Source organism: Chromobacterium phragmitis (genome assembly GCF_003325475.1).
GTDB lineage: Bacteria > Pseudomonadota > Gammaproteobacteria > Burkholderiales > Chromobacteriaceae > Chromobacterium > Chromobacterium phragmitis.
On the sequence record NZ_CP029495.1, the window covers coordinates 729,767 to 784,057 of the forward strand.

At 63.8% G+C, this 54,291-nt stretch carries 59 protein-coding genes (1 of these 59 running past the window's edge); 25 read left to right on the plus strand and 34 right to left on the minus strand.

The window, feature by feature from the left end; all coding sequences use genetic code 11:
• The first annotated feature begins 76 nt into the window (after positions 1-76).
• Positions 77-898 (plus strand): posphoenolpyruvate synthetase regulatory kinase/phosphorylase PpsR, encoded by an 822-nt coding sequence (ppsR, locus tag DK842_RS03625; protein WP_114060136.1) that lies wholly within the window; start codon positions 77-79, stop codon positions 896-898.
• A gap of 12 nt (positions 899-910) precedes the next feature.
• On the opposite strand, the gene DK842_RS03630 is transcribed toward ppsR, so the two are convergent.
• From DK842_RS03630 to DK842_RS03635, 3 genes are all read right to left on the minus strand, one after another.
• The gene (locus tag DK842_RS03630; RefSeq protein ID WP_114060137.1) at positions 911-1,270 is read right to left on the minus strand and encodes a translation initiation factor Sui1; all 360 of its coding nucleotides are present in this window, start codon (positions 1,268-1,270) and stop codon (positions 911-913) included.
• 133 nt (positions 1,271-1,403) lie between these two features.
• The gene (locus DK842_RS23310) at positions 1,404-1,571 is read right to left on the minus strand and encodes a hypothetical protein (protein WP_168191796.1); all 168 of its coding nucleotides are present in this window, start codon (positions 1,569-1,571) and stop codon (positions 1,404-1,406) included.
• A 54-nt stretch (positions 1,572-1,625) separates the two neighbouring features.
• Positions 1,626-2,372, minus strand: coding sequence for an AraC family transcriptional regulator (locus DK842_RS03635; protein WP_168191797.1), 747 nt, complete (start codon positions 2,370-2,372; stop codon positions 1,626-1,628).
• 115 nt (positions 2,373-2,487) lie between these two features.
• Between DK842_RS03635 and DK842_RS03640 the strand changes: the two genes are divergently transcribed.
• From DK842_RS03640 to DK842_RS03655, 4 genes are all read left to right on the plus strand, one after another.
• Entirely contained in the window at positions 2,488-2,889 is a 402-nt protein-coding gene (locus DK842_RS03640; RefSeq protein ID WP_114060139.1) for a nuclear transport factor 2 family protein, read from the plus strand.
• Between the two features lie 228 nt (positions 2,890-3,117).
• Complete coding sequence (gene trpS / locus DK842_RS03645; RefSeq protein ID WP_114060140.1) at positions 3,118-4,140, plus strand: tryptophan--tRNA ligase; 1,023 nt, start codon at positions 3,118-3,120, stop codon at positions 4,138-4,140.
• Between the two features lie 12 nt (positions 4,141-4,152).
• Entirely contained in the window at positions 4,153-4,458 is a 306-nt protein-coding gene (locus DK842_RS03650; RefSeq protein WP_114063589.1) for a chorismate mutase, read from the plus strand.
• Between the two features lie 78 nt (positions 4,459-4,536).
• On the plus strand, positions 4,537-5,004 hold the full coding sequence (locus tag DK842_RS03655) for a CreA family protein (RefSeq protein WP_232538583.1): 468 nt from the start codon (positions 4,537-4,539) through the stop codon (positions 5,002-5,004).
• Between the two features lie 47 nt (positions 5,005-5,051).
• Here the strand turns inward: DK842_RS03655 and DK842_RS03660 are convergent, their stop codons facing one another.
• From DK842_RS03660 to mltG, 7 genes are read right to left on the minus strand one after another with little or no spacing between them, the layout of a single operon-like run.
• On the minus strand, positions 5,052-5,828 hold the full coding sequence (locus tag DK842_RS03660; RefSeq protein WP_114060141.1) for an MBL fold metallo-hydrolase: 777 nt from the start codon (positions 5,826-5,828) through the stop codon (positions 5,052-5,054).
• A 16-nt stretch (positions 5,829-5,844) separates the two neighbouring features.
• Entirely contained in the window at positions 5,845-6,228 is a 384-nt protein-coding gene (locus DK842_RS03665; protein WP_114060142.1) for a hypothetical protein, read from the minus strand.
• A gap of 14 nt (positions 6,229-6,242) precedes the next feature.
• Positions 6,243-7,013 carry a TatD family hydrolase gene (locus DK842_RS03670; protein WP_114060143.1) on the minus strand — a complete coding sequence of 257 codons (771 nt, stop codon included), beginning with the start codon at positions 7,011-7,013 and terminating at the stop codon, positions 6,243-6,245.
• Between the two features lie 57 nt (positions 7,014-7,070).
• Positions 7,071-7,448, minus strand: coding sequence for a PilZ domain-containing protein (locus DK842_RS03675; RefSeq protein WP_114060144.1), 378 nt, complete (start codon positions 7,446-7,448; stop codon positions 7,071-7,073).
• Between the two features lie 19 nt (positions 7,449-7,467).
• On the minus strand, positions 7,468-8,472 hold the full coding sequence (locus DK842_RS03680) for a DNA polymerase III subunit delta' (protein WP_114060145.1): 1,005 nt from the start codon (positions 8,470-8,472) through the stop codon (positions 7,468-7,470).
• Entirely contained in the window at positions 8,472-9,116 is a 645-nt protein-coding gene (gene tmk / locus DK842_RS03685; protein ID WP_114060146.1) for a dTMP kinase, read from the minus strand. The genes DK842_RS03680 and tmk overlap by 1 nt, the downstream gene beginning before the upstream one ends.
• On the minus strand, positions 9,113-10,105 hold the full coding sequence (mltG, locus tag DK842_RS03690; RefSeq protein ID WP_114060147.1) for an endolytic transglycosylase MltG: 993 nt from the start codon (positions 10,103-10,105) through the stop codon (positions 9,113-9,115). The genes tmk and mltG overlap by 4 nt, the downstream gene beginning before the upstream one ends.
• 233 nt (positions 10,106-10,338) lie before the next feature.
• Between mltG and DK842_RS03695 the strand changes: the two genes are divergently transcribed.
• The 7 genes from DK842_RS03695 (at position 10,339) to DK842_RS03725 (ending at position 16,487) form a co-directional block, all read left to right on the plus strand.
• Complete coding sequence (locus DK842_RS03695) at positions 10,339-10,968, plus strand: hypothetical protein (protein ID WP_145963963.1); 630 nt, start codon at positions 10,339-10,341, stop codon at positions 10,966-10,968.
• A 53-nt stretch (positions 10,969-11,021) separates the two neighbouring features.
• A complete protein-coding gene (gene modA / locus DK842_RS03700) occupies positions 11,022-11,750 on the plus strand; it encodes a molybdate ABC transporter substrate-binding protein (RefSeq protein WP_114060149.1) in 729 nt (242 codons plus the stop codon).
• The gene (gene modB / locus DK842_RS03705) at positions 11,747-12,421 is read left to right on the plus strand and encodes a molybdate ABC transporter permease subunit (RefSeq protein ID WP_114060150.1); all 675 of its coding nucleotides are present in this window, start codon (positions 11,747-11,749) and stop codon (positions 12,419-12,421) included. The genes modA and modB overlap by 4 nt, the downstream gene beginning before the upstream one ends.
• Positions 12,422-12,461: 40 nt before the next feature.
• Positions 12,462-12,716: a hypothetical protein gene (locus DK842_RS03710; RefSeq protein WP_114060151.1), complete on the plus strand. Its 255-nt coding sequence runs from the start codon at positions 12,462-12,464 to the stop codon at positions 12,714-12,716.
• 134 nt (positions 12,717-12,850) lie between these two features.
• The gene (gene fliD, locus DK842_RS03715; protein WP_114060152.1) at positions 12,851-14,380 is read left to right on the plus strand and encodes a flagellar filament capping protein FliD; all 1,530 of its coding nucleotides are present in this window, start codon (positions 12,851-12,853) and stop codon (positions 14,378-14,380) included.
• 142 nt (positions 14,381-14,522) lie between these two features.
• Positions 14,523-15,212 carry a FadR/GntR family transcriptional regulator gene (locus DK842_RS03720; RefSeq protein ID WP_114060153.1) on the plus strand — a complete coding sequence of 230 codons (690 nt, stop codon included), beginning with the start codon at positions 14,523-14,525 and terminating at the stop codon, positions 15,210-15,212.
• A gap of 9 nt (positions 15,213-15,221) precedes the next feature.
• Positions 15,222-16,487 (plus strand): CynX/NimT family MFS transporter, encoded by a 1,266-nt coding sequence (locus DK842_RS03725; RefSeq protein WP_114060154.1) that lies wholly within the window; start codon positions 15,222-15,224, stop codon positions 16,485-16,487.
• A 53-nt stretch (positions 16,488-16,540) separates the two neighbouring features.
• Here the strand turns inward: DK842_RS03725 and DK842_RS03730 are convergent, their stop codons facing one another.
• From DK842_RS03730 to DK842_RS03740, 3 genes are read right to left on the minus strand one after another with little or no spacing between them, the layout of a single operon-like run.
• On the minus strand, positions 16,541-17,062 hold the full coding sequence (locus DK842_RS03730) for a DUF2946 family protein (protein WP_114060155.1): 522 nt from the start codon (positions 17,060-17,062) through the stop codon (positions 16,541-16,543).
• Positions 17,063-17,101: 39 nt separating this feature from the next.
• The gene (locus tag DK842_RS03735; protein ID WP_114060156.1) at positions 17,102-19,597 is read right to left on the minus strand and encodes an ABC transporter permease; all 2,496 of its coding nucleotides are present in this window, start codon (positions 19,595-19,597) and stop codon (positions 17,102-17,104) included.
• Positions 19,594-20,292, minus strand: coding sequence for an ABC transporter ATP-binding protein (locus DK842_RS03740; protein WP_114060157.1), 699 nt, complete (start codon positions 20,290-20,292; stop codon positions 19,594-19,596). Before DK842_RS03740 ends, DK842_RS03735 begins: the two co-directional genes overlap by 4 nt.
• Here DK842_RS03740 and DK842_RS03745 point away from each other — a divergent pair.
• Both DK842_RS03745 and DK842_RS03750 read left to right on the plus strand, forming a co-directional pair.
• Positions 20,291-20,887 (plus strand): arylesterase, encoded by a 597-nt coding sequence (locus DK842_RS03745; RefSeq protein ID WP_232538584.1) that lies wholly within the window; start codon positions 20,291-20,293, stop codon positions 20,885-20,887. The genes DK842_RS03740 and DK842_RS03745 overlap by 2 nt on opposite strands.
• 128 nt (positions 20,888-21,015) lie before the next feature.
• Positions 21,016-22,239 carry an MFS transporter gene (locus DK842_RS03750; RefSeq protein WP_114060158.1) on the plus strand — a complete coding sequence of 408 codons (1,224 nt, stop codon included), beginning with the start codon at positions 21,016-21,018 and terminating at the stop codon, positions 22,237-22,239.
• Here the strand turns inward: DK842_RS03750 and DK842_RS03755 are convergent.
• The 6 genes from DK842_RS03755 to DK842_RS03780 form a co-directional block, all read right to left on the minus strand.
• The gene (locus tag DK842_RS03755) at positions 22,236-23,456 is read right to left on the minus strand and encodes a GGDEF domain-containing protein (RefSeq protein ID WP_114060159.1); all 1,221 of its coding nucleotides are present in this window, start codon (positions 23,454-23,456) and stop codon (positions 22,236-22,238) included. The two genes, DK842_RS03750 and DK842_RS03755, sit on opposite strands and share 4 nt — an antisense overlap.
• Complete coding sequence (locus DK842_RS03760; protein ID WP_145963964.1) at positions 23,453-24,655, minus strand: GGDEF domain-containing protein; 1,203 nt, start codon at positions 24,653-24,655, stop codon at positions 23,453-23,455. The genes DK842_RS03755 and DK842_RS03760 overlap by 4 nt, the downstream gene beginning before the upstream one ends.
• 118 nt (positions 24,656-24,773) lie before the next feature.
• Complete coding sequence (locus tag DK842_RS03765; RefSeq protein WP_114060161.1) at positions 24,774-25,388, minus strand: peroxiredoxin; 615 nt, start codon at positions 25,386-25,388, stop codon at positions 24,774-24,776.
• 292 nt (positions 25,389-25,680) lie between these two features.
• Entirely contained in the window at positions 25,681-27,474 is a 1,794-nt protein-coding gene (aspS, locus tag DK842_RS03770; RefSeq protein ID WP_114060162.1) for an aspartate--tRNA ligase, read from the minus strand.
• 78 nt (positions 27,475-27,552) lie between these two features.
• Complete coding sequence (locus DK842_RS03775) at positions 27,553-28,230, minus strand: DUF502 domain-containing protein (RefSeq protein ID WP_114060163.1); 678 nt, start codon at positions 28,228-28,230, stop codon at positions 27,553-27,555.
• Complete coding sequence (locus DK842_RS03780; protein WP_114060164.1) at positions 28,230-28,487, minus strand: FmdB family zinc ribbon protein; 258 nt, start codon at positions 28,485-28,487, stop codon at positions 28,230-28,232. The genes DK842_RS03775 and DK842_RS03780 overlap by 1 nt, the downstream gene beginning before the upstream one ends.
• 234 nt (positions 28,488-28,721) lie before the next feature.
• On the opposite strand from DK842_RS03780, the gene fabI reads away from it, so the two are divergent.
• Genes fabI through DK842_RS03795 form a run of 3 tightly spaced genes read left to right on the plus strand, consistent with a single transcriptional unit; the run spans position 28,722 to position 31,613 of the window.
• Positions 28,722-29,519, plus strand: coding sequence for an enoyl-ACP reductase FabI (gene fabI, locus DK842_RS03785; protein ID WP_232538586.1), 798 nt, complete (start codon positions 28,722-28,724; stop codon positions 29,517-29,519).
• Positions 29,520-29,529: 10 nt separating this feature from the next.
• Positions 29,530-30,465 (plus strand): phosphate acetyltransferase, encoded by a 936-nt coding sequence (locus DK842_RS03790; protein WP_114060165.1) that lies wholly within the window; start codon positions 29,530-29,532, stop codon positions 30,463-30,465.
• The gene (locus DK842_RS03795; RefSeq protein WP_114060166.1) at positions 30,462-31,613 is read left to right on the plus strand and encodes an acetate/propionate family kinase; all 1,152 of its coding nucleotides are present in this window, start codon (positions 30,462-30,464) and stop codon (positions 31,611-31,613) included. The genes DK842_RS03790 and DK842_RS03795 overlap by 4 nt, the downstream gene beginning before the upstream one ends.
• Before the next feature lie 3 nt (positions 31,614-31,616).
• Here DK842_RS03795 and DK842_RS03800 read toward each other — a convergent pair whose 3' ends face one another.
• Complete coding sequence (locus DK842_RS03800; RefSeq protein ID WP_114060167.1) at positions 31,617-32,315, minus strand: glutamine amidotransferase; 699 nt, start codon at positions 32,313-32,315, stop codon at positions 31,617-31,619.
• A 178-nt stretch (positions 32,316-32,493) separates the two neighbouring features.
• A complete protein-coding gene (gene rpsT, locus DK842_RS03805; protein WP_011137294.1) occupies positions 32,494-32,757 on the minus strand; it encodes a 30S ribosomal protein S20 in 264 nt (87 codons plus the stop codon).
• A gap of 127 nt (positions 32,758-32,884) precedes the next feature.
• Between rpsT and murJ the strand changes: the two genes are divergently transcribed.
• The 3 genes from murJ to queF are packed head-to-tail and all read left to right on the plus strand — an operon-like array spanning position 32,885 to position 36,033.
• Entirely contained in the window at positions 32,885-34,420 is a 1,536-nt protein-coding gene (gene murJ / locus DK842_RS03810) for a murein biosynthesis integral membrane protein MurJ (RefSeq protein ID WP_114060168.1), read from the plus strand.
• Between the two features lie 3 nt (positions 34,421-34,423).
• Positions 34,424-35,182 (plus strand): CPBP family intramembrane glutamic endopeptidase, encoded by a 759-nt coding sequence (locus DK842_RS03815; RefSeq protein WP_114060169.1) that lies wholly within the window; start codon positions 34,424-34,426, stop codon positions 35,180-35,182.
• 11 nt (positions 35,183-35,193) lie between these two features.
• Positions 35,194-36,033: an NADPH-dependent 7-cyano-7-deazaguanine reductase QueF gene (queF, locus tag DK842_RS03820; RefSeq protein WP_114060170.1), complete on the plus strand. Its 840-nt coding sequence runs from the start codon at positions 35,194-35,196 to the stop codon at positions 36,031-36,033.
• A 68-nt stretch (positions 36,034-36,101) separates the two neighbouring features.
• Here queF and DK842_RS03825 read toward each other — a convergent pair whose 3' ends face one another.
• Complete coding sequence (locus tag DK842_RS03825; protein WP_114060171.1) at positions 36,102-36,779, minus strand: pseudouridine synthase; 678 nt, start codon at positions 36,777-36,779, stop codon at positions 36,102-36,104.
• Between the two features lie 64 nt (positions 36,780-36,843).
• The gene (locus DK842_RS03830; protein WP_114060172.1) at positions 36,844-37,830 is read right to left on the minus strand and encodes a GNAT family N-acetyltransferase; all 987 of its coding nucleotides are present in this window, start codon (positions 37,828-37,830) and stop codon (positions 36,844-36,846) included.
• 108 nt (positions 37,831-37,938) lie between these two features.
• Between DK842_RS03830 and DK842_RS03835 the strand changes: the two genes are divergently transcribed.
• Positions 37,939-38,646 (plus strand): alanyl-tRNA editing protein, encoded by a 708-nt coding sequence (locus DK842_RS03835; RefSeq protein ID WP_114060173.1) that lies wholly within the window; start codon positions 37,939-37,941, stop codon positions 38,644-38,646.
• On the plus strand, positions 38,643-39,335 hold the full coding sequence (locus tag DK842_RS03840; protein ID WP_114060174.1) for an MOSC domain-containing protein: 693 nt from the start codon (positions 38,643-38,645) through the stop codon (positions 39,333-39,335). Before DK842_RS03835 ends, DK842_RS03840 begins: the two co-directional genes overlap by 4 nt.
• Before the next feature lie 54 nt (positions 39,336-39,389).
• Here DK842_RS03840 and dtpA read toward each other — a convergent pair whose 3' ends face one another.
• Together dtpA and DK842_RS03850 are read right to left on the minus strand one after the other, a co-directional pair.
• Positions 39,390-40,877, minus strand: a complete 1,488-nt coding sequence (gene dtpA, locus DK842_RS03845; protein WP_114060175.1) for a dipeptide/tripeptide permease DtpA — start codon at positions 40,875-40,877, stop codon at positions 39,390-39,392.
• 400 nt (positions 40,878-41,277) lie between these two features.
• Positions 41,278-42,210, minus strand: a complete 933-nt coding sequence (locus tag DK842_RS03850) for a LysR family transcriptional regulator (RefSeq protein WP_114063593.1) — start codon at positions 42,208-42,210, stop codon at positions 41,278-41,280.
• Between the two features lie 122 nt (positions 42,211-42,332).
• Here DK842_RS03850 and lysA point away from each other — a divergent pair, with 122 nt between their 5' ends.
• Complete coding sequence (gene lysA / locus DK842_RS03855; RefSeq protein WP_114060176.1) at positions 42,333-43,562, plus strand: diaminopimelate decarboxylase; 1,230 nt, start codon at positions 42,333-42,335, stop codon at positions 43,560-43,562.
• A 66-nt stretch (positions 43,563-43,628) separates the two neighbouring features.
• Here lysA and DK842_RS03860 read toward each other — a convergent pair whose 3' ends face one another.
• On the minus strand, positions 43,629-43,943 hold the full coding sequence (locus DK842_RS03860) for a BON domain-containing protein (RefSeq protein WP_114060177.1): 315 nt from the start codon (positions 43,941-43,943) through the stop codon (positions 43,629-43,631).
• Positions 43,944-44,142: 199 nt separating this feature from the next.
• On the opposite strand from DK842_RS03860, the gene mltA reads away from it, so the two are divergent.
• Positions 44,143-45,399 carry a murein transglycosylase A gene (gene mltA / locus DK842_RS03865; RefSeq protein ID WP_114060178.1) on the plus strand — a complete coding sequence of 419 codons (1,257 nt, stop codon included), beginning with the start codon at positions 44,143-44,145 and terminating at the stop codon, positions 45,397-45,399.
• A gap of 50 nt (positions 45,400-45,449) precedes the next feature.
• On the opposite strand, the gene DK842_RS03870 is transcribed toward mltA, so the two are convergent.
• The 6 genes from DK842_RS03870 to DK842_RS23315 form a co-directional block, all read right to left on the minus strand.
• On the minus strand, positions 45,450-45,707 hold the full coding sequence (locus DK842_RS03870) for a hypothetical protein (protein WP_114060179.1): 258 nt from the start codon (positions 45,705-45,707) through the stop codon (positions 45,450-45,452).
• Between the two features lie 104 nt (positions 45,708-45,811).
• Positions 45,812-46,570, minus strand: a complete 759-nt coding sequence (locus DK842_RS03875; RefSeq protein ID WP_114060180.1) for a DUF1223 domain-containing protein — start codon at positions 46,568-46,570, stop codon at positions 45,812-45,814.
• A 699-nt stretch (positions 46,571-47,269) separates the two neighbouring features.
• Positions 47,270-48,070, minus strand: a complete 801-nt coding sequence (istB, locus tag DK842_RS03880) for an IS21-like element helper ATPase IstB (protein WP_114060181.1) — start codon at positions 48,068-48,070, stop codon at positions 47,270-47,272.
• On the minus strand, positions 48,063-49,556 hold the full coding sequence (istA, locus tag DK842_RS03885; RefSeq protein ID WP_114063594.1) for an IS21 family transposase: 1,494 nt from the start codon (positions 49,554-49,556) through the stop codon (positions 48,063-48,065). Before istA ends, istB begins: the two co-directional genes overlap by 8 nt.
• 264 nt (positions 49,557-49,820) lie before the next feature.
• The gene (locus DK842_RS03890; RefSeq protein WP_168194812.1) at positions 49,821-50,228 is read right to left on the minus strand and encodes a TraR/DksA family transcriptional regulator; all 408 of its coding nucleotides are present in this window, start codon (positions 50,226-50,228) and stop codon (positions 49,821-49,823) included.
• The gene (locus tag DK842_RS23315; protein WP_168191799.1) at positions 50,221-50,442 is read right to left on the minus strand and encodes a hypothetical protein; all 222 of its coding nucleotides are present in this window, start codon (positions 50,440-50,442) and stop codon (positions 50,221-50,223) included. The genes DK842_RS03890 and DK842_RS23315 overlap by 8 nt, the downstream gene beginning before the upstream one ends.
• Positions 50,443-51,186: 744 nt before the next feature.
• Between DK842_RS23315 and phaP the strand changes: the two genes are divergently transcribed.
• On the plus strand, positions 51,187-51,519 hold the full coding sequence (gene phaP, locus DK842_RS03895) for a TIGR01841 family phasin (protein ID WP_168191800.1): 333 nt from the start codon (positions 51,187-51,189) through the stop codon (positions 51,517-51,519).
• A gap of 185 nt (positions 51,520-51,704) precedes the next feature.
• Here phaP and DK842_RS03900 read toward each other — a convergent pair whose 3' ends face one another.
• The gene (locus DK842_RS03900) at positions 51,705-53,450 is read right to left on the minus strand and encodes a PHA/PHB synthase family protein (protein WP_114060184.1); all 1,746 of its coding nucleotides are present in this window, start codon (positions 53,448-53,450) and stop codon (positions 51,705-51,707) included.
• Positions 53,451-53,602: 152 nt separating this feature from the next.
• Positions 53,603-54,291 carry the 3' portion of a DesA family fatty acid desaturase gene (locus tag DK842_RS03905; protein WP_114060185.1) on the minus strand. It continues 475 nt past the right edge of the window, so the window shows 689 of its 1,164 coding nt (coding positions 476-1,164); its start codon lies beyond the right edge, outside the window; the stop codon is at positions 53,603-53,605.

A 54,291-nucleotide genomic window follows, 5' to 3' on the forward strand; every position in this document is an offset into this window, starting at 1 on the left:
AATCCCGCCATATCGCCGCCGCCCGCGCCGGTATACACTTTCCAACAGACAAACCCACCACCCGCAAGGTCCCCCCATGCCGCACCACCGCTCCGCCTTTTTCATTTCCGACCGCACCGGCATCACCGCCGAATCGCTGGGCCACACCCTGCTGACCCAGTTCGACAGCCTGGACTTCCAGCGCGAGACGGTGCCCTTCGTCGACACCGTGGAAAAAGCCCAGGCGCTGGCGCAGCGCATCAGCGAGGTGGCGGAGCGCGACCATCTGCGCCCGCTGGTCTTCACCAGCATCGTCAATCCGGAAGTGCGCGAAGCGCTGCGGCTGGAAAACGTGGTGCTGATCGACTTCTTCGAAACCTTCATCGGACACCTGGAGGCCGAGATCGGCCAAAAAGCGACGCTGACGGTGGGCAAGGCCCACGGCATGGTCAACGAGGAAAAATACGACCACCGGATCGAGGCGGTGAACTTCTCGCTGAACCACGACGACGGCGTCAAGCTGAAGGATCTGGACGAAGCCGACGTGATCCTGGTGGGCGTGTCCCGCTCGGGCAAGACCCCCACCTGCCTTTACCTGGCGCTGCAGTACGGCATCCGCGCAGCCAACTACCCGCTGACGCCGGAAGACCTGGGCAGCCCGACGCTGCCCAAGATTCTGCTGCCGTTCAAGGACAAGATGTTCGGCCTCACCATCGACCCCAACCGCCTGCACCACATCCGCTCGGAGCGGCGGCCGGACTCCAAGTACGCCAGCATGGACAATTGCCGCCGCGAGGTGAACGAGGCGGAATCGATGTTCCGCCACCACAGCGTGCCCTTCATCAGCACCACCCATAAATCGATCGAAGAGATCGCGTCCACCATCATGCACAAGGCGGCGCTGGGCCGTAAGTTCTAAGCGCTGGACCGGTCAGCCGCCGGCCTTCTTCGCCTGAAAACCCTGCTTCAGCAGTTCGGCGACCACGGTCTCCACGTGGTCGCCCTGAATCTCCAGCACCCCGTCCTTGACCGTGCCGCCGCTGCCGCAGCGGGTGCGCAGCTGTTTTCCCAGTTTGGCCAGCGCCTCGCCGATCAAAGGCACGCCCTTCACCACCGTCACCGCCTTGCCGCCGCGTCCCTTGGTCTCGCGCGATACCCTGGCCACGCCATCCCCGGCCGGCGAAAGCTGCGCCTTGCATCCGCACTGCGCCAACGGCAGCCGGCACGCGGGGCACATTCGCCCATGCTCGGTCGAATACACCAGCCCGCCCATTTTCTCTTCTCTTGCCATCGTTTCCTCCGCCCTCAACCCGCGGCCATGCCATGCAAGCAAGGCATGATCTCAGGCTATGCCATTGTTTATTTGTAAAATTTCTGTCAATTCAAGAACAATAGCAATTATTCGCTCTCAAATATTGTGAATATTACCGCCAGAGAGCGCCATGAACCTGCCCGACTTCAACCTGCCGCCCATCGCCGATTCTCGCCGGACCCAGCCCCTGCGCGTAAATGGCGTGGACTCCGCCGGCTTCGGGCAAAGCACCAGCCAGCGCGAGCAGGCGGAAATGCTGTTCCGCCGCATCTTGAATCATCCCCAATTCGAGCCTTCCCCCCACTCCCAGCCCACTAAGCCTTTCTCGCTGCTGTCAGACGCAGGACTGAGCACGCTGGAATTCGCCAGGCGTCACACCCTGGTGGCGACGGAACGCCGCGCAAAACGCGCTGAAGGATTGATAGCCTACGGCTAAGGCCGCCGCGCCCACCTCGCTGCCTGCGTTCAGCGCCTGGACGGCGGCCAGCATTCTGGCCTGCAACAGCCAGTTCCCGAACGACAAGCCCACATGCCGGGCGAACATCCGAGTCAACGTCGCCCTCGAAAAGCCATGCTCCGCCGCCAGCGCATCCAGCGTCCACGGCCGATCCAGGCTTGCCAACACCTGCTGGCACATGCGCCTCAGCCGCGGCTCGTCCGGCAACGGCAGCCGCTGAGGCAGGCTCTCCAGTTGCGAAAACTCGTCGACAATCACCTGCGCCAGCCGGCTCCGCTTTCCCTCCCACGCCAACGCCTCGTAAGCCAGCATCCGCTCCAGCATCGGACCGAGCAGCCGCGTAGCCGGCGCGATCAACACCCGCTCCGGCGCAGACTCGAATGCCGCGCCGTCGACATACGCCGCGATACCTTCCAAATCCGACACCGCTTCCGCGCTATGCTCCACGCCGGCGGGTATCCAGCCGGCCTGGCCGGCGGCCAGCAGCCAGCGCAGCGACGCGCTTTGGCACAGCATCGCGCCGCGCCGCAAGAAGATCAGCTGTCCGGCAGGATGCGCGTGGCTGCGCTCTCCTTGGCGGGAAACCGCCGTCAAGGCCAGACAACGAAATGGGGGCTCGCGCACAACTTGATCCGATAAAGACATAGTTTGAATTTATAGCGATAACGAATCATTCGTAAAGCCTTTACAGTTTCTCCATCGCAACAGCGCATCCGCGCCACCACCCAGGAGAAACCTCATGAACAAACAAAACGACGCGCTGGCCCTCGTCCGCGGCATGTTCGCCGAGCTGATCGAAGCCGGCCGCAACGACGACGACGCCATCCTGCGCTATATGAGCCCCGATTACCGCCAGCACGTGGATGGCCGCGATCTGGATCTGGACCACTTCCGCGCCCACTTGCGCAAGCAACGCGAGGTGGTGGAGAAAATGGAAGTGCACTTCCTCGCGGTGGCCCAGGACGCCGACAGCGTGCTCACCCACCACCAAGTGCGTGTCCACAAGAAAAACGGCGAAACCCCGCTATTCCAGGTATTGGCCCACTTCATCATCCGCGACGGGCGTATCGCGGTCTGCGACGAATTGACGCGTCAGCTGGAAGGCTCTACCGCCGACAGCGACCTCGGCTCGCGCCACTGACGCGCGCCGGGCTTGACGTCGGCATCCGCGCCGTGTTCAGATGAAGGCATGAATACCGCACCCGCTTTCGCAATCCGATTTTGGTGGTGGCGCCTCTACTAGGCGGCACCGGCGAACGCGCACGCAAAACCCGGAGGCTGCCGACAAGGCGCCCCGGGTTTGTTCTTACAGCCTCACCTCACCCAGGCCACCCTGTCGGCAAACTCCCCGAACCCCACGGAGAGCGACATGAATCTGGACACCATCACCACGCAAGACATCATCCTGACCGGCGACCGCACCACCGGCCAACTGCACCTGGGCCACTATGTCGGCTCGCTGCGCAACCGCGTCCTCCTGCAGGATCGCTGCGCGCAATTCCTGCTGCTGGCCGACGCCCAGGCGTTGACCGACAATATGGGCAACTACCTGAAAGTGCGCGACAACGTGCTGCAGGTGGCGCTGGACTATCTGGCGGTCGGCATCAGCCCGGCCAAGAGCACCATCTTCATCCAGAGCCTGGTGCCGGAACTGACCGAGCTGGCATCCTACTACCTGAATCTGGTGACCGTGGCGCGGCTGGAACGCAACCCAACGATCAAGGACGAGATCAAGCAGCGCGGCTACGAGCGCGACATCCCCGCCGGCTTCCTCACCTACCCCGCCGCCCAGGCCGCCGACATCACCGCCTTCAAGGCCACCCTGGTTCCGGTGGGCGAAGACCAGATCCCGATGATCGAGCAGACCAACGAGATCGTCCGCCGCTTCAACGCCAGCGTCGACCAGCCCGTGCTGGTTGAGGCCAAGGCGGTGGTGCCGGAAGTGGGCTCCCGCCTGCCCGGCATCGACGGCAAAGCCAAGATGTCCAAATCGCTGGGCAACACCATCACGCTGTCCGCCAGCCCCGATGACATCCGCCAGGCAGTGAAGATGATGTACACCGACCCCAAGCATCTGCGGGTGGCCGACCCGGGCCAAGTGGAAGGCAATGTGGTCTTCACCTATCTGGACGCCTTCCACCCGGATCAGGCGCTGGTGCAGGGTCTGAAAGAGCATTACCGCCGCGGCGGCCTGGGCGACACCGTGATCAAGCAGCACCTGGAAGATTGCCTGCAGGACATGCTGGCCCCGATACGCGAACGCCGCGAGCAATACGCCAAGGACCCCGCCGCCGTGCTGGACATGCTGAAGGACGGCACCCGCCGCGCACGCAACATCGCCGCGCGCACGCTGTCCGAGGTGAAGGCGGCGATGGGCCTCAACTACTACTGATCGAGGATGGCCATGGAACAGATTTACCAGTGCCAGGATCTGGATGAAGTCCGGGAGCAGATAGATCGCGTCGACCGCGCGCTGGTGGCGCTGATCGCCGAGCGCGGCATCTACGTGCGCCAGGCCGCGGCGTTCAAGCATAGCCGAGAGGAAGTCGAAGGCGGCAGGCGCGTCGATCAGGTGATGCGCCGGGTGGAGCGGCTGGCCGGCGAGCTGGGCGCGGACGCCGCGCTGACGGCGGCGGTTTACCGCACCATGATCGAATACTTCGTCGCCGACGAGATGGCTGTCTTCCGCGCCCGCGCGGGCAAAGATTGAGGCCCGGACCAGGCTTGCCTACAATCCTGGCCAGGCGGCCGCGCTCCGCGGCCGCCGCCCGCATGCGGAGAATGCCGGATGAAGATGAAAACAACCGCCCTGCTGCTCGCCTGCCTGTCTTTGCCGGCGCTGGCGGAAGAAGTGGGGGAAGTGTCCACCACGTTCAAGCTGCTCAGCCCCAACGACAAGGTGGTGGTGGAGGCCTTCGACGACCCTTCGGTGCAAGGCGTGGCCTGCTACGTGTCGCGGGCCAAGACCGGCGGCTACAAGGGGGCCCTGGGCTTGGCCAAGGATCCGTCCCGCTTCTCGGTGGCCTGCCGCCAAGTCGGCCCCATCCGCTTCAGCGGCCCCGTTCCGCCTCAAGAGCAGGTATTCAAGGAAGGCGCGTCTTTCGTATTCAAGCACGTGCGGGTGGTGCGCATCGTGGACGCCAAGCGCAATGTGCTGACCTATCTCACCTATTCCGACAAGCTGGTGGACGGCAGCCCCGACAACGCCATCACCGCGGTAGCGGTGCTGGACCAGAAGATTCCGCTGAAAAAGTAGCCATCGCAAGCTATTGATAGTGATCATGTTTTTTAACATGATGACCATCATTCAAACGACAGCGTCGCCCTCCAGCCGTCGTAGCCCACCTCCACGCCTGGCGGGCAGCGCTCGCTCAGCGCGCGGTATTCCAGCTTGTGCGTCATGTGGATCAACACAGTGCGGCGCGCGCCTATCCGCTCCGCCCATGCGAAAGCCTCGTCCACTGACAGATGCGAGGGATAGGGATCATCGTTCAGGCAATCGAGAAACAACAGCTCCAGCCCCTCGAGCAAGGGCAGGCTGTCGTCCGGAATTTTCGACAGGTCGGTCAGCCAGGCCATGCTCCCTATCCGCCACCCAAGGCAAGGCCAGCTGCCATGCAGCAAGGGAATGGGGGTCAAGGCCACGCCCTGGTGCAGGAAAGGCGCGCTCACCGTTTCAGGCAGCAGCACCGGCTTGTCCCACATCTTGGACGGCGGCAGCAGCGCGTAGCCAAAGCGCTCGCGGATATTGGAGATGGTAAACTCGTTGCCGTACAGCGAAATCGGCCCCTTTTTCAGGTAACAGAAGGCGCGCAGATCGTCGATGCCGTTCAGGTGGTCGGCATGCGGGTGGGTGTACAGCACCGCGTCCAGCTGGCGCACGCCCTCCCGCAGCGCCTGCTGGCGCAGGTCGGGCCCGGTGTCGATCAGAAAACCGAGCTCGCCGACGCGCACATAGGCGCTGGCGCGGGTGCGCTTGTTGCGGACGTCGTCCGATTGGCAAGTGGGGCAGCCGCAGCCTATCGCCGGCGTGCCGGAGCTGGAACCGCAGCCCAGAATGGTGACTTCTAAAGCGCTCACGACACTCCTCGCTTGATCACTGGCACAGCTGCGCCCGCGCCGCCGGCGTCGCCGTCGAACCGCCGGCGCAAACCGGCTGGCCGCCAGGGCCTATCTCGCAGCCGCCGCCTGGCGCGGCCGCGCAATGCGGCGCGCCATCCGGCCCCAACACGCACAGTCCCGGCCCGGCATAAAAACTGCCGCGGGCGCGGATGACCCCGCCGCCGGGATAAGGCGAGCAAAACAGATTGCCGAACTCATCGGACACGCAGGCGCCCGCGCCGCAATAAGCCTGCCCCTGGTGCACCACCGCCTGGCCGCCCGGCTGCGCGCAATAGCTGCGGCCGTTCAGATTGACGCAGTTGGCGAGAGCCGACGCCCCCCACAGCAGCGAAATCAAGGCGAGGCGAAGCATGCGCATGGCCGGCTCTCCGTTCAGGGTTTCGCCTTGGCGAACAGGCGGAAGAAATTGTCGGTGCTGGCCCGCGCCACTTCATCGAAGGGAATGCCGCGCAGCTGGGCGACGCACTCCGCCACGTGGCGCACATAGGCGGGCTCATTGGTCTTGCCGCGGAACGGCACCGGCGCGAGGTAAGGCGAGTCGGTCTCGACCAGCATGCGCTCCAGCGGCACCTTCTGCGCCACTTCCTGCACCTGCTTGGCGTTCTTGAAAGTCACCACGCCGGAGAAGGAAATGTAGAAACCCAGCGCCAATGCCGCTTCGGCCACCTCCCAGGTTTCAGTGAAGCAATGCATCACGCCGCCGCATTGCTCGGCATGCTCCTCCCGCATGATGCGGATGGTGTCGGCGGCCGACTCCCGGGTGTGGATCACCAGCGGCAGGCCGACGCGCTTGGCGGCGCGGATATGGGTGCGGAACCGCTCATGCTGCCAGGCCAGGTCGCCCTTGCACCAGTGATAATCCAGCCCGGTCTCGCCGATGCCGACCACCCGCGGGTGCGCGGCCAGCTCGACCAGCTCGTCCTCGCTGTACTCCTCGGCCTCCGGGTCGTCGGGATGCACCCCCACCGTCGCGTACAGATTGGGGTGGGTTTCGGCCAGCGCCAACACCTGCGGGTACTTGGGGCGGCTGACGCCTATCACCAGCGCGTGGGTCACCTGGTTCTGGCGCATATTGGCCAGCACATCGGGCATGCGCTCGGCGAGGTCGGGAAAATTGATGTGGCAGTGGGAATCGATCAACATGGTCGGCGGCAGAAAAAACGTGAATCCGGCCGACAGGATATCACGTGCGCCCCGGCCTCACATGGTATGGGTGGGGCGGCTAGAGTTGAGCACGCCGCCCAGCAGCGCCTCGATCTTGTCCTTGGCCTGCTTGCCGGCGTCGCCGGAGACGAATTCCACGCCCACCCCCTGCACCCGGCTGTTGTTGGCCCCGCCCGGCGTGATCCACACCACCTTGGCCTGCACCGCGATGCGCTGCGGGTCTTCCATCAGCGTCAGCAGCAGGAAGACTTCCTCCCCCAGCTGCATTTCCTTGTTGGTGGGAATGAAAATGCCGCCGTTGCGCAGAAAGGGCATGTAGGCGGCGAACAGCGCGCTGCGCTCCTTGATGTGCAGCGACAGCACCCCGGGGCGGTTGGGATTGTTCAAGTCCGGCCGGTTGTTGGCTGCGTCCATGCGAGGCCCTTTATCGCGCTCAGCCGGCCTTGCCGCCGGCGAAGATCTTCAAGTAGTCCATCAACACCGCCTCCAGCTGCAGGCGGTTGTTCAGCGTATGTTGCGAAAACGGCGCCAGCGCGGTCAGCGCCTGCTGGCACGCCATCAGCTGGATGGCGTCGCAGCGCGGCGCCAGCGCGGCCAGCGTCCTTTCCTGATCTGGATAATAGCGAACCCGGCCGGCCAGGCACAGCGCCGCCAAGTCATGCAGCCATTTCTGCAGCCAGGACAACGGCTGCAGCAACGACAGCTGCTTGTTCTTGTCCGCCAGCTCCGCCAGTTGCAGCATGCCGGCGAAACTGGGCTGGCCCAGGCCGCGGACGAACTGGCCTCGCAGCGCGGCGAGCTCGGGGTCGTGATCGAACAAGGGCGCGCCGCCGTTGTGCGCCAGCTCGACCTCGGCATTGGCCACGCCCTGTTCCTGCAACCAAGCCAGGGCGGCGCTCCCGGCCGGCCGGGTCAGCGCGAACTGGCGGCAGCGGCTGCGTATCGTCGGCAGCAGGCGTTGCGGAGAGTGCGACACCAGCAGGAACAGCACCGACTCCGGCGGCTCCTCCAGGATTTTCAGCAAGGCGTTGGCGGCGGCCAGATTGAGGTTCTCGGCCGGCTCCACCAGAATGACCCGCCGGCCGGCGCGGTGAGCGGTCAGATGGGCGAAATCGATCACCTCGCGCACCGCCTCGATCTTGATCTGCGGCAGTTTGCGCGTGGTCTTGGCCTCCTTGCCCTCATCTTCCTCGTCGGCGAACGGCGACAGGCGGCGGAAATCCGGATGAGTGCCGCTGGCGAACCAGCGGCAGCCCTGGCACTGGCCGCAAGGCTGGTGTCCTGCGGCCGGGCTTTCGCACAACAGCGACTGCGCCAGATGCTCGGCGAAGGCCCGCTTGCCGATGCCGGCGCCGCCGGTGAACAGCCAGGCGCCCGGCATCCGCTCGCGCTCGGCGGCAAGCCGCCTCCAGTCCCCGTCCTGCCATGGATACAACATCAGCGGCGCTCCAGCAGGTGTCGCAGGTGGGTTGCGATATCGGCCTGGATCTCGTCGATGCCGCGGCTGGCGTCCAGCACCGCGAAGCGTTGTGGCTCCGCCGCCGCGCGCCGCAGATAGGCGTCGCGCGCGCGCTGATGGAAATCGGCCGCCTCCTGTTCGAAGCGGTCCAGCTGGCGGGTGCCGGACATCCGGCCGGCCGCCACTTCCAGCGGCAAGTCGAACAGCAGGGTCAGATCCGGCTGCAAACCGCGCTGCACCCACTCCTCCAACGCGCGGATGCGCTCGAACGGCACGCCGCGGCCTCCGCCTTGAAACGCGTAAGTGGAGTCGGTGAAGCGGTCGGACACCAGCCAGCGGCCGGCGGCCAGCGCCGGCTCGATCACCTCGGAGATATGCTGTTGGCGGCCGGCGAAGGCGAGCAGCGCCTCGGCATCCAGCGAGACCACGGTGTCCGGGGCCAGCAGCAGTTCGCGTATTTTCTCGCCCAACGGCGTGCCGCCCGGCTCCCGGGTGAACGCGGCATCGACATCGCGATTCGCCAGCCAGTCGCGGATGAAGGCGAGATGGGTGCTCTTGCCTGCGCCGTCGATGCCCTCCAAGGTGATGAAACGGCCGCGTCGGACCTGCTGCGCGCTGCTCATTGCTGGCCTTTCTTCAGAATGTATTTGCGCACCGCCTGGTTGTGCTCGTCCAGGGTGCTGGAAAACTGAGAGCTGCCGTCGCCGCGGGCGACGAAGTACAGCGCGTCGGTTTCGGCCGGCTGGGCCGCCGCGTAGAGCGCGGCCTTGCCCGGCATCGAAATCGGCGTCGGCGTCAGGCCGGCGCGGGTGTAAGTATTGTACGGCGTATCCCGGCGCAGGTCGGCCTTGCCGATGCTGCCCTGGTAACCCTTGCCCATGCCATAGATCACCGAGGGGTCGGTCTGCAGCCGCATGCCCTTCTTCAGCCGGTTGACGAACACGCCCGCCACCATGGGACGGTCGGCCTCGCTGGAGGTTTCCTTCTCGATCAGGCTGGCCATGATCAACAGCTCGTATGGCGTGCGGTAAGGCAGATCGGTCCGCCGCGCGGACCAGGCGGCCTCCAGCTGCTGCGCCATCGTGGTGAAGGCCTGTCGGAACAGATCGATATCGGACGAACCGGGCGTGAACAAATAGGTGCTGGGGAAGAACAGCCCTTCGGGATTGATGCCTGCCAGATCCAGCTTCTCCATCAACGCGGCGTCGCTCATCTTCTGCGAATCGTGCTTGATGTCCGGATTGCGGTCCATCGCCTGCCGCAGCTGGCGGAAGGTCCAGCCTTCGATTGAAGTCAGGCTGGCCTCGTCCGGATGGCCCTGCACCAGCCGGTCCAATACGTCCAGCATCGACTGCCGTCCCTCCAGCCGATACAGGCCGGCCTTGACCTTGCGGTCGGCGCCCGACAGGCGGGACAGCGCCACCATCAGCTGGCTGCTGCGGATCGCACCATCCTTTTCCAAAGCGTGGGCGATCTGCTTCATCGTGCGATTGGGCCCCACCAGCAGCTTGTAGCCGCCGTCCGGCATCGCCACCGGCGACAGCGCGTTCCAGGCCAGCCAAGCCGCCGCGCCCAGCAGCAGCAACAACAGAAGTCGGAAAATCTTCTTCATTTAATGGCTTCGCAAATCCAGATTGATGGCCGCCGCGGCGACGGAAGGCGGAATCATACCAGCAAGCGAGGCTGTCCGACATGACAGCATGCGCCGGCCGCCTGCCGGGTAGTTTGCGCCAAATCAATAGTCATTGGCCGGTTTTTGCCTATTTTTCAGCCTAGATCGCCGGCATGGCGCCGGCTGCTCCTTTTACTTTGCATAAACCAAACGCGGCTTGGGCGAAACTCGCGATGAAACCCTTTTTCAATCTCGGATGCGCATTGGTGGCCTGGAACGAGCTGTGCCGGGTGGCGCGCCGCCGCACTGGCGGCGCTGCCCGGGCTGCCGCGCCCGGCTTCCATCAGGGCCGGCACAGCCGCCAGTTCGTCTACGCCGGATCGCCGCAATTGCTCCATGCTTACCAGGGGCTGCTGCTTGAGCCGCTGTGGCTGCTGGACACACGCCGCGACGGCCGCTGGCAGCTGGTCTCCACCGCCCTTGGCCACAGCCTCAACCTGCGCCTGCAGGCGCTGCTGCGCGCGTGGCTGCCCGCCTTGCCGCAAGCCGCGGAAGCCGGCCCCGGCATCGCCAGGCTGCGGCTGGTGCTGCCGGTTCCCGGCATCGAACCTTCGCCCAGCCCAGGCCGGCCAATCAATAGCCAATCGCCGCTGGTCCAAGGCCTGGCCGCCTATCTGGAGCAGGTGGCCAGCGTGGTGCAGCTGGAAGACTCGATGGACGGCAGGCTGCTGGGCGGCGGCGTCAACCTTCAGTCGCCAGCAGCCGGGCAGGAGCATGACCGCGGCGACGACTGGCAGGATCTGCTGGGTTGCGACTGGCAGCAATTGCTGCAGTTCAAACCGGCGGAGCGGGCGGCTGGCTAGGCTTCTGCGTTTGGCAGCATAATGGCGCATCCCATCCCTCACCGGAGCGCCCCATGCCGCGTCTGCGCCTAGCCCTGCTGTGCCTGATCCTCTCCCCGCTCTCCCTGGCCGACACCGTTCAAGTGGCGGTCGCCAGCAATTTCCAGCAGACGCTGGACAAGATCGCCAAATCCTTCAAGGCCGCCACCGGCCACGACATCAAGGCCAGCGCCGGCGCGTCCGGCAAGCTGGCGGCGCAGATTCGCCAGGGCGCGCCGTTCGAGGTATTCCTCTCCGCCGACGACGAGCGCCCGACCGAATTGGCCAAAGCCGGCTTCGGCCAGGCATCCAGCCAGTTCACCTACGCCTACGGCCAACTCGCGCTATGGAGCAAACAGCGCGACGACGCCGGCGAGGCCGCGCTGCGCCGGGGCGACTTCTCCAAGCTGGCCGTCGCCAATCCGGCCACCGCGCCCTACGGCCGCGCCGCGATGGAAACGCTGGCCGCGCTGAAGCTGGAAACGGCGGTGAAACCCAAGCTGCTGACCGGCGACAATATCGGCCAGGCCATGCAGTTCGCCGATGTCGGCGGCGCCGACTTCGCCTTTGTCGCCTATTCCCAATTGCTGGAGCAAGGCATACACAGCCGCTACTGGCTGGTGCCAGAAAAACTGCATCAGCCGATCCGCCAGGACGCGCTGCTGATCAAGCCCACCCCGGCCGCGACCGCGCTGATGGCCTACCTCAAGGGCGAGCAGGCGCGCGCGCTGATGGCCCAAGCCGGCTACCGCTTCAAGCCGTGAGCGAAGCGGACTGGAGCGCGATCGCGCTGACTCTGCGCCTGGCCGGCATCAGCACCCTGCTGCTGCTGGCGTTATGCATTCCTTGCGCCTGGTGGCTGGCCCACAGCCGCTCGCGCCTGCGCCCCTTCATGGAGGCGGGCGCCATGCTGCCGCTGGTGCTGCCGCCGACGGTGCTGGGCTTCTATCTGCTGCTTGCCTTCGGCCCGCATGGCCCGGTGGGCAAACTGACCGCCTCTCTCGGCCTGCCCGGCCTCGCCTTCACCTTCCCCGGCGTGGTGCTCGCCTCCATCCTCTACTCCCTGCCCTTCGTGCTGCAACCCCTGCTGGCCAGCTTCCGCGCCGTCCGAAAGGAAGAGCTGGAAAGCGCGCTGCTGCTGGGGGCCGGACGATGGCAGCGGATGCGCCACATCATCCTGCCCTCCTGCCGCAGCGGCGTGCTCAGCGCCGCCTGCCTGGGGTTCGCCCATACGGTGGGCGAGTTCGGCGTGGTGCTGATGATAGGCGGCAATATCGACGGCGAAACGCGCGTGATATCGATCGCGCTGTACAATCAGGTAGAGCAGGCCAACTACGGCGCGGCGCACCAGCTGGCGCTGATGTTGCTGCTGTTTTCACTGGCGGCGTTGAGCATCGTTTACTGGCTGAACGCCCGACAAAAACAATCGGAATGACATCCGCCCGCGCCGCGGGCCCACACTGGAGACTTTCACCATGCGCAAACCCCTGCTGCTCGCCGCGCTCGCCCTGTTCAGCGCCAACCTGGCGCTGGCCGACGCCGCCTGCGACGCCAAGGCCGCCGAGAAGAAACTGGCCGGCGCCGCCAAGCAAAGCTTCCTGAAGAAGTGCGAAAAAGACACGGCCGCGGCGCAGAAGACCTGCGACGCCAAAGCCGCCGAGAAAAAGCTGGCCGGCGCCGCCAAGCAGAGCTTCGCCAAAAAATGCGTGAAGGACTCGATGGCCAAGTAAGCCAGCCCCTCCCGCGCAAACGGCATGGATCACCCATGCCGTTTCGTTTTTCCATGGCGAAAAAATCATTGCTTACAATAAGTTGCGCGCAATGATCTACACTCAAACAAGGTGCGACTTGTGAGTGCTGGGCCATGAATTCGCTGTCTGGATACAACCCTGCTTTCTCGTCTTTCGACAGCGTGCTGCCAAACTTGAGCAGTTTATTGTCCAGCGGCCTGCTGCTGGGCTCCTCCACCTCGGCAGCCTCCTCCACCTCGTCCGCCCCGACCGACCCCATCCAGGTGGAGCTTTCCATGCTGGGCCAGCTGATGTCGGTGCTGAACACCTTCCAGAACAGCCTGCAGCAAATCTACGCCCCATCCATCCGCTTCGGCGGCGGCACCGCCAGCAGCAGCAACCCGGCCGTGGCCAGCGTCAGCACCTCGTCCGGCGCGCAAAACGCCAGCTATCTGCTCAATGTGTCGCAACTGGCGCAGGCGCAAAGCGCCGCCAGCAGCTTTTCGCTGTCCGACAGCGGCACTACCGTGGTGGGCAGCGGCAGCCTGACCATCGCCACCGGCAGCTACGCCTATACCAGCCCCACCTCTGCCACCAGCTTCACCTCCACAGGCTCGGTGACGGTCAATATCAGCAATGGCACGCTGTCCAGCATAGCCAGCGCGATCAACGGCGCCGGCGCAGGCGTGGTGGCCAATGTCGTGCAGAACTCGTCCGGCAACTACCAACTGCAGATCAGCCAGGCCAGCACCGGCGCCAGCAACAATTTCCGCATCACCGTCAGCGACAACGACGGCAACAACACCGACCAGAACGGCCTGTCCCGGCTTGCCTTCGATCAGACCCAGGCGGTGGGCAGCGGCCAGAACCTGACCCAGACCCAGGCGGCCCAAAACGCCAGCTACACCGTCAACGGCGCATCCGGCTCCAGCGCCAGCAACTTCGGCATCCAGTTGGGCAGCAGCGTGTCGGCCAACCTGCTAGCCACCGGCAGCAGCAATATCTCGGTCAATGTCGACTTCGGCCAGCTCAACACCAATGCCCAATCGCTGGCCAGCGCGTTCAACACCGCCCAGGGCTCGATCAACGGCCTGCTGGGCAACCAGGTCAGCCGGCGCAACGACCCCATCGCCGCCCAGTTGCCGCAATTGCTGAATCAGCAGGCGCAAAACAGCTACAACAACGGCAGCTCGCTGCTGACCATGCTGAGCCAGATCGGCCTGACCTATCAAAGTCCGTCGCAGTATGGATTGGGGGGCACGCTCAGCCTCAACGTCACTTCGCTGCAAGCCGCCTACAACGGAGACTCCGCCGGCACCGCCAATCTGCTCTACACCGTCGCCCAGTCTCTGAACGCGCTGGCCAACAGCTATACCTCTTACGGCAACGGCACGCTGGTGAACGAGACCAATGCGCTGCAGACCCAGTTGCGCAGCCGCCAACTGGTGACCAACACCAAACCCACGCCCAACACCTTCCCTTACAATCTGCAAAACCTGCTCAGCTATCCCTCGCAGAACTCGATGCTGTCCGCTCAGCAGATCAGCGCGCTGTCGATGTACGCGCTGGTGTACTCCATAGGCGCGCCCTACGCGCTGAACGCCTTGCTGGTAGGCCAGGGGCTAGGCCTGTCGAATAGCAGCGGCTTTTCCGCCACCGCCTGAGCCTCGCACCTCCCATCGGCGGGCATCCGCCATCCCAAGCGCCTTGGTTTGCCCGCCGGCCGGTCTCGATCGTCCTGACTTTGCCTGTATCTTCCTTTGCCGGTACAATTCATCGGATGATTGGATGTTTTGGAGAATCCGCATGAATCCCGCCGCCGCCAAACGCTCTCTGGTGGACATCGCCCTGGAAAGCCTGGGGCAGCAACTCAGCACCGGCCGCTGGCCGGTGGGCTGCCGCATCCCCACCGAGCCGGAACTGGCGGAGGAACTGGGCATCAGCCGCAATACCGTGCGCGAAGCGATCCGGGTATTGCTGTACGCCGGCTTGCTGGAAGTGCGCCAGGGAGACGGCACCTATGTGCGCGCCGTGGTCAATCCCGGCGCGGCGATGCGCGCGATCAGCCGCGCCAGCCTGCGCGAGCACCTGGAGGTGCGCTGCCTGCTGGAGGAAAGCGCGGCCCGGCTGGCCGCCGAGCGCGCGGCCGACGACGACGTCGCCCGCATCGCCGCGGCGCTGGACGGGTTGGCGCCGCGGGAGGGGGAAACGACGGAGGACTACGCGCGGCGGGACCTCGTCTTCCACCTGTCCATCGCCGACGCTTGCGGCAATCAGGCGCTGGCAGGGCTCTACCGCTATTTTTCCGACGCGGTGCGACAAAGCGTGCAGGACTCCATCCGCGACGAGGCGCTGCCCGACCCCGGCTACGAGGCGCACGCCGCCATCTTCGAATCCATCCGTCAGCGCCAACCCGACGCCGCCGGCCAGGCCGCCGCCGCGATCACCCGGCCGCTGCTGGCCGCGCTGGATCGCCTGCTGGATAAACAACAATAAGGAAACGCCATGAGAGAAGAAAGCCCTGGCCGGCAAGCGATTGCCGACGAGCTATTGATAAACGACGACATGCCGGCCGCCGCCGCGCCCGCCAATCGCAACCGCGCGCTGCTGTTGCTGCTGGGCCTGGTGCTGGTGGGGCTGAACCTGCGGCCCGCGCTGTCCAGCCTGGCCCCGGTGCTGGCCATGGTCAGCGCCGACAGCGGCTTGAGCCCCGCGCTGTCCGGCCTGCTGACCACGCTGCCGGTAGCCTGCTTGGGCATTTTCGGCCCGCTGGCGCCGCATCTGGCGCGCCGCCTGGGCAGCGAAAAAACCATCGCGCTGGTGCTGGTGGCGCTGGCCGCAGGCATCTTGCTGCGCACCCAGTTGGGCCTGTTCGGACTATTCGCCGGCTCGGCGCTCGCCGGCGCCGCCATCGGCGTGATCGGCGTGCTGCTGCCCGGCATCGTCAAACGCGATTTCGCCAACCGCGCCGGCCTGATGACCGGCGTCTACACCATGGCGCTGTGCCTGGGCGCGGCGCTGGCCGCCGGCTTCACCGTGCCCGCGGCCGAGCATTTCGGCCACGACTGGCGGCCAGCGCTGGCGCTGTGGGCGCTGCCGGCGATTCTGGCGCTGGCGGTATGGTGGCCGCAATTGAACACCCGGCATGCCGCCGGCCAAGGCCAATGGCGCGTCCAGGGCATCTTGCGCGACCCGTTGGCCTGGCAGGTGACGCTGTTCATGGGCCTGCAATCGTCGCTGGCCTACATCGTGTTCGGCTGGCTGCCGTCCATCCTGATGGATAGAGGCCTGACCGCGATGCAGGGCGGGCTGATGCTGTCGCTGTCCACCATGGTGCAGGTGCCGGCCTCCTTGCTGGTGCCGATGCTGGCCCACCGTTGCCGCAACCAGCGCCCGCCCATCGTCGTCACGCTGCTGATGGTGATCGCCGGCCTGCTGGGCATGCTGTACGCGCCCACCGACAGCCTGATCCTGTGGGCGGCGCTGCTGGGCTTCGGCCAAGGCGGCCTGTTCAGCACCGCGCTGAGCCTGTTGGCTCATCGCTCGCCGGATCAGCACGTGGCCGCCCATCTATCGGGCATGGCCCAAGGCATAGGCTATATGCTGGCTTCCATGGGCCCATTCGCCGTCGGCCTGATCCGCGGTCACAGCCATGAGACCTGGCCGCTGGCGCTGCTGTTCAGCCTGATCGCCGCCGCCGCCTTCTGCGTCGGCATGCTGGCCGGCCGCAAGCGGCTGGTGGGCGTCAGAGCCGAACCCATCCTGCCCTGATCCCCGACAAAAAGCCCGCCATCCAGGCGGGCTTTGTCGTTCCGGCATATCCGCTAACGCGGCCTGGCGACAATGCCATAGCGGGCGTGCAGGGCCGCCAGCGTCTCGCCGGCCAACGGCAGCCGGGCGCCGCCCAGCGCCAGCGCCTCCGGCAGAACCGCCGCGTCGCCGTCCCAGTCCGGCAGCGCCTCCTCCAGCACCGCGACCAGGTCGCGGTCGTCCACCGCCGCCAGCTCCCCCCCTATTTCCAGCAACAGCATGCCGTCCGGCGTCAGCCAGGCCGCCCTCGCCGGCGCGTCGTCGTCGTAAGGCACCGTGCTCCAGCCCTTGGGCGTGCGGCGGGCCACCAGCGGAGCGGCGTCCAGCTGCACATACACTTTCTGCGGACCGTTCTGCACATAGCAGCGGCCCTGGCCGTCGCGGCTGTAATTTCGGTTGAAGAAATCCACCATGCCTTCATGCTGCAGTCTGGCGTCCTTGATCCACCACTGGCCGCGCGCGTCCAGGCGCAGCCAGCCGAACACCGCCGGCACGTTCGGCCATTTGGCCAGCGCCGCCAACACCATTTCGTCCATCGCTTCTCCTTCCGCGGGTTCGTCCCGCTTGTCCCGCCGCTAGCCTATGGCGCGCAGCACCGTCAGCGGCGGCGTTCTCGTCACCTTGCCCACCAGCGGCCAGCCCGCCAGCGTCACCACCAATACGCCCGCCCCCATGCCCAGCGGCGGCAGCCACCAGTTGAGCAGCAAAGGCAGCGAAAACAGCTTCACCGCCGCCAGCGCGCCGATTCCCATCGCGCCCAGCGCCGCCAGCAGGCCAGCCACCGCGCCCAGCCACACCAGCTCGGCCAGCACCACGCTGCGCACCTGTTTGCGCGACGCGCCCAGCGCCCGCATCAACCCTACGTCGGCCAGCCGTTCGTCGCGAGTGGCCGCCAGCGATGCCCACAACACCAGCACGCCGGCTGCCAGCGCCAACAAGAACATCGCCTCGATCGCGCGCGACAGCTTGTCCACCATCGCCCTCACCTCGGCCAGGATGCTGCCCACATCGATCACCGTGATGTTGGGAAAACGCTCCACCAGCTGGTTGGCGAAGTCCTCGTCCGCCGGCTCCAGCCGGAAGCTGGTGATCCAGCTGGCCGGCTGCCGTCCGAACTGGCCGGGCGTGCCGATGACGAAGAAATTGACGCGGAAGCTGTCCCATGGCACTTCGCGCAGGCTGGTCACCTTGGCGCGGTAAGTGGCGCCGGCCAGATCGAAGGCCAGCGTGTCGCCCAGCTTGATGCCCAGCAGCTTGGCCAGTCCCTTCTCCACCGAAAACTGCGGCTTCGCCCGCTTGTCCGCGTCCCACCACTTGCCGGCCGCCAGCTGGTTGCCCGGCGGCGGATCGGCGCGCCATGACAGATTGAACTCGCGCTCCGCCAGCCGCCGCGCCTGCTCGTCGTCATAGCTTGCCGGACGCACCGGCTGCTCGTTGATGGCGATCAGCCGCGCCCGCGCCATCGGCGCAAGCTCGGGCTGCGGCCGTCCCGTCGCCGCGAAGGCGTCGCGCACGGCATCCAGCTGATTGCCCTGAATATTGATCACGAACTTATTGGGCGCGTCGGCCGGCACGCTGCGCTGCCAGGCGCCGATCAGATCGTCGCGCACCACGGTCAGCGTCAATAGCGCCATCAGCCCCACCGACAGCGAGGCGATCTGCAGCACCGCGAGCCAGCGCCGCCGCGCCAGATTGGCGATGCCGAAGCGCCAGCCCACCTTGCCGCCGCGCGGCAGGCGGCGCATCAGCAACACCAGCCCCAACGCCAAGGCGCCGGATACCGCGAGAAAACCCAGCATCGAAACCAGCAGCCAGCCCGCCAGCGACCACTCGCCCACCTGCCACGAAGCCAGTCCCAGCAGCGTGGCCAGCGCCAACGCCGGCGCGATCACGCCTTGGCGCGTCGGCGGCAGCTCGTTGCGCAACACCGCCGCCGGCGACACGTCGCGGATGGCCATCAAGGGCGGCAGCGCCAGGCCGGCCAGCAGCAGTTGCGCCGCCAGCGGGCCGATCAGCCACGGCTGCCAGCCTGGATCGGGCAGAATCTCGCCGACATAGCCGCTGAACAGCCGCATCAGCCCCAGTTGCACGCCGAAACCGGCCAGCGTGCCGAGCAGGCCGGCCAACAGCCCCACCAGCGCGAACAGGCCGACGAACAGCCCCCATACCTCGCCGGAGCCCAGCCCCAGGCAGCGCAGCACCGCCACCTGCTGCCAATGGCGCTGCAGGTAGCGCCGCACCACCAGCGCCACCGCCGACGCGGCCAGCGCCACGGTCAGCATCGCGGTCAGGCCGAGGAAGCGCCGCGCGCGCTCTAGCCCGGTGCGGATCTCCGGCCGCATCTCCTCCACATTTTCCAGCCGCGAGCCCTTGGGCGTGTGCGTCCGCAGCCAGCCGCGGAAATCGGCGACCTGGCGGTCCTCGCCGGCGAACAGCAAGCGCCAACGGATGCGGCTGCCCTCCTGCACCAGGCCGGTGGCCGGCAAATCGGCGCTGTTGAACATCAGCCGCGGCACGAAATTGTAGATGTCCATGCTGCCGTCCGGCTCGCGCACGATGACGCCGTCCAGCTTCAACTGGACGTTGCCGACGCCGATCTCGTCCCCCAGCTTCAGCTTGAGCCTGCTGATCAGCCTGGCGTCGGCCCAGGCGGTGCCGGGCGCCGGCTGCAGGCGGCCGCTCTGTTCGACCCCGTCGGCTCGCCGCACCGCGGTTTCGCCGCGCAGCGGATAGCCGGCGCTCACCGCCTTGTATTGCGCCAGCGTCGCCTGGCCGCCGGCGAACACCATGGAGGGAAAGGTGATGTTGTCAGCGGTCTGCAGGCCGCGCCGCTTCGCCTCGGCCCGCACCGCGTCCGGCGCCGCCGCGTTGCCGGACAGCACCAGATCGGCCGCCAGCAGCTGGGTGGCCTGGGTGGTCAGCGCCTTTTCCACCCGGTCGGAAAAAAAGGCGACGCTGCTCATCGCCGCCACCGCCAGCGACAAGGCCAGGCCGAGAATCGTCAGTTCGCCCGCCGCCAGCTCGCGGCGGATGAAGCGGCTGACGAATCCCAAACGTCCGGATACGGTCATTCCGCGCGCGCTCCGTTCAGCTTGCCGTCCACCAGCCGGTAGATGGCGTCGCAACGGCTGGCCAGCTCGTTGTCGTGGGTGACCAGCACCAGCGCCGTGCCTTGCTCCGCGTTGAGCTGGAACAGCAAGTCTATGATTTGGCGGCCGGTGTGCGGATCCAGGTTGCCGGTGGGCTCATCGGCGAACAGCAGGCCCGGATGGATGACGAAGGCGCGCGCCAGCGCCACCCGCTGCTGCTCGCCGCCGGACAGATGGCGCGGATAATGGCCCAGCCGCGCCGCCAGCCCCACCCGCTCCAGCATCTTCCTCGCCGCCTCGCGCGCGTCGTTGCGCCCGGCCAGCTCCAGTGGCAGCATGACGTTCTCCTGCGCGGTCAGTTGCGGCAACAGCTGAAAGTTCTGGAAAACAAATCCCACCTTGTCGCGTCTAAGCAAGGCGCGCGCGTCCTCGCTGAGCCGCGACAGCGGCTTGCCGAACAGCGCCACCTCGCCGTCGCTGGGATGGTCGAGCCCGGCCAGCAGCGACAACAACGTGGACTTGCCCGAACCCGAAGTGCCGACGATGGCCACGCTCTCGCCCGGATACAGCGTCAGCGAGGCGCTGCGCAGGATATGCAGCACGTCGCCGCGGAAATGCACTTGTTTCGCCAACTCGCTGGCGGCCAACACCGCCTTCTTTATTTCAGGATGGTTCATGCGCTCTATCGTCTGCAAAATGCTGTTCCCCTTGTTGCTGCTGTGGCAGTTGCCCGCCGTCGGCGCCACCGTTCTGGTATTCGGCGACAGCCTGTCCGCCGGCTACGGCCTGGCGCCGGATCAGGGCTGGGTGACGCTGCTTGCCCGCGAACTGGCGCCGCGCCACAGGGTGGTCAACGCCAGCGTTTCCGGCGAAACCAGCGCCGGCGGCCTGTCGCGGCTGCCCGACGCGCTCGCGCGCCACAAGCCCGACGTGCTGGTGCTGGAGCTGGGCGCCAACGACGGCCTGCGCGGCCTGCCGGTGGCGGAAATGCGACGCAACCTGCAGCGGATGATAGACCTGGCCCAGGCCAGCCGAGCCAAGGTGCTGCTGGTGGGCATGGCGCTGCCACCCAACTATGGCCCCCGCTACGGCGCCGAGTTCCGCGCCGTTTATGACGATTTGGCCCGACGCAACCGCCTGGCCTACCTGCCCTTGCTGGTCGAGGGCTTCGCCGGCGACCTGAGCGCCTTCCAGCCGGACGGCCTGCATCCCCGCGCGGAGAAGCAGGCCACCATGATGCGCGCGGTCAAGGCAAAACTGCCAGTGAAATAATGCAACAAAACAGTTGACTATTAATTGTCAGGAATAGAAGAATAAGCGGATCGCATAATCATACCGCAGTCCGCCCGCCCGCGTTTCATCGCCGCGCTGAAACCGGGCCCGGCGGCCGCCGCCGCGCCATGCCCCAAACACCTTTGCTCCGCCGCCTCGCCGGCCCCTATCGCGGCCTGCCGCCCAGCGTCTACATCCAGGTCGTCTGCAGCTTCATCAACAATGTCGGCGGCATTTCCAAACTGTTCCTGCCGCTTTATCTGCGCGAAAACTACCAGCTGCCCTACAACCAGATCGGCCTGCTGATGGCTTTCTACGGCGCGGGCATGCTGGCCGGCTCGCTGAAGGGCGGCAGCCTGACCGACCGCTTCGACAGCCGCGCGCTGGCGGTACTGTCTCTGGCGCTGTCTGGAATGTGCATGGCCTTGCTGGCGCTGCAGATTCCGGTATGGCTGTTCATGCCGCTCTTGGTGCTGTCCGGGCTGGCTGACGGCGGCTTCCGCCCCGTCAACCAGCGGTTGGCGCTGGAGCCTTGCACGCCGCAACAGCGGCCGGTGGCCCAGGGCATGATGCGAGTGGCGTTCAATCTGGGCGTCGCCATCGCCGGCATCACCAGCGGCTTTCTCGCCGCCTACGGCTATCAATGGGTGTACGCGGCCAACGCCGCCGGCACGTTGCTGGGCGCGGTCTGGATGGCGTGGTCTTACAGCCGCCGCCGGGAAAGCACCCGGCCGCGGCAGCGCCCGGAGGAAAGCGAGGCCGAGCTGGATGGTCCCTGGCGCGACGCCAGCTTTCTGCGCAGCATTCTGGCGCTGGTGCTGATCACGCTGGCTTTCGATCAGATGTACGTGACGCTGGCGCTGTTCCTGCGCGAGCATTACCAGCTGGGACCAGAGTGGGTGGGCTATCTGTTCACCCTCAACGGCCTGATGGTGGTGGCGCTGCAGATCCCGATCAGCCGCCGCATCCTGCGCTGGGGCCTGGCGCGCAGCACCCAGCTGGGCGTGCTGCTGACCGGTTGCTCATTCCTGTGGCTGAACGCCGGCCACGGCGCGGCCTGGGCGGTGCTGATGATGGTGACGCTGACCTTCGGCGAGCTGCTGCTGTCCCCCTGCTACGCGCAACTGGTGATGCATCGCTCCGAGGGCAGGCTGCGCGGCAGCTATCTGGGGCTCTACAACGCGGCCTGGAACGGCCGCACGTTGGTGGCGCCGGCGCTGGGCACCGCGCTGTACGGCCAATTGGGCGGCGCCGCGCTGTGGTGGCTGTGCGCGCTGGCCGCCTGCCTGAGCGTGGCCATCCAGCACGGCGCGCTGAAAGCCATGCTGGCGCCCGCCGCGGAAGCTGGCTAGCCGCGCTCGGCGTCGTCGGCCAGGCGGACGCGGTTGCGGCCGCCTTGCTTGGCCCGATACAGCGCGACGTCGGCGCGCTTCAAGCATTGCCGCACCGGCTCCCCTGGCCGGCAGCCGGCCACGCCTATCGACACCGTCTGCACCTTGCCCACCGGCAGCCCCTCCAGGCTGGTGGTGCACAGCAGGGTCCGCGCCTCCTCCATCAGGCTGAGCAGGGCCATGCCCTCCATCTCCGGTGCCAGCACCGCGAACTCCTCGCCGCCGTAACGCGCCAGCACCGCCCCTTCCGGCAACAGGCTTTCGAACAGCCGCGCCGCCTGGCACAACAGGCGGTCGCCCACTTGATGGCCGTAGTTGTCGTTCACCTGCTTGAAATGGTCCAGATCCAGCATCGCCAGCGACCAGGGCCGGTCGCTGAGCAAGCTGGCTTCCGCGCAGCGGTCCAGCCGCTCTCTCAGCGCGCGCTGGTTGTAGCAGCCGGTCAGCGCGTCGCTCTCCGCCAGCCGCCGCATCTGGCGCAAGGCGCTCTGCAATACCTGCTGCCGCTCCTCCAGCAACGCCTTCTTCGCCATGCTCTCGCGATGCAGCGCCCGCACCGAGGCCAGCATGGCCTCGTTGCGCTCGCTCAGGGTGGCGGTGTCCTGCAGCTGGCGATTGAAGCTCTGCAGGAACTCCCACTGCACCAGGATGTAGATCGCGCAGCCGATCAGGATAGCCAGATACAGGCTGCCGCCCTCCTGATGCAGCCGGTACAGCGGATACGCCCAGTAGCCGACGATGTAGCCGCGCTGCAAATCGCGGCAAGGCGCCAGCAACAGGCAAACCAGCGCGAACGCGCCCACCAGCCACATGATGGTCACCAGCCGGTACGGCCCCTCCGCGTCGGGCAGCATCAGCCACATCATCGACGCCCAGGCCAGGCTGCTGGCCAGCATCGCTTCCCGCAGCGGCAGATAGCGCGCCCGCGTCTGCCACAGCGACTGGGGCGTGCGGCCGAAGCTGGCGCTCAGCGCCGCCAGCCACAGCTCCACCGCCAGAAAGACGGCCGCCCAGGCCGCCCCCCGCCACAGCGGCACCTGCGGGTGCATCAGCCACACGAAAAAGGGGATGGCGACGAAGGCGTGCCAGACGGACAGGCGCAGCATGCCCGCCATTTCCCGCGCCAGTTCGGCCTCCTGGCGGCCGAAGGGCGGAAGCGCACGCTCGGCCGGCCTCATGTCGCCTCCCGCTCCGGGCAAACCCGGTTGCGCCCCTGCGCCTTGGCCACGTACAGCGCGCGGTCGGCCCGCTGCAGCATGCCGTTCAGGTCCGAGCCCGGCCGCCAGCTGGACACGCCGCAGGAAATGGTCACCGACAGCTCGCCGACCAGATCGGACCAGCCATGGTCGGCGACATCGGCGCGCAAGGCGTTCATGCGCTGGAAATGCACGCCGCCGTTACAGTCCGGCGCCACCAGCAGGAATTCCTCCCCGCCGTAACGGCCGAACACCTCGCCGTGGCCCAGCCGCGACTCGACCAGCCGGCACAGCCTCTGCAGCACCTCGTCGCCTGCCGGATGGCCGCAATCGTCGTTGATGCGCTTGAAGTGATCCAGATCGATGATGGCCAGCGCGAACGGCGAGCCCTCGTCCTCAGCGCGCCGCTGCAGCCGCTCCAGCTCAGGCATCACCGCGCGCATGTTCAACACCCCGGTCAGCGGATCGCGCACCGCCAGCTCGCGTATGCGCAGCAAGGTGGCGTCCAGCTCGGCGTTCTGCGCCTCCAGCCGGACGCTGCAATCGTCGAGCACCGCCTGCTCCTCCCCCAGGCGCTGGGACAACAACTGGTTGTCCACCCGCCGCCGGATCGACTCCATCAGAAAGCGGTGCAGCCTGGAGGTGAACTGGAGCAGCACCGCGATGAAGATCAAGGCCGACAAGCCGATCCAATGCAGCAGCGGCTCGCGCGACAGGAACAGCCGCGACAGCAGCGCCGCCCAGAGCAGCCCCTCGAACAAGTAGAACAGCCCGCGCCGCCCGGCCAGCAACGCGCCCTGCACCGCGCTGATCGCCAGCATCCACAGCACGACCACCAGCGCGTAAGTGACGCCGTCGTCGCGCATCAGCAGCCAGGCAGAGCCGCCCCAGCCCAGGCCGGTGGCGAACAGGCTGAGGCTGAAGCAGCGATACAGGAAATCCACCTGGGGATCGTCGTCGTCGCGGCAATGGCAAGCGAATACGGCGACCAGATACTCCAGCGCCAGCAATGGATAGATCAACATGCCCCAACGCAGCACGCCCGTCGTCGGCGCGTGGCCCCATTGCAATGCCAGCAACACCAGCACGCCGGGAAAGGCATAGGGCAGGCACTCGCTGGAGGCGCGCATCGCCTGCAGCCTGGACACCCGCTCTATCATCCGCTGCCTGCTCGCTTGCACCGCCCCCTCCCCTGGCTATCGCTCCCTGTATTTATAGGGGATGCCCCGAACCGATAAAACAAAGCCCCGCCGGCTTGCGCGGGCGGGGCGTCGGATGGAATCCTGACTCAGCAGCGGATTACAGGTCCTTGGCGTTCTCGGCCAGGTAGGAAGCCACGCCTTCAGCGGACGGCTTCATGCCCTTCTTGCCCTTGTTCCAGCCAGCCGGGCATACTTCGCCGTGCTCTTCGGTGAATTGCAGCGCGTCGACCATGCGCAGCATTTCGTCGACGTTGCGGCCCAGCGGCAGGTTGTTCACCACTTGGTGCTGCACCACGCCGGACTTGTCGATCAGGAAGGAACCGCGGAAAGCCACGCCGCCATCGGCTTCAACATCGTAGGCCTTGCACAGTTCGTGCTGGATGTCGGCCACCAGGGTGTAGCCCACTTGGCCGATGCCGCCCTTTTCCACCGGGGTGTTGCGCCATGCGGCGTGGGTGAACTGGCTGTCGATGGACACGCCGATCACTTCCACGTTCTTGGCTTTGAACTCGGCCAGGCGATGGTCGAAGGCGATCAGCTCGGACGGGCAGACGAAGGTGAAGTCCAGCGGATAGAAGAACACCACGGCGTACTTGCCGGCGGTGGCTTGCTTGAAGGAGTAGTTGTCTACGATCTCGCCATTGCCCAGCACAGCGGAGAAAGTCTTTTCACCAGCGAAGAACGGGGCTTGCTTGCCAACGAGTACGGCCATTTGGATCTCCTTAAAGGTCTTGATATGACAGCGTTTCCCTGATCGGGCATCGGGAAACGCCGCGGATTGCGGAGCTTTATAAAACACTGCGTCCGGACCCGGCAAATTGTAAATCGATATCATTGCGATAAAGTTTTGCAATCGGCCGCGCGGACATCGCCCCGGCGGCGCGGGGACTATCCAATCAGATGGGGATGGCCGGCCGAAGTTTCAAGCCGACGGCCGTCGGCAGGGCCAGCGCGAAAAAAAACGGACAGCCAGCTGTCCGTTTTCTCTATGCGATCCGGAGGGATCAGGCAGTCGGCTCGGCCTTCTGGCGCAGACGCAGGTTCAGCTCGCGCAGCTGCTTGTCGTCCACCGCGTTCGGGGCGTTGGTCAGCAGGCACTGGGCGCGCTGGGTCTTGGGGAAGGCGATCACGTCGCGGATGGACTCCGCGCCGCACATCAGCGTCACCAGGCGATCCAGACCGAAAGCCAGACCGCCGTGCGGCGGCGCGCCGAACTTCAGGTTGTCCAGCAGGAAGCCGAACTTGTTCTGCTGCTCTTCCGGGCTGATCTTCAGCGCGCCGAACACCTTCTCTTGAATGTCGGCGCGGTGGATACGGATGGAGCCGCCGCCGATTTCCCAACCGTTCAGCACCATGTCGTAGGCGCGGGCCAGGCAGGCGCCCGGATCGGTGGCCATCAGGTCCTCGTGGCCCGGCTTCGGGCTGGTGAACGGATGGTGGCAGGCGGTCCAGCGGTCGGCTTCCTCGTCATGCTCGAACATCGGGAAGTCCACCACCCACAGCGGACGCCATTCGCGCACAAAGTAGCCATCCTTCTCGCCGCGTTCGTGGCCGATCTTGATGCGCAGCGCGCCGATCGCCTCGTTCACCACCTTGGCCTTGTCGGCGCCGAAGAAGATGATGTCGCCGTTTTGCGCGCCGGTGCGCTCGATGATGGCCTTGATGCCGTCGGCGGACAGGAACTTCACGATGGGCGACTGCAGACCCTCTTCGTTCAGCTTGGTCGCGTCGTTGACCTTGATGTAGGCCAGGCCCTTGGCGCCGTAGATGGAGACGAACTGGGTGTAGTCGTCGATTTCCTTGCGGCTGATGCCGGCGCCGTTCGGCACGCGCAGGGCCACCACGCGGCCACCCGCCATGTCGGCGGCGCCGCGGAACACCTTGAACTCTTCCGACTTCATCACGTCGGTCAGTTCTGTGAATTTCAGGCTGACGCGCATGTCCGGCTTGTCGGAGCCGTAGTAGAACATGGCGTCAGCGTAGGTCATGCGCGGGAAGGTCGGCAGCGTCACGCCCAGCACGTCGCTGAAGATCTCCTTCGTCATGTTCTCGGTGATGTCCATGATCTGGTCCTCGTTCAGGAACGAGGTCTCGATATCGATCTGGGTGAATTCAGGCTGGCGGTCGGCGCGCAGGTCTTCGTCGCGGAAGCACTTGGTGATCTGGTAGTAGCGGTCGAAGCCGGCCACCATCAACAGCTGCTTGAACAGCTGCGGCGATTGCGGCAGCGCGAAGAACTCGCCCGGATGCACGCGGGACGGCACCAGGTAGTCGCGAGCGCCTTCCGGGGTGGAGCGGGTCAGCATCGGGGTTTCGATGTCGAGGAAACCCTGCTTGTCCAGGTGGTTGCGCACGCCCATGGCCACTTTGTAGCGCAGGCGCAGGTTCTTCTGCATCGCCGGGCGGCGCAGGTCGATCACGCGGTTGGTCAGACGGACGTTTTCCGACAGGTTCTCGTCGTCGATCTGGAACGGCGGCGTGGCCGCGGCGTTCAGGATTTCGATTTCCTTGGCCAGGATTTCGATCTCGCCGGAGATCATCTTGCTGTTGGCGGTGCCGGCCGGGCGCTCGCGCACGATGCCGCTGATGGACAGCACATACTCGCCGCGGCTGCTGTCAGCCAGCTTGAACGCTTCCGGGGTGTCCGGATCGATCACTACCTGCACCAGGCCTTCGCGGTCGCGCAGGTCGATGAAGATCACGCCGCCATGGTCGCGGCGGCGATGGGCCCAGCCTTTGACGGTCACGGTTTGACCGAGGTATTTCTTGTCGATGAGTCCGCAATAATCGGTGCGCATTGGGTAAAACCTTTTTGATTGAATTCTTCGAAATTCCCGCAAGGGGCGGCATGCTTAGGGGCTAGACAGGGTGACGGCCTAGCCCTGCCGATTATGTTCGTCGTTCAGACGCGGGCGCTGAGCCTGCGGCGGCGGGTTCGGCGCCACCACGCCCATGGAGATGACGTACTTGAGCGCCTCGTCGACGCTCATGTTCAACTCGCGGGTGTCGCTGCGCGGCACCACGATGAAATAACCGGAGGTCGGGTTGGGCGTGGTCGGCACGTAAACGCTGACCAGTTCCTCGCCCTTTTCCGCGTGGCGCAGGATTTCCTGGGCCGGCGCGCCGGTCTGGAAAGCCACGGTCCAGGCGTTCTGATGCGGCCAGCGCACCAGGAGGGCCTTCTTGAACGCGTTGCCGGAATCGGACAGCAGCGTGTCGCTGACCTGCTTGACGCTGTTGTAGATGGAATTGACCACCGGCGTGCGCGACAGCAAGCCATGCCAGAACTCGACCAGGCGACGGCCCAGCACGTTGGCGGCCAGCATGCCGGTGCCCATCACCACCAGCACGGCGAACACCACGCCGAGGCCGGGGATGTCCCTGCCGAGCAGTTGCTGGGGCCGCCACTCCATAGGCAGCAGGTTAAGCGTCTGGTCCAGCGAACCGATGATCAGGTTCAGCACCCACAGGGTGATCGCCAACGGCAGCCAGATCAGCAGGCCGGCGATCAGATACCCCTTCAGGGTCATCTTGATTTGCGGGGGAACCGACATCAGTCGCAACCGCAGCCGGTGCCGCAGCTATGGCCGCCAGCGGCCGGAGCGCTTCCGCTGGACGCGCCGGACGAGCCGCCCTTGAAGTCGGTCGCGTACCAGCCCGAGCCCTTCAGCTGGAAGCCGGCGGCGGACAGCTGCTTCCGGTAGTCCGCGCTGCCGCACTCCGGACAGGCGGCCACCGGCGCGTCGCTCAGTTTCTGCAGGTGTTCCTTGGCGACGCCGCAGGCGCCGCAACGATATTCATAGATCGGCATAGCTTTAATTTCCCGCCAATTGACCACAATGGCATAATACGCATGATTGCTGCACTGCACCACATCCGGAACTAAACTCAGGACAGGGCTGACTGTACAGGTGCGGCCGCCCGCTTTCAAATCAAGTGCGCCGCCTGCAAACCAGCCATTATATCCGACTGAAACGGCAATACAAAAACCACTTTCAATCATTTTGCTGCAACACCGCCCTGCAACGCTATCCCGGAGGTCCAAATGGTTTACCAAGAAGGTCAGATGGAAAGCATACGCAACATTCTCGCCGGCAAGAGAGGGCTCATCGTCGGCATCGCCAACGAAAACAGCATCGCCTACGGCTGCGCCAGCGTGCTGCACCAGCTGGGGGCCGAGTGCGCGGTCACCTATCTCAACGCCAAAGCCGAGAAATACGTGCGGCCGCTGGCCGAACAGCTGCAGGCCAGCCTGGTGCTGCCGCTGGACGTGGAGCAGCCCGGCCAGCTGGAACGCGTGTTCGCCGAGATAGAAAAGCGCTGGGGAGGGCTGGATTTCATCGTCCACTCCATCGCCTATTGTCCGATGGAAGACCTGCACGGCCGGGTGGTGGACTGCTCGCTGGCGGGCTTCCAGCAGGCCATGCACGTCTCTTGCTACTCCTTCATCGAAATGGCCCGCCTGGCTGAGCCGCTGATGAAAAACGGCGGCAGCCTGATCACCATGAGCTACTACGGCGCGGACAAGGTGGTGGAAAACTACAACATCATGGGCCCGGTCAAGGCCGCGCTGGAGAGCGTGTCCCGCTACCTGGCCAATGACCTCGGCCCCAAGCGCATCCGCGTGCACGCCGTCTCGCCCGGCCCGCTGAAGACGCGCGCCGCGTCCGGCATCGCCCATTTCGACCAGTTGATCGAAGACGCCATCGCCCACGCACCGCAAAATCGCCTGGTGGAGATAGAGGAAGTCGGCATGACCTGCGCCTTCCTGATATCCGACGCCGCCAGCGGCCTCACCGGCCAGACCATCTACGTTGACGGCGGACACCACATCAAGGCTTGAGGAGAGCGGCATGATTCACGATACCCACGCATTCGACGACATCCTGCAACAGGCTCGGCAACTGGGCGCCCTGCCGATGGCGGTGGCCCACCCCTGCAGCCGCGAGGCGCTGCTGGGCGCGGTGGAGGCCGCCGACAACGGCATCGCCACCCCCATCCTGGTGGCCCCGCAGGCCCGCCTGAAGAAGCTGGCCGACGAGCTGGAGGTGGACCTGCGGCGCTTCGAATGCATAGACGCCGAACACAGCCACGCCGCCGCCGAGCGCGCGGTGCAGCTGACCCGAGACGGCTACGCCGACATCCTGATGAAGGGCAGCCTGCACACCGACGAATTCATGAGCGCCGCGCTGGCGCGCGACACTGGCATCCGTACCGACCGCCGCATCAGCCACGTCTGGGTGATGAAGGTGGAAAGCTATCCGCGCTATCTGTTCATCACCGACGCCGCGGTCAACATCGAGCCGGACCTGATGACCAAGCGCGACATCTGCCAGAACGCGATCGACCTGACCCACGCGCTGGGCATAGACAAGCCCAAGGTGGCCATCCTGGCCGCGGTGGAGACCATCAACCCCGACATGCGCTCGACGCTGGACGCCGCCGCGCTGTGCAAGATGGCGGAGCGCGGCCAGATCACCGGCGCCATCCTGGATGGTCCGCTGGCCTTCGACAACGCCATCTCCAAGGAAGCCGCCCAGAGCAAGGGCATCGTCTCGCCGGTGGCCGGCGATCCGGACATCCTGCTGGTGCCGGACCTGGAAGCCGGCAACATGCTGGGCAAGCAGCTGACCTACCTCGCCCAGGCCGCCTCCGCCGGCATCGTGATGGGCGCGCGGGTGCCGATGGTGCTGACCAGCCGCGCCGACGACGCCAGCGGCCGCCTCGCCTCCAGCGCCATCGCCAGCCTGCTGGCCCACCAGCGCCGCCAGGCCGGGGGCCGCCCATGAACCGCTGCCTGCTGGCGATCAACGCCGGCTCTTCCACGCTGAAATTCCGCGCCTTCGCGCCGGATGGCCAGACACTGCTGGCCCGCGGCATGGTGGACCGCTTCGGCAGCAAGGAGGCCAGGCTGCGCCTGGCCGACGCCAAAGGCCAGCCGCTGGCCGAGCGCGGCCTGGCGGACGACAGCCACGCCGCCGCGCTGGCCGCGGTGCTCAACGGCCTGGCCGACCAGGGCCTGGAGGCTCAGGCGCTGGCCCACCGCGTGGTCCATGGCGGCAACCGTTTCCGCGAGCCGGTCCGGATAGACGCCGAGGTGCGCGCGGCGCTGGATGACTACATTCCGCTGGCGCCGCTGCACCAGCCGGTCAGCCTGGAGGTGGTGGACGCCTTCAGCGCGCTGGACCCGCGGCTGCCGCAATTCGCCTGCTTCGACACCGCCTTCCACGCCGACCAGCCGACGATAGCCACCCGTTTCGGCATCGCCCGCCACTGGCACGACGAAGGCGTGCGCCGCTACGGCTTCCATGGCCTGTCCTACGCCGCCATCGCGCGGCGCTTGCCGGAGGTGGGCCTGGCCCACGGCAAGGTGGTGGTCTGCCACCTGGGCAGCGGCGCCAGCGCTTGCGCGATCGAGTCCGGCAAAAGCGCGGCCTCCAGCATGGGATTCTCGGCGGTGGACGGCCTGATGATGGGCAGCCGCCCCGGCTGCATCGACCCGGAAGTGATCCTGTACTGGCAGGAGCATGAGGGCATGGGCGTGAAGGACGTGCGGCGCGAGCTGTACAAAAACTCCGGCCTGCTGGGCGTGTCCGGCGTATCGGCCGACATGCGGGAGTTGCTGGCCAGCGAGCTGCCGGCCGCGCGCGAGGCGGTGGAGCTGTTCTGCTACCGCGCCGCGCGGGAAGTGGCCAGCCTGGCGGCGGCGATGCGCGGCCTGGAAGGGTTGATCTTCACCGCCGGCATAGGCGAACACTCAGCCGAGGTGAGGGCCCGGATACTGCAGCAACTGGGCTGGCTGGGCTTCGAGCTGGACCACGCCGCCAACCTGTCCCACGCGCGGCGGCTCACCACCATGGCCAGCAAGCTGCCGGCTTACGTGCTGCCCACCGATGAGGAGGGCGAGATGGCGCGCCAGGCGGCGCGCCTGCTGTAAAACTCAGGCGCCGGCGGCGTTCAGCCAGCGGGTGAACACCTGCGCCGCCAGCGCCTGCAGCGCCTCGCCATGGCGGCGGTTCTGCTCGCGCAAGGCGCGCGGGTCGATGCCCGCCGCCGCCAGCTCGCCGCTGTGGCCGATCAGCCATCGCTCCAACTGCGACGGCTCCGCTTCCAGGTGGAACTGCAGGCCCAGCGCGTAATGGTCGACAGCGAAAGCCTGATGCGGACACCGATCGCTGCCGGCCAGGCATTGCGCGCCCTTGGGAATGGCGAACTGGTCGCCATGCCAGTGCAGCACCGCCGCGCCATCCAGCGGAGCCAGCGCCGATTGCCTGCCGAAATCGTTCAGGCGCAGCGGCGCGTAGCCTATTTCCTTGGCCGCCATCGGCGCCACCCGCGCGCCCAGCGCCCGCGCCATCAACTGCGCGCCCAGGCAGATGCCCAGCGTCGGCCGCCTTTGCTGCAGCCTATGCTTGAGCAGCAGCAGTTCCTGCGCGAGAAAAGGGTACAACGCCTCGTCGCCCGCGCCGATCGGCCCGCCCAGCACCACCAGCAGATCGACCTGCTCCAGCGCCGGGCTGTCCAGCCTGTCCACCCCGGCCTCTCGATACTCGATGCGATAACCGCGCATTTCCAGCTGGCGATGCAAAGACCCCAAATCCTCGAATGCGACATGTCGGACCGCGATTGCCGTCTTCATCGAAGCGCCCCTTCACTCATGCCGATGAAATGACCCGAGTATGCATAAGCCCCCCTCCCCTGTCGACGCCGGAAAGGACAACGCCCCCGCCGCGTTGCCGCGGCGAGGGCGCCGGATACACAAAAGGCCCCGCGTTGCGGAGCCTTTGCGTATTCTTGCAGCCTGGGCTGTCGATCGATTAGGCCATGGCCTTGATCTGAGCGGACAGACGGCTCTTGTGACGAGCGGCCTTGTTCTTGTGGAACACGCCCTTGTCGGCGATGCGGTCGATCACTTTTTCGGAAGCCTGGAACACCACGCGAGCGGCGGCCTTGTCGCCGGCTTCGATTGCCTTGAGCACTTTCTTCACTGCGGTACGGAACGCAGTACGCAGGCTGGCGTTATGCGCGCGCTGCTTGAGGGCTGTGCGTGCACGCTTGCGAGCTTGTGCGCTGTTAGCCATGAATCTTTCTCCTGATAGCGGAATCTGAAACCCGCGATTCTAAGCCCTAAACACAGGTTTTGCAACAGGAATCCCGCCAGCGTAAACTAGCGGGCTTGCTCAACGCCTCTGACACTCGAATAAAGCAATGAACCTGCTCAAGGCCCTGGCTGCAGTCAGCAGCATGACCATGGTATCCCGCGTGCTCGGCCTGGTGCGCGACACGCTGATCGCCCGCATTTTCGGCGCCGGCATGGCCGCCGACGCCTTCAACGCCGCCTTCAAGATTCCCAACATGCTGCGCCGCCTGTTCGCCGAGGGCGCGTTCTCCCAGGCTTTCGTGCCCATCCTGGGCGAATACAAGCAAAACCGGACCCACGAGGAAACCCGCGAGTTCGTCGCCAAGGTGACCGGCGTGCTGGGCTCGGTGCTGCTCTTGGTGACGGCGATAGGCATGCTGGCCGCGCCGGCCATCATGTGGATTTCCGCGCCCGGCTTCTACCGCGAGCCGGCCAAGGCCGCGCTGTTCGCCGACATCCTGCGCGTTTCCTTCCCCTACATCTTCTTCATTTCGCTGTCGTCGATGACCGGCAGCATCCTGAACAGCTGGGGCAGATTCTCGATTCCGGCCTTCACGCCCACCTTTCTCAACCTCAGTTTCATCGTGTTCGCGCTGGCCTTCACCCATTACTTCCATCCGCCCATCATGGCGCTGGCGTGGGCGGTGTTCGTCGGCGGCCTGATCCAGTTGGTATGGCAGCTGCCCTTCCTCAAACAGATCGGCATGCTGACCAAGCCCGTCTTCGCCTTCCGCGATCCCGAGGTATGGCGGGTGATCAAGCAGATGGGGCCGGCCATCTTCGGCGTGTCGGTGGCGCAGATCTCGCTGCTGATCAACTCCACCTTCGCCTCCTTCCTGCCCACCGGCAGCGTGTCGTGGATGTATTACGCCGACCGGCTGATGGAGTTTCCGTCCGGCGTGCTGGGCGTGGCGCTGGGCACCATCCTGCTGCCGTCTCTGTCCAAGCACGCGGCCAGCAAGTCCGACGCCGAGTTCAGCGTGCTGTTGGACTGGGGCATGCGCTTGTCGCTTTTGCTGGCGGTGCCGGCCACCATCGGGCTCGGCCTGCTGTCGGGCCCGCTGCTCTACACCATGTTCATGTACGGCAAGTTCACGCCGCACGACGCGTTGATGTCGCAGCAGGCGGTGATCGCCTATTCCATCGGCCTGCTGGGGCTCATTCTGGTGAAGGTGCTGGCGCCGGGCTTCTACGCGCGCCAGGACATCAAGACCCCGGTGCGCATTGCGATGATGACGCTGCTCGCCACCCAGGTGATGAACCTGATGTTCGTCTTCCCGCTGAAACACGCTGGGCTCGCGCTATCCATCGGCCTCGCCTCCTGCATCAACGCCGGCCTGCTGCTCCACACGCTGCGCAAGCGCGGCATCTACCGCCCGGAAGCCGGCTGGAAGCCCTTCCTCGCCAAGCTTTTCATCGCCATCGCGGCGATGGCGGCCGCGCTGCTGGCCTGCCAGTGGTGGCTGCCGATAGACTGGCACGGCCATGCTTGGCAACGCGCGCTGTGGCTGCTGCTGCTGGTAGGCGTCGGCGCCGCCGTCTACTTCGCCTCGCTATTCGCGCTGGGCTTCCGTCCGCGCCACTTCATGCGCCGCGAGTCCTGACGGATGCGCGCCGCGCTGAAGGCCCTGCCCGTCGCCGAGCGCCAGGCGCTGGCCGTGCTGCTGGTCAGCAGCCTGTGCATGGTCTGGCTGCAGTATCCGGCCAATCGTTTCTGGATGCTGGCCGCGCTGTCTCGCTGGCTGCCGGACGCCGCGGAATGGTTTCGCGCCGCGGTGATCCACAACCCGCATACCGAGCTGTATCGCTCCGCCTATTGGGCGCTGGCCAGCATCGCCGGTTATGTTCTGCTGCCGCTGGTGCACATTCGGCTTAAAAGCGAGAAGCTGTCCGACTACGGCCTCGCCTGGCCGGACCGCGCCACGCTGCGTGCCGACTTGAAGCTGTTCCCGCTGTTTTACGCGCTGATGCTGCCCCTAGTGTGGAGGGCGTCGGCGCAGCCGGGCTTTCTCGCCATTTATCCCTTCTTCCGGCTGAGCCCGGGAGAGGCGCTGTGGCCGCACTGGCTGCTCTGGGAAATGCTGTACTTCGCCCAATTCGCCGCGCTGGAATTCTTTTTCCGCGGCTATATGGTGCACGGGCTGAAGCCCAGGCTGGGCTGGCTGGCGGTGTTCGTGATGATCATTCCCTACTGTATGATCCATTTCGAAAAACCCGCGCTGGAGAGCCTGGCCGCCATCGTCGCCGGCGCGGCGCTGGGCCTGCTCAGCTACCGCTATAAATCAATCTGGCTGGGCGCGGCGCTGCATTGCAGCGTCGCGCTGACCATGGACCTGATGGCGCTGTGGCGCAAGGGTCTGCTGTAAAGGAAACCATCATGAACACGCACGCCACGACGCCTGAACACTCGCCGCTGGGCAAGACTGTCAGCTACCAGGATCAGTACGATCCTTCCCTGCTGTTCCCCATCGCGCGCAAGACCAAGCGCGACGAGATCGGTGTGGATGAAGCCGCGCTGCCCTTCGCCGGCGTCGACATCTGGACCGGCTTCGAGCTGTCCTGGCTCAATGCCCGCGGCAAGCCGCAGGTCGGCATCGCCACCTTCCGCATCCCGGCGGCCAGCCCCAGGCTGATCGAGTCCAAGTCGTTCAAGCTCTACCTGAACAGCTACAACCAAACGCGGATGGACGGCGTCGACGCCCTCTCAGCCCAACTGGCGCGCGACCTGTCCGCCGCCGCCGGCGCGGAGGTTTCGGTCTCCATCGCCCTGCCCCAGGCCTTCGCCGCCGAACAGGTGCGCGAACTGGCCGGCGAGTGCATCGACGAGCTGGACATCGAGGTCGACCGCTACGCGCCTTGCCCGGAGGTTCTCAAGGCCGACGCCGCCGACATCGTCAGCGAAACGCTGTGCAGCAATCTGTTGAAATCCAACTGCCTGGTCACCGGCCAGCCGGACTGGGGCAGCGTGTCCATCCGCTACACCGGACCGAAGATCGATCGCGAAGCGCTTTTGCGCTACCTGATCGGCTTCCGCCAGCACAATGAATTCCACGAGCAGTGCGTGGAGCGCATCTTTGTCGACGTGCTGCGCGCCTGCGCGCCGGAGAAGCTCACTGTCTACGCCCGCTACACCCGCCGCGGCGGCCTGGACATCAACCCATGGCGCAGCAATGCGGACGCCGCGCCGACCGACAACGTCCGCACCGCGCGGCAGTAAGCGGCCCGATCGGCCAAAACAAAAGGGATGCCAATGAGCATCCCTTTTTTTGCGGACAAGCCCCGGCCTCAGAACGGCGCCGGCGCCTCGAACTCCATTTCCTCGAACGTCACCGGGTGGCGCAACACCAGCCGCGACGCGTGCAGCAGCAGCCGGTCCGCCTTGGCCAGCGCTTCCGGCGGCGCGTAGATGGTGTCGCCGAGGATGGGGTGGCCGGATTCCAGGTGCAGCATATGCATGCGCAGCTGGTGGGCGCGGCCGGTCTGCGGGTCCAGCTCCACCCGGCTGATGTTGCGGCCGGTGTCGCGCAGAATCACCCGGTAATGGGTGATGGCTTCCTTGCCCTCGTCGAAATCCACCTTCTGCCGCGGCCGGTTCGGCCAGTCTATGATCAACGGCAGGTCTATGATGCCGCTATTGCTCTCCACGATGCCGTCCACCACCGCGATGTAGCGCTTCTTCACTTTGCGGTCCATGAAGGCGATGGACAGCGCGCGCTGCATTTCCGGGCCGCGGCCCATCACCACCAGGCCGGAGGTGTCCATGTCCAGGCGGTGCACGGTCAGCGCGTCGGAATAGACCTTCTGCGCGCGGCTGATCAGGCAGTCGGCCTTGTCCTCGCCCCGCCCAGGCACCGACAACAGGCCGCTGGGCTTGTCCAGCACCAGCAGGCAGTCGTCGGCGTAGACCACATTGAGGCCGGTGTCCGGCGGCGGACTATAGTGTTCCAGATTGTGTCTTTGCATGGCTAACGGCTTTGAAAATCGATTGGCGGCGATTATCGGCGCTCCGCCATGGCTAGACAAGGCCCTATTTCAGCTCCTCCGCAGACGGCTCGAGGAGAGAGGCGCAACGGGACAGCAGCCAGTTCATCGGCTTCGAGCGATGGCGGAAATAATTCCAGACCGCCAGAGGGCGCGCGCCGAGGATGCGCTTGAACTCATAGGAAGTAGAGCCTAGCTCGATCTCCGCGCAGCCCCGCGCCTGGGCGACCTCGACAGAGCGGATGAACATGGCGAAATACAGCCCATGATCATGAGCATGCTCGTAATCCATGCCGACAAAGACATTCATCATCGATTCGCCCTTGCCCAGCAGTTGGTTGAAACCGATCAGCTCATCCCCGAGATAAAACAGCAAATAGGTGCTGCCGCCGCTGGTGCGGACGAAGTAATCGGGCTCCAGCCTGCCAAACTTCAGCGGCGCCTTCTCCCAGGTCTGCAAGTAAAGCGCGTAAATCCTGTCCAGCAGCTCTGTCGGCAAACCCTCCACCACCTCGTAACGCAAACCCGCGGCTTTCTTCAATTTTCGCTTGAGCAAATTGCGGCGGTCGCTTTTCAACGAGCCGTAATAATCGCCGTCCAGCCGGATGACGGGAACCGGCAAGCCCTTCGCCTTGGCGTAGCCATCCAATGGCAGCCGCTCGCCGAATCCTTTCCAGGCGACCAAACTTCCCTTTTCTTCCAGCCTCCGCGTCACCAGTTCGACGATCTCAGGAGTCAGTTCCCCCTCGACCCGTCCCAAATCCGCCACCGGGTTGCCCACGCAAGCCATTGGCACGCTCCACTTGGGCAACCAGGAGAACAGTCGCCCCTTGGGCAACAGGGTGTTCAATTGCAAATCGGTCACAAAGTAAGGGATGCAGCACACACGCCGCCCCTCCCGCTCGGCGACGAAAAAGCCATGATGAAAGCCCGGCATGCCCTCATCGGAAAAAGCGCGATAAAAATCGGCGTCATCGGGATTGCCGATGGAGAAACCCTTCGGTGGGTAAGACAAATCTTGTAGAGTAAGCATGAAGTCGGCGAATCGATAGTTCTAAAGATGGCAACTCGTGCCCAACCCGCTTAATGATTAGATTTATTAAACAAAGTTCATTATGAATATTGAATATTGGAGATATGAATGAGTGAATTCTTCTATAGCAACGCCTATCAAACTCGCCTCGCCACCCGCGCGCTGCGCCACGACGATGCGGGCTTGGTGCTGGAGGACACGCTGTGTTATCCACTGGGCGGCGGCCAGCCCGGCGACAGCGCCACGCTGACGCTGGCCGACGGCTCGACGCTGCGCATCGCCGACACTCGCCGCGACCGCGACACCCGCGTCATTCTTCACCAGACCGAGGGCGATGCCCGTCTCGCGCCGGGAACCGAGGTGACGCTGGAACTGGACTGGGAACGCCGCCACCGCCACATGCGCATCCACACCTGCCTGCACTTGCTGGGCGTGGTGATCAAAGCCGGCGTCACCGGCGGCAACATGACCGCCGAGTCCGGCCGGCTGGATTTCGCGCTGCCGGAGGGCATGGAGCTGGACAAGGAACAGATCGAGGCCGAGCTGAACCGGCTGGTGGCCGCCGACCTGCCCCTCGCCGTAAAGATGACCAGCGGCGAAGCCCTGAAGGCCCAGCCCGAGCTGATCCGCACCATGTCGGTGACCCCGCCCTTGCACCTGCCGGAAATCCGGCTGATCGAGGTGGAGGGCGTGGATCTGCAACCCTGCGGCGGCACCCATGTCGCGCGCACCGGCGAAGTGGGCCGGGTGCGGGTGAAAAAGATAGAAAGCAAGGGCGCGCGCAACAAGCGGGTGGTGGTGGAGCTGGCGGAATGAGTCGGGAAACCGTCATCGGCAGCGTGCTGGCGGTATTGACCGGCAGGGCCGTGCCCTATGTCCGCCCCGGCGCGCTCAGCGCCATCGCCAAGCAACCGCTGGCGGGACGCGCATCCGTGGGCGCGCTGGGACTGGACGGCGACGAGCAAGGCGACCCGCGCTACCACGGCGGCCCGCACAAGGCGGTGCACCTTTACGCCTTCGAGCATTACGCCCGCTGGCGCGACGAAATCGGCCCGCGTCCGGCGCTGGAGCAACCCGGCGGATTCGGCGAAAACCTCAGCACGCTGGGCATGGACGAGACCACGCTGTGCCTGGGCGACCAGCTGGCTATCGGCACCGCGGTGCTGGAGATCTCCCAGGGCCGCCAGCCCTGCTGGAAGCTCAATCACCGCTTCGACCAACGCGACATGGCCAAACGCTTGCAGGACAGCGGCCGCACCGGCTGGTACTGCCGGGTGCTGCGCGAGGGCGACGTCGGCGCCGGAGACGACATCCGCCTGCAGGCCCGCCCGCATCCGGAATGGACGCTGGCGCGGCTGATCGAAGTGTTCTACCAGCGCGGACTGGAGCGGCCTCTGCTGCTGGAGGCGGCCAAGCTGCCGCTGGTGGAGTCCTGGCGGCAGCTGATCGAGAAACGGCTGGAAAGCGGCCAGCTGGAAGACTGGAGCCGCCGGCTGGGCGGCTAGGCAAGCAAAACGGGGACCGAACCGGCCCCCGTTGCTGTTTGGCGGATGCCGCGCTCAGCGCGCGTCCAGCGCCATTTCGTGCTCCGGATGCTCCGGCTTCTCGTCCAGCGTCATCCGGTGCAGCCACGGCGCGATGATGATGGTCAGCAGCGCGATCGCGCCGGTCACCACGCCGATCTGGGTGAACACGCGGCTATAGATCTCCAGCGTGGCCAGCGGACTGGTGACGTTGTCCGGCGCGGCGGTCAGGCCCGCCACCCAGCCGGCGATCACCGACGACGCGGCCGAGGTCAGGAACCAGGCGCCCATGATGAAGCCCATCAGGCGCTGCGGCACCAGTTGCGCCACCATCGCCAGGCCCAGGCCGGAAATCAGCAACTCGCCCACGCTCTGCAGCAGATAGCTCAACACCATCCAGTTGGAGGACACCAGGCCCTGGGCGTTGGCGTACTTGGCGCCCAGCGGCAGCACCAGGAAGGCGCCGGCGCACAACACCATGCCGATCGCGAACTTATGCGGCATCGGCAGGCGGTTGCCCAGCTTGTTGTAGCAGAGGGCGAGCAGCGGACTGGCCAGCATGATCCAGAATGGGTTCAGCGACTGGAACTGCTCCGGCTGCACCGGAATGCCGAACAGCGTGTGCTCGGTATTGTGGATGGCGAAGAAGTTCAGCGACAGCGGCATCTGGTTGTACAGCACGAAGAACACGGTCGCCTGCAGCATCAGGATGGCGGCCACGATCATCTTCTTGCGCTCCGCGCCCTTCAGCTGCAGCGTTTCCTTGACGTACAAGCTCACCACGCCGATGGATAGCACCGCCAGCACCACGTTGGCGATGATCTCATGCTTCAGCAGCAATGCCGCCAACCCGCAGGCGACCACCACGCCGGCCAGCACCGCCAGCCAGGTGGACAGCTTGGGCTTGCGGAAGTCGGCGTCGGAACCATAATCCTTCACCCAGCCTTGCATCAGGATGAAGTTGGCGACGGTGATCAGCATGCCCACCACCGACAGCGCGAAGGCATGGGCGTAGCCGAACTTGTCGGCCAGCCACGGCGTGGCCAGCATGGACAGCAGCGAACCGATGTTGATCGCCATGTAGTACATGGTGAAGGCGCCGTCCAGGCGAGGGTCGTTCTCCTCGTAGCACTTGGACAGCAGCGACGACGGATTGGCCTTGAACAAGCCGTTGCCCACCGCGATGGTGCCCATGCCCAGATACAGCAGGCTGATGTGGTCGGCCGACGCGGTCACCATCGCATAGCCGGCGGTCAGCACCAGCGCGCCCAGCAGGATGGTGCGCTTGGTGCCCAGCACCTTGTCGCCCAGCCAGCCGCCGACGGCGATCAGGCCGTACACCAGCGCGATGAAGGAAGAAAACAGCGTGAAGGATTCGGCTTCGCGCAGGCCCAGGGCCTTCACCAGGTAGACGGCCAGGATGCCCTGCAGGCCATAGAAGCCGAAACGCTCCCAGAATTCGATCGAAAAGATCAGATAAAACGGCTTGGGCTGGCGCAAGGGATTGAGCGCAGTCGTCGTCATGTTGGGTTCCTTGTAATCAGAACTGCCGCGGACCCAGGAAAAGTTCCTGCATGGCGGAATGACGAAAGACAAACGCCACTGGCGCCGGCCATCGCCAGTCACGCCAGGGTGAGACAGACAGTGGTCACTACTGAAAAATAAGGCAAATTCTTGCCATCGCTCGCATAGCAACCAGAAATAGCGCTTTTGCTCTACGAAAGATAGCATCCAGGAACTATTGATGAACCAAGTTGTCGCACCTGTCAATCCTGTCAGCCTCGATAGACGGCCAAATACCCGCATAGCAAGAGTAGGATTCGAAAATGCGACGGAAACTTATGAAAACAATCTCCATAAATCCGTCATAACAAAAAACATAATCCACCATTTGACATATATGAGCAATTTAATTGCTTTTATATCAATCCAACATCTTCCCATCCCTCAACGCCTCCAAACGCCCATTCAGCGCCGCCACCTGACGCCGCAAAGCATCCATGAAACGCAGCGGCAACGGCGACGCGGGACGAAACTGCGGCGTCACCAGTTGCACGCTGAAGGGTATCGACTCGGCCAGCGGCCTCACCGCCAGTCCGCTTTCCGCCTCCGCCAGCGCCGTCAGCGGATTGACGATGGCCACGCCCAATCCCAGCCTGACCATCTCGCACACCGAAGCCGCGCTGTGGCTGGACAGCTGCAGCCGTCGCGCCACGCCCTCTCGCGCGAACCAGGCATCCACTTGTTGCCGGTAGCTGTCGCTGGCGGCCAGGCTGATGAAGGACTGGCCGGCGAAATCGCGCGCCTCCAGGCGGCGCTTTTCCGCCAGCGGATGCCCCGCCGGCAACACGCACAACTCATCCCCCTGCCATAGGGCTTGCGCCTGGCAGCCTGCCGGCGCCTGCTGCTGCTCTGTCAGGCCCAGATCGAAACGCTGCGCCGCCAGCCATTCCTCCAGCCACGGAGACTCCTGCGGGCTGATATCCACGCCCACGTCGGGAAAATCGGCGATGAAGTCGGCGCAAGCGGCGGGCAGCAAGGACTGCGCGAACACCGGCAGGCAGGTGACGGCAACCTGGCCGCCGGCGAACTGCCTCAGCCCCGCGGCGCTGGCGACGATGCGCTCCAGTCCGACGAAGCTGCGCTCCACCTCGGCGAACAGCTGCAGCGCCTGCTGGGTGGGCCGCAGCCGTCCATGGCCGCGCTCGAACAGAACCAGGCCCAACAGCCGCTCGCAGCGAGACAGCTCGCGGCTGACCGTGGGCTGCGAGGTATGCAGCAAGCGCGCCGCGCCGCTGACGCTGCCGCTGGTCATCACGGCCCGAAACACTTCGATATGGCGCAGATTGATGGACATGGCCATCCCCGTTCATAACATCCAATCCATATCATAAATGAAAGGACATTCCATAAATTGCTATTTTATTTTTTAGTCAGCGCGACGGATCATGTAGGCAAACATTCCGCGGAACCTGACCCATGCATGCTTTCGACAACCGCCAGCTCGCCGACATCGCCCGCCGGCACGGCACCCCGCTGTGGGTCTACGACGCCGGCACCATCCGGCAGCGCATCGCCGAGCTGAAAGCCTTCGACACCATACGCTACGCGCAGAAGGCCAACTCCAACACCCACATCCTGCGGCTGATGCGCGCCGAGGGCGTCAAGGTGGACGCGGTATCGCTGGGCGAGATCGAACGCGCGCTGGCCGCCGGCTATCAAGGCGGCGGCGAAGAGGCGGACATCGTGTTCACCGCCGACGTGCTGGATCGCCCGACGCTGGCCAGGGTGGTCGCCGAACGCATACCAGTCAACGCCGGCTCCATCGACATGCTGCGCCAGTTGGGCGAAGCCGCGTCCGGCCATCCGGTATGGCTGCGCGTCAACCCTGGCTTCGGCCATGGCCATAGCCAGAAAACCAATACCGGCGGCGAGAACAGCAAGCACGGCATCTGGCATGGCGACCTGGACGAAGCACTGCGGACCATCCGCCAGTTCAAGCTGCGGCTGGTGGGCGTGCACATGCATATCGGCTCCGGCGTCGACTACGGCCATCTGGAGCAGGTTTGCGGCGCGATGGCGGCGCTGGTGGAAAAGCTGGACTGCGACATCGAGGCCATTTCCGCCGGCGGCGGCCTGTCCATTCCCTATCGCGACGGCGACGCGCGCATCGACACCGATCACTATTTCCAGCTGTGGGACGCCGCTCGCCGGCGCATCGCCGCCAAACTGGGCCACCCGGTGCGGCTGGAGATCGAGCCCGGCCGCTTCCTGGTGGCCGAATCCGGCGCGCTGCTGGCCGAAGTGCGCGCGGTGAAGAATATGGGCAGCCGCCATTTCGTGCTGGTGGACGCCGGCTTCAACGACCTGATGCGGCCATCGCTCTACGGCAGCTATCATCACATCTCGCTGCTGGATGCGGAAGGCGATGAAAAAACCGGCGCCGTCGACACCGTGGTGGCCGGCCCGCTGTGCGAATCCGGCGACGTGTTCACCCAGCAGGAAGGCGGCACCGTGGAAACCCGCTCCTTGCCGCCGGCCCAAGTCGGCGATCTGATGGTATTCCACGACGCCGGCGCTTACGGCGCGACCATGTCGTCCAACTACAACAGCAGGCCGTTGCTGGCCGAGGTGCTGGTGGATGGCGGCGAGGTCCGCCGGATCCGTCGCCGCCAGACCATGGCGGAATTGCTGGCCCTGGAATCCTGAACGCCGAATGCGACAAAGCCGGGACAAACCCGGCTTTGTCTTCGCTGCGTCCGATCCGAACCGGACTCAGCTCTTCTGTTCCATCTTGTTGATGACGAACTTCACGCCCGGCACCTTTTCTGCCACCTGGCCTGCCTTGAACATCTGCTGATCGTCGCTCATCGCGCCTTCAATGGTGATCTCGCCCTTCTTTCCGGACACTTTCAGGTCCAGCGGCTTCAGGTCCGGCTCCGCGTCCAGCGCCTGCTTGACGCTGACGGCCAGTTGTTCGTCGGTCGGCGCGGCGACGGCGGCGTCTTCGGCGTAAGCCGCGTGGGCGGCGAAAGCGCCGGACAGGGCCAGCGCGGCCAGCAACAGGGTTTGGCTTGCAACTCGTTTCATCGTTCTCTCCAGTTTCTCGCGACCACGGCCGCCCGGCATCCTCGCCCTTGGCCATCTCCATGGAACCCGCCCATGTTAGCGATGAAACTTTTCAGTTTTGTTTCGGCTCCATGAATCACGCTCCCCGGCCGCCACGGCCGGCCGCTCATCAGGTTACAATCCAGACCATCTATCACGGAAAGGCCATTCGGCCCCAAGCATGAAGCAGACACCGTTCAAGAAAAGCTGGCCGCTGTGGCTGGCCTTGCTGGCACTTGCCGGCTGCGGCACCACCCCGTCCGTCGCGCCATCCCGTCCCTCCCCCGGCATTTCCGGCGCCGACAGCGCCAGTCCCTCGGCGCTGCCCGCCTGGAACGAGCAGGCTATCGGCGACTCTCTGCTGGGCCTGCGCCAAAGCTGCCGCACCCTGCAGAAAAAGCCCGCCTGGAGCGCCATCTGCCGCGAAGCCGGTACCTTGGCGGACAAGGATGCCGACGCCGCGCGCCGCTTCTTCGAAAATCGCTTCACCGCCTGGAAGCTGCGCGACGGCAGCCGCGACAGCGGCCTGATCACCGGTTACTACGAGCCGCTGCTCAACGGCAGCCTCAACCGCTCCGACCGCACGCCGTGGCCGGTCTACGGCGCGCCGCGCGACATGGTCAGCGTCGACGTGCCGATGAGCCAGCGCAATCGCGGCGTGCTGCGCGCCAAACAGACGGGGCCCGGCCGGCTGGCGCTGGCAGCAGGCGGCAATATCGAGATCAACCCGGCCGACTTCCCCGCCGACCCGCGCGGCATCCGCATGAAGGGCAGACTGTCCGGCTCCCGCCTGCTGCCCTACTTCACCCGCGGCCAGATCAACCAGGGCAGCATCGCCGGCAGCGCGCCGGTGATCGCCTGGGTTGAGGACCCGGTGGAGCTGTTCTTCCTGCAGGTGCAGGGCTCCGGCCGCATCCAACTGGATGACGGCAGCTTCCTGCACGTCGGCTTCGCCGACCAGAACGGCTATCCCTACCAGTCGATTGGCAAATGGCTGGTGGACAAGGGCGAAATGACGCTGGGGCAGGCGTCGATGCAGGGGATCAAGGACTGGCTGGCGAAAAACCCGCAGCGCCGCGACGAGCTGCTGGCGGTCAACCAGAGCTACATCTTCTTCAAGCAATTGCCCGGCGACAACGGCGGGCCGATCGGCGCGCTGGGCGTGCCGCTGACCGGCGGCTACAGCATCGCGGTGGACCCGCGCTACATCCCTCTGGGCGCGCCGGTTTACCTGTCGACCACCTGGCCCCATTCCAGCGAGCCGCTGGTCCGGCTGGTCAACGCCCAAGACACCGGCAGCGCGATCAAGGGCGCGCTGCGCGCCGACCTGTTTTGGGGCTACGGCACCGAAGCCGGCATGTACGCCGGCCGGATGAAGCAGCAAGGCAGCATGTGGCTGCTGCTGCCCAAGGGCATGTCGCCCTCCGCCGCGCTATAGGGGCGGACAAAACCAACGGGGCCGACGGCCCCGTTTTCCATCCGGCGGGATCAAGCCGCCAGCGCGCGCGGACGACGCTCGCCGCGCGCCCTAGGCACCGGCGGCAAAGCATCGGCCCAGGCTCCACCCTCGGGCTCCCGCGCCGGCGCGTCCCGCGGCGCGGCCTCCAGCGCGCGGCTGGCCAGAAACAGCGCGCGAGCCACTTCCGGACGACGCAGAACGGCTAGCTGAGACAACAGCTCGCCACTGAACGGGTCCACTCCCGTGGCAAGCGCTTCCACAATGCTGCGGGCTTCGGCTGGCGACATGATGCAGGCTCCTTTTGCTGATGGGACGACTATCCATTCCGCGAATATCGGCGGCTGGACCCCGCATAGGATCGGCATTCCCGGAGGAAAGCGCACCTGTCTATTCAGCCACCTGCGCAGCGGGCGGCCAGCGCCTGCCTCACCCGTCCCTGTCCATCCTCCAGCCAGACAGCCACGCCACTCTTGCTTCCGTCCTGCCCGGAGGCAAAGGAAAGGTGAGTCCGCAACGTCTCCGATCCGCCCGCCAGCGCGAACGGCCCGGCCACCCCTCTTGCCGCCGCGTCATGACGCAACAGCCGGCCGGCATTCTCCCCCGCCTTGACCTGGCTGCTCAGGCCATCCTCGAATACCGCCAGCATCAAGCGCAGCGGCGGCGCGCCGAGCGGAAGACTCGTCTCCACCTCGATGTCGACGCCATCGCCCGCACGTCTCCCGCGCAAGCGCAAACCGGCCGACGCCTTGTCGCCCGGCAAGCTGGCGCGCAAGCCGTCATAGCCGGCAAAACGCCAGTCGCGGCCATTGAGCAGCAACTGCGGCGTGTACACCAGCGGCGAGCCCGCCTGCGCCGCTCGCCAACGCTGCCGCCGCGAATAGTCCGGGCTGGCCAGTCGATCGCGCCAGCCCAGTTCGTCCCAATAGTCGACATGAAAAGCCAGCGGCACCACCCGCGACGCGTCCAATCCCGCGGCCGCCAGGCCCGACAGCCAGGCCTCGGCCGGCGGACAACTGCTGCAGCCCTCAGAGGTGTACATTTCCAGCAAAGAAATCCGCAGCAAGCCGCTGCCCGCCTGCAGTTCGCATCCCGCAGCGGCGGCTTGCAGGCTCGCCGCGGCCAGGCATGCCGGCAGTATCCATGCTCGCATTGCCGGCCCCCCATCATTTTGATGACAGTTTGTCGCGGCGCGCCCCGCAATCTGACGGCGGGCGCCTCATCGCAGGCCAACTTGCGCGCCGATCTGGCGGGCCATCGACCGTGAAATGCAGCCTATGTGAAAGAGAATCGCCGTGCGGCAGAGGAAAGCGAAGACACGGCTTCCAGATGGAAGGCAAACCAGCCGATGCACCAGACAACGCAAAAGGGGTTGCGCTCGCGCGCAACCCCTTGATTGTCTGGTGGGCCCCCGGGGAGTCGAACCCCGCACCAACGGATTATGAGTCCTAAATTTAAAGCATACCAACGCATAGACACCCGCTGACAAAACAAACACAAATACTTGTTTTCAATGAAAAAATGTAGAATATGAAAAATAAAATAGACGATAGATGTTGACCTAAAGGCATCACAACGCCCTACAATAACCCTACAACTTAGAATGTAGGGCTTCGCATGGCACGCGTTCCACTGACCATCAATCGAATCGAAAAGCTTTCTTGTCCCGAAGTGTCCGCTGCGCGTCCGATATTACCCAACTCTGCGCGTTGAATTTTACCCAGGGAGGAAAGCCACTTCCGTCTAGGGGTGGCTGTGGATAAGTCTAATACATTCCAGTAGCCTGATTCAGTTCGATGTCACCAATACCGAGGGCTTGGTGCTGTGACCCTCACCCCCGGTAGATCAGTACCTAGAATGGCTCTGCTTCGTCAGCCCCTCCTAGCCGCGTTTTCTCCCTGGCCTTGATTCTCGATTTCGCCGTATCGCTGCTATGACGGAACCGATAGGACTCGTTACCCGTCTCGACGATATGGCAGTGGTGCGTCAATCGGTCGAGCAAGGCTGTCGTCAGCTTGGCATCGCCAAACACGCTGGCCCATTCGCCGAAGGTCAGGTTGGTGGTAATCATCACACTGGTGTGCTCGTACAGCTTCGACAGCAGGTGGAACAGCAAGGCCCCACCTGCCTGGCTGAATGGCAAGTAACCCAGCTCGTCCAGAATCACCAGGTCAACCCGCATCAACGCGAACGCCAGCTTGCCCGCCTTACCCGCCGCTTTCTCCTGCTCCAGCAAGTTGACTAGATCCACGGTGGAGAAGAAGCGTACCCGTTTGCCGTGGCGCGTAATGCCAGACACGCCCAATGCGGTGGCAAGGTGTGTTTTGCCGGTACCCGTGCCACCAATGAACACGACGTTATGTGCACTCTCGCTGAACGACAGGTCTGCCAGCTCGGCGATCAAATGCTGATCCACCTTAGTCTGACTGAAGTCGAACCCCGCCAGGTCGCGATGCGCAGGAAACCTGGCGGCGTGCATCTGGTAGCTGATTGACCGCATGGCGCGGTCGGTTTCCTCTGCGGCCAGCAGGTGTTCAATCAGCCAGCGCGATGACTCGATAGCGCTTTGGGCATCTTGCGTGACGATCTCATCCCAGGCGCCGGCCATGCCGTAAAGCCGCAATGCCTTTAGCTTGCTCGCGATCTCATCCATGGCGGGCTCCCGTGCGCAGGCTGTCGTAGCGTTCTGGATCAGCCAGCGGCGCTTCCTGGACGGCGAGCTGCGTTTCCGCCTGCTCCGGCATCGGCGACTGCTTGAGCCGGTTTAGTACGTTCTCGATGTGCTCGACGCTCGGGTTACCCGACTCCAGTACCAGCTCGACGGCAACCAGCACGACCTCCAGCCCCGAGCGTGGCACCGCCGCCAGCAGTTTGGCCATGACGCGGTCACCGCCTTCGCGCTTGAGTAATAGCCGTCGCAGCCGCTGTAACGGATCTGGCAGGTCGGCGAATGGCGCACCGTTACGCAGAGCGCCGGGCTTACGCTCGATCAGCGGGAGGTAGTGCTGCCAGTCGTAACTCGTGTGGTGGCTGCCGAACCGGCGCGCGTGGGTGGCCACGATAGCGTCGTTGGCCACCAGGTCGATCCGCTCAGGGTAAACATGAATGCTCACCATCTGGCCGACCAACTCACAGGGTGCTGAGTAACGATTGCGGTCGTAGTGCACCAGGCAGATGCTGTTGACCTTGCCCAGCGTCTCCACGTAGCCGTCGAATGGCGTGACCATCGGCATCAGCTGTGGCTGCTCATGTTCCAGCATCTCGGCGATGGTGAGGCCATCGAACTCACCATGGCGCAGCTCCTGCCATAGCGTGCGGCAACGACTAAGCAACCAGACGTTCAGTTCTGCAAAGCTACTGAACCGTTGCTTGGCGGCCTCTTGCCAGATGCGCGGGCGACTGTCCTGCACATTTTTCTCGACGACGCCTTTCTCCCAGCCGGAAGCGACGTTGCAGAAGTCCGGATCGAACAGGTAGTGCGATGCCATCGCGGCGAAGCGGGTGTTGACCGCTCGTGCCTTGCCACGTTTGACCTTGTCGACGGCAGTCTTCATGTTGTCGTAGATGCCGCGGCGCGGAATGCCGCCGAGTGCCGTGAATGCGCGGGTGTGGGCATCAAACAGCATCTCGTGGCTTTGGGTGGGATAGGCCTGCACAACGAAGGCGCGGCTGGCGCATAGCTTGAGGTGCGCCGCCATGATCTTGCGCCAGATGCCGCCGATCACCAGACGCTCCTCGCTCCAGTCGAATTGGAAAGCCTCACCCAGCTCAAAGCGCAGTGGCACGTACGCCTTGGTTTGGCTCGTGCCACCACCAGCCCGCCACTGTCGGATGAAGGCCATCACTCGGCTGTAGTCGCCGGAGAACCCTGCTGCCTTGAGCTCGGCAAAGAGCTTGAGCGCGCTGCGGCGCTCGCGCTTGGGACGGTGTAAGTCCGTCTCCAGCATTTTGGTGAGCTGCACCGCATACGGTGCGATCTTGGTTTCAGCGGGTTTCCGCTGGTACTTCGGCGCCGTGCCTTCCGCCGCCTTGAGCCAGTGACGGATCGTTTTGCGGGTCAGCCCAGTTCGCCGCTCAATTTCAGATAGCGATAGGCCATCTCGGTAGAACAACCTGCGAACAATGCCCAGTTCTTTCATGGTGATCACTCCATTCTCCTGCTGAAAAATTCAGCAGGGGGATTGAACACCCTGGGTAGTTTTGAACGCGCACTAGCTCCTGAAAACTGGGTAATTTTCTATGCGTACGCACAATCTTGAACCGCTTCAGCATGCTGGGCCGTCCGTGCACGGTGGCGGTGGCGTAAATCCGTTTGGGGAAAGGGGAGCCTCGCCCTGATCAGGATTTGTGCAACAGCGCCGGTTTGCGCCGTAATGATTTTAGAGTGCGGACACACTGGCAGGTCAACTCTCTTCTGCAGTTTCTTGCGCATCTTTAGATAATGTCGCAGTAGGCCGAACCATCAATCGTGCCATCCCTATAGGCTCGCCGCTAAACTCACAGTACCCATAGCTACCATTCCGAATACGCTGAAGTGCCTGCTCTATGCGTTGCAACTGTAGCTTTTCATGTTCTTGAACTGTTAAGTCAACTCGGTATTCCTCTCTCTGCAGGGATCGCTCCTCCGAGTCAGAAATTTCGAGGAACGCCTGTAGATGATCTTGGGTTTCTTGTAGAGCTTGGAGTGATGCTTCTCGATATCGCAAAAGCACCGTCTGCAAAACCACTATTTGTTGTCGAGACAGCCCATTACTAGGCTTAACCATGAAACCAGATAATTGTAAATTGGACATAGTATTTCTCTCATTCATGCTTATTCTGCAATAAAACTTCAACAGTCGGCGCATACACCGGAGTAGACTCTTCAGACCAGTTGTTCTCCTGAGCCAAGAGTTCAGCCTTGTACTCCGCCATTTCATAAAGGGGGTAAATATGAAAAGGTAAAAGATCCCTTTCATTGTGTACTGACCAACCTACAAAATCACCAGTGGAGTTACGTTCTATTTCAATGTGATATCTTGACATGAAAGACTCCTTCTCATTCCAGCAGACTTACAATTTTGCGGGTGGATAGCAAAGTTGAGATCGACCACATCCAATCTCACCATGAAAGGCAATGAAATTTGCCCAAAATTTTCTTATGGTAAAAATGATAAATAAATACCACCACCCAGTCCAATAATCAAAACAGCCAACACACTTACAAAAATTGAATAAGGATTGCTGCGTTAATCATTTTTTACATAAAATGGAGAACATAGGTCACGCCCTTAGGAAGGGTCTGATCAGGTCGGTCTCAAAAAATCCGCCAAGTCGAAAATCATATCCTTCCAGATCTTGTCTGGTAAGTTTTGGGACGTGCTCAGTCAGTTTATAGCAGCAGCTTAAATCACTTCCTGGGCAAGCTCTGTGCACTAACGCACAGAGCTATTTCTACTTAGTCAATATAATGTATCATTGTCACGGCACCGGCTACCCAAAATAGAGAAAACACTGCATCGCAGCAAATCCAAACCTGGCAATACTACTTATTGCATAATGATTTTTGAGCTACTATAGAGAACCATTTGCCGCAAAGCTATAAAATGGCACTTACGCTTAACTTCATGGCATCAAGAAGCACTCCAATAAATTAAATACATGTATAACACAGTCATTAATGTAATTAACTAAAATCTCAACCAATTTATATTGCAATTATCTAGATAATTTTCATGAATGCCTCAATGGCATAATCGGGGGAGTGACTTAACCATCTCGGAGACTATCATGTCTAAAATCTTAGAAAGCAACAGTTCGTCTGATAATGCGACAAATACAATTTTGAAGCTCTTCCAAGCCTCATTAAATGCTACTGAGCGCTTGGCTAAGCTACAGGTAAAAATGTCAAAGGAAGTTATTGACTATCATGCCGCAGTGATAAATGAATTCTCATCATCGCCCAATTCACATGATTCATTTTCTAAAATTGGGGAGCTTTCTAGTGATGCTGTAAATAAAGCTTTCTCCCACTCTAAAGATGTATATGATATTTTCTCTGATTCGCAGAACGAAATATCAAAATTGATCGGCAAAGCATCCAACCCAATGATGCTTGATTGAGAATAACGTCCAGAGCCTGCCCTGCAGGCTCCTTTTCTCAATATGATTAGCCGCCCATCCCACTCCTAAGCTGTTACTCCGGAAATTAAATTTGGTACAAAAACACTCCCGACTATTTATTTACAAGGTAGGGCTACAGGAAAGTTGCTGCCGGATGAATAGCGAGCAAAGAAGCAATAAGTGAATTAACGCTCCATCACATAAAGGCCGGGAGCTGTCTCTCGTGCAGGGTATGATGCACATCCCATCGCAGGCGGCACAACTGGCTCGCCAGACTGATGTGCCAGCCATTTTTCCCATACCGGCCACCAAGACCCATGTTGCGACCGCGTTGTTTCCAACCAGGTGTCCGGATCCGTATATCGATCTTTTCGACCACCAGCTGATAAGCGGAAATATCGGCCAGGATGTCCCGGCTCGCTGATAATCCCCGCATTATGCCCACCACTTGTCAATAGAAAATGACTATCCACATCCAATGCCAACTGGATTTTATAGACGGATCGCCAAGGAGCAACGTGGTCTATCTCGGTAGCCACCACAAATACTGGCGTCCGGATATCGTGCAAGACTACGGGACGGCCATCCACCTGATAACGTCCCTCAAACAAATCGTTATCGAGAAACAAGCGCCGTAGGTATTCGCTGTGCATCCGATACGGCATACGAGTACTGTCGGCATTCCAAGCCATTAAGTCGGTCATCGACGCGCGTTGTCCCAACAGATATTCCTGCACCAATTGCGACCAGATCAGATCGTTGGAGCGCAGCAACTGAAATGCGCCAGCCATCTGCTTGGCGTCCAGATAACCATGACCCCACATGATGTCTTCCAAATATGAAATTTGGCTTTCATCAATAAACAGCATCAATTCTCCGGCTTCGGTGAAGTCGATTTGCGCCGCGAGCAAGGTAATAGATTGGATGACGGGATTTTTTTCCCTAGCCAAGTAAGCTGCCGTGATGGCGAGCAAAGTGCCGCCCAGGCAGTAACCGAGCGCATTGACCCGACATCCCGGCAGGACTTGGCCGATGATATTCAGCGCATCCAACACCCCTAGACGCAAATAATCGTCCATTCCCAAATTGTGGTCGTCCGCCCCCGGATTGCGCCAAGAGATCATGAACACGGTATAACCGTGCTCGACCAAGTAACGCACCAACGAATTGTGCGGCGACAGGTCCAGAATGTAATATTTCATGATCCAGGCGGGAATGAATAGCACCGGCTGAGCCTTCACCAGTGGCGTCCTTGGAGAGTATTGGATCAATTCCATCAGATGGTTGCGAAAGACAACCTTGCCTGGCGTGGTGGCAACCGTTTCGCCTGGAATGAACTGCTCAGCTCCCCAAGGCGGCCGCCCTGTCGATATACGCTCCCAGTCTTCCTGCAGATTGCGCCAACCGCGCAACAGATTTTGCCCACTTTCTCGCAAGGTGCTCTCCTGCGCCAGTGGATTGGTGGCCAGAAAATTCACCGGAGACATCATGTCCAGCAGTTGACGCGCCATAAAGGACACCATCTGCTCATGATGGGCGGACACGCCTCTGATGCTGGTCGTGGCATTGAGCCACCACTGTTGCTGCAATAGAAAAGCCTGCGAATACAGATTAAATGGCCAGCGCTGCCAGGCTTCATCGCGGAAACGTTTGTCCTGTTCGAGGGGCACAACGCAGGGAGCGCAAGCCGAGCCGACGCAGGCGCGCGGCAGATAATGCGTCAGCTTGGCCCATTTGCTGGTTCCGCTATGCGCCAAATGCACCCACTTTCCGGGTGAGATGGCGAAATGCGTGGCCCAGTCGTAAAAGGCCAAGGCCAGACTGGCGGGTGACAGCCCCAAAGTGGCGCGCGACATCTGGGCATGCAACATCTGATCGAAAGCGCAGGACCACTCTAGGTCCTGCATCGGAACCGAAGGTGGCTTTTCCATATCAGGCTGGCTGCCCCCCCAAGGGGATAAAATGGTCCAGGGCTGCAGCCAAGCGTCAACGGCTCGAGCCGGCCATCGCACGGAGAGCGGATTCCACGCTGGTACATGAAGACTATCGTCCACCTTGCCTCCTTGGCACGTTGAAGCGCACGCTAGCAATCGTACTGCCTTAATTGCCGCGAAAACTCCGGCAAGCCGTCAATACCGCTGCTTTCAGCCCGCCGGCACCAGTCCTCCAATTGGCTGGACAACAGCGCGGTGGAACAGGCGGAACGCTCCCACAGCGAGGTAAGCTCGCGCCTCATCGTGTAAATGGTATTCAGCGCCATACTGAGCGGCAGCACCCGTTCTAAAAGCTCACCATCCGGCAGCGGTTCCCGAACGGCATGACGCAACCAGCGACGAGTCGTTTCCAGCCCCGCAGCCACATACAGCCCTTCCAGCCGTTGCAGCTCCACAGACGCAGTCCTGCGCAGGGCGTGATCGAACCGCTCCAATACCAGATAACGATGGGCAATGACTGCATTCATGGTTTTCTCATCGCAATGCAGTTTGAGCGGATTCTGGCGCAGAGCGGGCAATGGCTGGCGTACCATGGCCAAACGCAAACAGGCGAGCAAGCGAATGTACGCCCAACCGATATCGAATTCCCACCACCGGGCAGACAGTTTGGGAGACGTAACATAAGCGTGGTGATTGTTATGCAGCTCCTCGCCCCCGATCAGCACTCCCCACGGCACGATGTTGCGCGAGGAGTCGTTGGTCGCAAACAAGCGATAGCCCCAGTAATGGCCGATACCGTTTATAACGCCCGCTGCAAAAACAGGAATCCACAGCATCT

Excerpts from the sequence above, each read along its gene's own strand:
- ppsR (WP_114060136.1), top strand. The coding sequence starts at position 77 with ATGCCGCACCACCGCTCCGCCTTTTTCATTTCCGACCGCACCGGCATC.
- DK842_RS03630 (WP_114060137.1), bottom strand. The coding sequence starts at position 1,270 with ATGGCAAGAGAAGAGAAAATGGGCGGGCTGGTGTATTCGACCGAGCAT.
- DK842_RS23310 (WP_168191796.1), bottom strand. The coding sequence starts at position 1,571 with ATGATTCAAGATGCGGCGGAACAGCATTTCCGCCTGCTCGCGCTGGCT.
- DK842_RS03640 (WP_114060139.1), top strand. The coding sequence starts at position 2,488 with ATGAACAAACAAAACGACGCGCTGGCCCTCGTCCGCGGCATGTTCGCC.
- trpS (WP_114060140.1), top strand. The coding sequence starts at position 3,118 with ATGAATCTGGACACCATCACCACGCAAGACATCATCCTGACCGGCGAC.
- DK842_RS03650 (WP_114063589.1), top strand. The coding sequence starts at position 4,153 with ATGGAACAGATTTACCAGTGCCAGGATCTGGATGAAGTCCGGGAGCAG.
- DK842_RS03655 (WP_232538583.1), top strand. The coding sequence starts at position 4,537 with ATGAAGATGAAAACAACCGCCCTGCTGCTCGCCTGCCTGTCTTTGCCG.
- DK842_RS03665 (WP_114060142.1), bottom strand. The coding sequence starts at position 6,228 with ATGCGCATGCTTCGCCTCGCCTTGATTTCGCTGCTGTGGGGGGCGTCG.
- DK842_RS03670 (WP_114060143.1), bottom strand. The coding sequence starts at position 7,013 with ATGTTGATCGATTCCCACTGCCACATCAATTTTCCCGACCTCGCCGAG.
- DK842_RS03675 (WP_114060144.1), bottom strand. The coding sequence starts at position 7,448 with ATGGACGCAGCCAACAACCGGCCGGACTTGAACAATCCCAACCGCCCC.
- DK842_RS03680 (WP_114060145.1), bottom strand. The coding sequence starts at position 8,472 with ATGTTGTATCCATGGCAGGACGGGGACTGGAGGCGGCTTGCCGCCGAG.
- tmk (WP_114060146.1), bottom strand. The coding sequence starts at position 9,116 with ATGAGCAGCGCGCAGCAGGTCCGACGCGGCCGTTTCATCACCTTGGAG.
- mltG (WP_114060147.1), bottom strand. The coding sequence starts at position 10,105 with ATGAAGAAGATTTTCCGACTTCTGTTGTTGCTGCTGCTGGGCGCGGCG.
- DK842_RS03695 (WP_145963963.1), top strand. The coding sequence starts at position 10,339 with ATGAAACCCTTTTTCAATCTCGGATGCGCATTGGTGGCCTGGAACGAG.
- modA (WP_114060149.1), top strand. The coding sequence starts at position 11,022 with ATGCCGCGTCTGCGCCTAGCCCTGCTGTGCCTGATCCTCTCCCCGCTC.
- DK842_RS03710 (WP_114060151.1), top strand. The coding sequence starts at position 12,462 with ATGCGCAAACCCCTGCTGCTCGCCGCGCTCGCCCTGTTCAGCGCCAAC.
- fliD (WP_114060152.1), top strand. The coding sequence starts at position 12,851 with ATGAATTCGCTGTCTGGATACAACCCTGCTTTCTCGTCTTTCGACAGC.
- DK842_RS03720 (WP_114060153.1), top strand. The coding sequence starts at position 14,523 with ATGAATCCCGCCGCCGCCAAACGCTCTCTGGTGGACATCGCCCTGGAA.
- DK842_RS03725 (WP_114060154.1), top strand. The coding sequence starts at position 15,222 with ATGAGAGAAGAAAGCCCTGGCCGGCAAGCGATTGCCGACGAGCTATTG.
- DK842_RS03730 (WP_114060155.1), bottom strand. The coding sequence starts at position 17,062 with ATGGACGAAATGGTGTTGGCGGCGCTGGCCAAATGGCCGAACGTGCCG.
- DK842_RS03735 (WP_114060156.1), bottom strand. The coding sequence starts at position 19,597 with ATGACCGTATCCGGACGTTTGGGATTCGTCAGCCGCTTCATCCGCCGC.
- DK842_RS03745 (WP_232538584.1), top strand. The coding sequence starts at position 20,291 with ATGCGCTCTATCGTCTGCAAAATGCTGTTCCCCTTGTTGCTGCTGTGG.
- DK842_RS03740 (WP_114060157.1), bottom strand. The coding sequence starts at position 20,292 with ATGAACCATCCTGAAATAAAGAAGGCGGTGTTGGCCGCCAGCGAGTTG.
- DK842_RS03750 (WP_114060158.1), top strand. The coding sequence starts at position 21,016 with ATGCCCCAAACACCTTTGCTCCGCCGCCTCGCCGGCCCCTATCGCGGC.
- DK842_RS03755 (WP_114060159.1), bottom strand. The coding sequence starts at position 23,456 with ATGAGGCCGGCCGAGCGTGCGCTTCCGCCCTTCGGCCGCCAGGAGGCC.
- DK842_RS03765 (WP_114060161.1), bottom strand. The coding sequence starts at position 25,388 with ATGGCCGTACTCGTTGGCAAGCAAGCCCCGTTCTTCGCTGGTGAAAAG.
- aspS (WP_114060162.1), bottom strand. The coding sequence starts at position 27,474 with ATGCGCACCGATTATTGCGGACTCATCGACAAGAAATACCTCGGTCAA.
- DK842_RS03775 (WP_114060163.1), bottom strand. The coding sequence starts at position 28,230 with ATGTCGGTTCCCCCGCAAATCAAGATGACCCTGAAGGGGTATCTGATC.
- DK842_RS03780 (WP_114060164.1), bottom strand. The coding sequence starts at position 28,487 with ATGCCGATCTATGAATATCGTTGCGGCGCCTGCGGCGTCGCCAAGGAA.
- fabI (WP_232538586.1), top strand. The coding sequence starts at position 28,722 with ATGGTTTACCAAGAAGGTCAGATGGAAAGCATACGCAACATTCTCGCC.
- DK842_RS03790 (WP_114060165.1), top strand. The coding sequence starts at position 29,530 with ATGATTCACGATACCCACGCATTCGACGACATCCTGCAACAGGCTCGG.
- DK842_RS03795 (WP_114060166.1), top strand. The coding sequence starts at position 30,462 with ATGAACCGCTGCCTGCTGGCGATCAACGCCGGCTCTTCCACGCTGAAA.
- DK842_RS03800 (WP_114060167.1), bottom strand. The coding sequence starts at position 32,315 with ATGAAGACGGCAATCGCGGTCCGACATGTCGCATTCGAGGATTTGGGG.
- rpsT (WP_011137294.1), bottom strand. The coding sequence starts at position 32,757 with ATGGCTAACAGCGCACAAGCTCGCAAGCGTGCACGCACAGCCCTCAAG.
- murJ (WP_114060168.1), top strand. The coding sequence starts at position 32,885 with ATGAACCTGCTCAAGGCCCTGGCTGCAGTCAGCAGCATGACCATGGTA.
- DK842_RS03815 (WP_114060169.1), top strand. The coding sequence starts at position 34,424 with ATGCGCGCCGCGCTGAAGGCCCTGCCCGTCGCCGAGCGCCAGGCGCTG.
- queF (WP_114060170.1), top strand. The coding sequence starts at position 35,194 with ATGAACACGCACGCCACGACGCCTGAACACTCGCCGCTGGGCAAGACT.
- DK842_RS03825 (WP_114060171.1), bottom strand. The coding sequence starts at position 36,779 with ATGCAAAGACACAATCTGGAACACTATAGTCCGCCGCCGGACACCGGC.
- DK842_RS03830 (WP_114060172.1), bottom strand. The coding sequence starts at position 37,830 with ATGCTTACTCTACAAGATTTGTCTTACCCACCGAAGGGTTTCTCCATC.
- DK842_RS03835 (WP_114060173.1), top strand. The coding sequence starts at position 37,939 with ATGAGTGAATTCTTCTATAGCAACGCCTATCAAACTCGCCTCGCCACC.
- DK842_RS03840 (WP_114060174.1), top strand. The coding sequence starts at position 38,643 with ATGAGTCGGGAAACCGTCATCGGCAGCGTGCTGGCGGTATTGACCGGC.
- dtpA (WP_114060175.1), bottom strand. The coding sequence starts at position 40,877 with ATGACGACGACTGCGCTCAATCCCTTGCGCCAGCCCAAGCCGTTTTAT.
- DK842_RS03850 (WP_114063593.1), bottom strand. The coding sequence starts at position 42,210 with ATGTCCATCAATCTGCGCCATATCGAAGTGTTTCGGGCCGTGATGACC.
- lysA (WP_114060176.1), top strand. The coding sequence starts at position 42,333 with ATGCATGCTTTCGACAACCGCCAGCTCGCCGACATCGCCCGCCGGCAC.
- DK842_RS03860 (WP_114060177.1), bottom strand. The coding sequence starts at position 43,943 with ATGAAACGAGTTGCAAGCCAAACCCTGTTGCTGGCCGCGCTGGCCCTG.
- mltA (WP_114060178.1), top strand. The coding sequence starts at position 44,143 with ATGAAGCAGACACCGTTCAAGAAAAGCTGGCCGCTGTGGCTGGCCTTG.
- DK842_RS03870 (WP_114060179.1), bottom strand. The coding sequence starts at position 45,707 with ATGTCGCCAGCCGAAGCCCGCAGCATTGTGGAAGCGCTTGCCACGGGA.
- DK842_RS03875 (WP_114060180.1), bottom strand. The coding sequence starts at position 46,570 with ATGCGAGCATGGATACTGCCGGCATGCCTGGCCGCGGCGAGCCTGCAA.
- istB (WP_114060181.1), bottom strand. The coding sequence starts at position 48,070 with ATGGATGAGATCGCGAGCAAGCTAAAGGCATTGCGGCTTTACGGCATG.
- istA (WP_114063594.1), bottom strand. The coding sequence starts at position 49,556 with ATGAAAGAACTGGGCATTGTTCGCAGGTTGTTCTACCGAGATGGCCTA.
- DK842_RS03890 (WP_168194812.1), bottom strand. The coding sequence starts at position 50,228 with ATGAATGAGAGAAATACTATGTCCAATTTACAATTATCTGGTTTCATG.
- DK842_RS23315 (WP_168191799.1), bottom strand. The coding sequence starts at position 50,442 with ATGTCAAGATATCACATTGAAATAGAACGTAACTCCACTGGTGATTTT.
- phaP (WP_168191800.1), top strand. The coding sequence starts at position 51,187 with ATGTCTAAAATCTTAGAAAGCAACAGTTCGTCTGATAATGCGACAAAT.
- DK842_RS03900 (WP_114060184.1), bottom strand. The coding sequence starts at position 53,450 with ATGGAAAAGCCACCTTCGGTTCCGATGCAGGACCTAGAGTGGTCCTGC.